Source organism: Pseudomonas sp. Kh14 (assembly GCF_900291005.1).
GTDB classification, from domain to species: domain Bacteria; phylum Pseudomonadota; class Gammaproteobacteria; order Pseudomonadales; family Pseudomonadaceae; genus Aquipseudomonas; species Aquipseudomonas alloputida.
The window spans coordinates 57,672-114,032 of the sequence record NZ_OLKJ01000034.1 but is presented as its reverse complement, the minus strand read 5'-3'; the positions used below and the strand labels follow the sequence as shown (position 1 = coordinate 114,032).

Below are 56,361 nucleotides of genomic sequence, written 5' to 3'. Positions count from 1 at the left end.
CTCCTAGCGCATCACGAACGGGTCGGGCATCGGCGCGGTGGACAAGTTGATCCACACGGTCTTCAGCTCGGTATAGGCCAGCACCGAATCGATGCCGCTCTCACGGCCGTAGCCGCTGTTCTTGAAACCACCTATCGGTGCCATGGCCGACACAGCGCGGTAGGTGTTGACCCAGATGATCCCCGAACGCACGTCGCGGGCCAGGCGGTGGGCACGGCCCAGATCGCGCGTCCAGATGCCGGCAGCCAGGCCGAACTGTGAGTCGTTGGCTATGGCCAGGGCTTCTTCTTCGGTTTTGAAGCGAATCACTGCGGCGACCGGGCCGAACACTTCTTCCTGCATGATGGTCATCGCGTTGCTGTCGCACTCGAACAGGGTCGGCTCGTAGAACCAACCGTCACCTTCAACGTCGGCACGCTTTCCGCCCATATGCAGTTTGGCGCCTTCGGCCTTGGCCGCAGCCACCAGGCCTTCGACGACTGCCAGCTGCTGTGCGGTGGCCATCGGGCCCATTTCGCTGGCGTCGTCCTGTGGGTTGCCGATGCGGATGCGCTTGGCGCGGGCAATCAGGCGCTCGACAAACACGTCGAAGATTTCATCCTGCACCAGCAGGCGCGAACCGGCCACGCAGCTTTGACCGGACGCGGCATAGATGCCGGCCACGGCGCCATTGATGGCGCTGTCCAGGTCGGCGTCGGCGAAGATGATGTTCGGCGACTTGCCGCCCAGTTCCAGCGACAGCTTGGCGAAGTTCTCGGCACTGCTGCGCACCACGTGGCGGGCTGTGGCGGCACCGCCGGTGAAGGCGATCTTGCGCACCAGCGGGTGGCGGGTCAGCGCCGCGCCGGTGCTGGGGCCGTAGCCGGTGACCACATTGACCACGCCGGCCGGGAAGCCGGCCTCGAGGGCCAGTCGGGCCAGCTCGAGGATGGTCGCCGAGGCGTGCTCGGACGGTTTGAGCACGATGGTGTTGCCGGCAGCCAGGGCAGGGGCCAGCTTGATCGCGGTGAGGTACAGCGGGCTGTTCCACGGGATGATCCCGGCAACCACGCCGATTGGCTCGTGCACGGTGTAGGCGAACAGGTCGGGTTTGTCCAGCGGCAGGGTGCCGCCTTCGAGCTTGTCGGCCAGGCCCGCAGTGTAGTGGAAGAACTCCGGCAGATAGCCGACCTGGCCGCGGGTTTCGCGGATCAGCTTGCCGTTGTCACGGCTTTCCAGCTGGGCCAGGTGCTCCTTGTTCTCGGCAATCAGGTCACCCAGACGACGCAGCAGCTTGCCGCGGGCGGTGGCGGTAATGCTGCGCCACGCCTTGCTGTCGAAGGCACGCTGGGCGGCCTGAACGGCCAGCTCCACATCGGCTTCATCGGCGTCGGGCAGTTGCGCCCAGGCCTGTGCGGTGGCCGGGTTGAGGCTGTCGAAGGTCTTGCCGCTCTGGGCATCGCGCCATTGGCCGTCGATGCACATCTGGAAACGAACGAGGGTCATGCAACAATCCCCTTGGCGGATTCGGTGAGGGTGCGGGCTTGGGTAAGGAAGTCCAGCAGCATCTTGTTGACTTCACGCGGTGCTTCCACCGGCATCATATGCCGTTGCTCGGCGAGGACCACACTGCGTGCGCCAGGAATGCTGGCGGCGAGCTGGCGGGTCATGGCCGGGGTGGAGCCCGAGTCGAGTTCGCCGGTGGCGATCAGCGTCGGCACCTGGATACTGCCCAGGTCGTCGGCGCGGTACATGTCCTGGGTAGCGAACAGCGAATAAGTGGTGTGGTAGCCCTGCGGGTCGTTGCTCGCCAGCACCTGGCGAATGGCGGCGACCTGCGCCGGGTTGGCAGCCTTGTATTCACGGCTGAACCAGCGGTCCAGGGCAGCATCGACGTTGGCGTCTGGGCCCAGCTCCGCCGCCTGGGCAGCGCGGGCGATCACCCCGGCACTTTGCTCGGGGGTGCGGTTGAACACGCTGTTGAGCACGACCAGTGCAGCCAGGCGTTGCGGGTAATTGAGGGCGAATGCACGGGCAACCAGGCCGCCCATGGAGAAGCCGATCACGGTGGCTTGTGCAATTTGCAGGTGGTCAAGCAGTTCGGCGAGCTGGTCGGCATAGCCTTCCAGCGGCGTGTCGGTGGCCGGTACGCGGCTTTGACCGTGGCCGAGCATGTCGTAGGCGATGACGCGGTAGTCGTTGGCCAGGCCAACGAACTGACCGCCCCACATTTCCTTGTTCAGGCCCACGCCGTGGATCAGCACCACGGGTTGGCCCTGGCCGACATCCAGATAGCTGGTGCCGGCAGGTGTGCGTTCAGCGACAGGCTGAATCATGGAGGGCGCTCCTTGAAGGTCGGGCGCGGCGGGTAAGCACGCCACGCCCCGGCCCGTCTTGGTTGTTGTTATTGAGCGTTGGCTTTTTCGGCAGCCAGTTCTTCCAGGTCGATGTAACGGTTGCCGATGCGCGGGTGCAGGCGGCCGCCATCGGCTGCGCCCAGGACCACGACGATTTCATCGGCACGCGGAGCGTCTTCGATCTGCATTTCCAGGGTGATGTAGTGCGAACGCAGGCCTTCGTCGTCCTTCTGCATCATTGGGATCTGGATAGAAGTGCCTGGGCCGCCGCGTTTGTTGGTGAAGCTCAGGTAGCTCTTGGCCTGAACTGCCTCGCGGTAGTGGTTGCCGAAGCGCAGGGTATGGATCACGGCCGAGGCGTGCTCGATTTCGCCATCGGCGCCGACGACGGCGGCCTTACCGTAGGCCTCGATCTTGTCGGCACCGCCAATGGCAGCAGTCAGGCGCTCGACCATCAGGGCACCCAGCTCCGAGCAGTTGGCGCGAATTTCCGGCTTCAGGTCTTCAACGAAACCGCGACCGGCCCACGGGTTCTTGATCACGACGGCCAGGCCGACCATGGTCACCGGCTTGTCGGTGGCCTTGCCGCCTTCGATGCGGGTCTCTTCGGAGTAGGTGACGATCTTGCGGATTTCGAAACTCATGGATGGCTCCTGGTGAGGGTTATCAGCTCTTGTTGTCTGATGGTATACCATAATATTTGTTGTGCAAGAGGTGTCAGGAAATTTCTCTTGTCGGGGGACGAAAGGTGGCCTGATGCCTTGATTTCTCTGTTGTCTGTACTGGCTTCTTCACGGGCTTGCCCGCTCCCACAGGGACTGCACAGGTTTCAAAAAAAAGCCCGCTCACGCAGGCCGAAGGGGCCCACGGGAGCGGGCGCGTCCCGCAATGATTCAGGCAATGGGAATTCAGGCGAACGCCGGCACCACTTCCTTGATGAACAGCTCGAGCGACTTCTTCTTCTCGGCGTGGGGCAAGCTGTTGTCGCACCAGAAGCTGAACTCGTCGACGCCCAGTTCCTGGTAGTACTTGATGCGTGCGATGATCTCTTCCGGCGTGCCGATCATGGTGTTCTTGCGGATGTTCTCCAGCTGGAACGCCGGCACTTCGGCGAATTTCGACTCCGGGCTCGGCTCCAGGAAGCCATTCACCGGGGTGGTCTTGTTGCCGAACCAGGCATCGAAGGTGCGGTAGAAGCGCAAGATCGCCTGGGCGCCGACCTTCCAGCCTTCCGGATCAGCCGGGCTGTGCACGTGGGTGTGGCGCAGCACCATCAGTTGCGGGCGCGGCACGCCTGGGTTGTTGTCCAGGGCGGCCTGGAACTTGTTCTTGAGGTCCAGCACTTCTTCGTCACCCTTCATCAGCGGGGTGACCATGACATTGCAACCATTGGCAACGGCGAAGTTGTGCGAGTCGGGGTCGCGGGCGGCGATCCACATTGGCGGCGTGGCGTTGAAGGGCTTCGGTACGCTGGTGGAGGTCGGGAACTTGTAGACTTCACCGTCGTGGGCGTAGTCGCCTTCCCACAGCTTGCGCACCACTGGCACCATCTCGCGCAGCGCCTTGCCGCCGTCGGTGGCCGGCATGCCACCTGCCATGCGGTCGAACTCGAACTGGTAGGCGCCGCGTGCCAGGCCCACTTCCATGCGGCCGTTGCTGATCACGTCGAGCAGGGCGCATTCGCCAGCGACGCGGATCGGGTTCCAGAACGGCGCGATGATGGTGCCAGCGCCCAGGCGGATCTTCTCGGTGCGCGCGGCCAGGTAGGCCAGCAGCGGCATCGGGCTTGGCGAAATGGTGTATTCCATGGCGTGGTGTTCACCGATCCAAACGGTGCTGAAACCGCCGTCTTCGGCCATCAGGGTCAGTTCGGTCAGGTCTTCGAACAGCTGGCGGTGGCTGACCTGTTCATCCCAACGTTCCATGTGTACGAACAACGAAAATTTCATGGGTTTTTCCTCAACGCTTGTTATTGCCCGTCAGTCAATCGGGCTTCAGTGTGGGAGCGGGCTGCGTCCAACTGCAGGCTTCAGGCAAAGGCCGGCAGGCTGGCCATCTTGCCGCGGCAGTACACCATCGGCCGTGGCGCTTCGGCAGGGGCGATCAGGTTGTGTACCTTGCCGACCATGATGGCGTGGTCGCCACCTTCATATTCACGCCACAGTTCACATTCGATGACGGCGGTGGCACCGGCCAGGATCGGGTTGCCCAGTTCGCTCAGGGTCCACTCGATGCCGCTGGCCTTGTCCTTGCCCTTCTTGGCGAACGCGTAGGCTTCGGCCTGCTGTTCACCGGACAGCAGGTGAATGGCAAAGCGCTTCTGCTTGATCAGTACCGGGTAGGAGTCGGAGGTGTAGTTGGGGCAGAACAGCACCAGCGGCGGGTCCATCGACAGGGAGGAGAAGGCGCTGGCGGTCAGGCCGACGACCGAACCGTCGTCGTCCTGGGTGGTGATGACGGTAACGCCGGACGGGAAGGAGCCCAGAACGTTCTTGTAGACAGTTGCGTCGATCATCGGGAGTACCTCTGAAGGGCTGCGGTGGTCCGCGGTTTTTATCGTTGATGTGTCTGATGGTATACCGTAATACCTATTTTGCAAGCGGAATTTTCAACCCTGGGTTTTCGCGATGAACGGCCACAAGCCACGAAAACCGTGGCCTTGAGCGGTGAGGCGGTTTGTCGCAGGGGTTTCGCAAGCGGATCAGTGGCCGTTTTTTCATGCGGTTCAGTGTTGTCAAAAGTTTGGAATACCATAATATGGTCCTCAGCTGAGAGGCCGCCTTGATGCGGTTTCCTTACAAAGATAAAAACGACCTTTCGAGCTGAAAACCATGTCCCAACCGTCGTCGCAGCACCAGTTTGTCGAGAATCACACGGTCGATTACGTTCCACCTGCCGAGCGCCATGGGAAGGCGCGCGACCTGTTCACCCTCTGGTTCAGTACCAACATTGCGCCACTGCCTATCGTTACCGGTGCCATGGTGGTCCAGGTGTTCCACCTGAACCTGTTGTGGGGGTTGATAGCCATCGTCCTGGGCCATCTGGTCGGGGGCGTGGTCATCGCCCTGGCCTCTGCACAGGGGCCGCAGCTGGGCATTCCGCAAATGGTGCAGAGCCGTGGCCAGTTTGGCCGCTACGGTGCCTTGTTGATCGTGTTCTTCACCGCGCTGATCTATGTCGGCTTCTTCATTTCCAATATCGTCCTGGCGGGCAAGACCATTCACGGCATCGCGCCGAGCGTGCCGATGCCCGGCGCGATCGTGATCGGTGCCCTGAGTGCGACTGCCATTGGCGTGATCGGCTACCGCTTTATCCATATCCTCAACCGCATCGGTACCTGGGTGATGGGCTCGGCATTGCTGGCCGGTTTCATCATGATGTTCGTCCAGGATCTGCCGGCTGACTTCTTCAGCCGTGGCGCGTTCAACCTGTCGGGCTTCATTGCCACCGTGTCGCTGGGTGTGATCTGGCAGATCAGCTTCTCGCCGTACACCTCTGACTACTCGCGTTACCTGCCCCGTGAAGTGGGCATCGCCAAGCCGTTCTGGGCCACTTACTTTGGCGCCACCCTGGGCACCATCCTGTGCTTCAGCTTTGGTACGGTGGCGGTGCTGTGCGTGCCGGAAGGCACCGACGCAATGGATGCGGTGAAGCAGGCCACCGGCTGGCTGGGCCCGATCCTGATGGTGCTGTTCCTGCTCAACATCATCAGCCACAACGCCCTCAACCTTTACGGCGCCGTGCTGTCGATCGTGACCGCGATCCAGACTTTCATGGCCGAGTGGACGCCGAGCATCAGGGTACGGGTGATCCTGGCCTCGGTCATTCTGGTGGGCTGCGGGATGGTGGCACTGAATGCCTCGGCGGACTTCATCGGCCAGTTCATCGGCCTGATCCTGGCGCTGCTGCTGGTGCTGGTACCGTGGGCTTCGATCAACCTGATCGACTTCTACCTGATCAAGAAGGGCCAGTACGACATTGCGTCGATCTTCAGTGCCAACGGCGGTATCTATGGCCGCTTCAACCACCACGCGATCATTGCCTATGCCTGCGGCATCCTGGTGCAGCTGCCGTTTGCCAATACTTCGCTGTATGTGGGGCCGTACTCGAACATTGTCGAAGGGGCTGACCTGTCGTGGCTGTTCGGCTTGCTGGTGACCGTGCCGCTTTACTATTGCCTGGCGACGCGCGGCAAGGCTGTCGAGAAGGCGGGGCGGGTGGTAAGCGTCAACGACTGATAGATCGCTGTTGCTGTAGCCGGGGCCGCAACGCGGCCCCGGCTGTTTTGGATCAAACCTTGAACTGCGCCACCATCCCGTTCAGGTCCACCGCCAACCGCGACAGTTCCTGCGCCGCCGCACTGGTCTGATTCGCCCCCGCCGACGTTTGCATCGCCAGGTCACGAATATTCACCAGGTTCCGGTCCACCTCGCGTGCGACCTGCGCCTGCTCCTCCGAGGCACTGGCAATCACCAGGTTGCGCTGGTTGATCGAGGCAATGGCCTCGGCAATCACTTCCAATGCCTGCCCTGCGCTTTGCGCCACTTCCAGCGTACCCGTGGCGCGACCCTGGCTGCTGTGCATTGCTGTCACTGCCCGCTCGGTGCCGTTCTGAATCCCGGCAATCATCTGCTCGATCTCTGCCGTCGATTGCTGGGTACGGTGGGCGAGGGCGCGTACCTCGTCAGCCACCACGGCAAACCCACGTCCTGCCTCTCCGGCCCGTGCCGCCTCGATGGCGGCGTTCAGTGCCAGCAGGTTGGTCTGCCCGGCAATTGCACCAATCACGTCCAGCACCCGGCTGATCTCGTTGGCGTTGCTGGCCAGCTGCTCGATCTCGGCCGATGTGCCGGTCACATCCGCTACCAGATGCTGGATGGATGCCAGCGCCTGGTTGACCTGGTCGCGGCCATCGCGGGTGGTCTGGTCAGCGCCCTTGGATGCATCAGCAGTGCTGACCGCGTTGTTCGCCACTTCCTCGACTGCCGCAGTCATCTGGTTCACCGCCGTGGCGGCCTGGTCGATTTCTGCACTTTGCTGATGCAGGCCGCGGCTGGTGTCTTCAGTGACAGTGTGCAGTTCTTCCGAGGCTGAGGCCAGTTGGTCGGAAGACGCGGCGATCTGGCGAATGGTATCGCGCAGGCTGCCCTGCATGCGGCTCAGGGCACGCAACAGCAAAGCCGGCTCATCGCGGCCGGTTACCCGTATCTCCCGGGTCAGGTCGCCTGTCGCCACGCGCTCGGCCACAGCCAGTGCATCGGCCAGCGGCACGACGATACTGCGGGTGAGCACGGTAGCGATGGCGGCAAGGGCCAGCATGATCACCACCAGTGAGGCAACCAGCGCGGTGAACGCTTCGTCCGCTACGTCGCTGCTGCGCTGCGAGGCTTGTTCGGCACCTGTGCCGTTATAGGCGATCAACGCTGCCATGGCCTGCATCATGCTGTCGGCGCGCTGAGTCAGCGGGCCGCTGATCTGCTGCTTGGCGTCGTCCATGTGCCCAGCTTGAATGTCTTGCAGCACACGGGTCTGTAATTCGAAATAGTGCTGATAAGAAGCGGTGAAGGCATTGAACAGGGCGCGGTCATCGGCAGCGATGATCGTGTCGGCATAATCCTTCAGCGCATTATTCAGCTCGGTATTGATGCCGTTGAGCATCTGCAGGTTGCGCTCGCGGTCACTGGGGTTGTCGTCCAGCGCGGCACGCAAGGTGACGGCGCGGGCACGCCCGAGGTTGGTGCTGATGTCACCGAGGGCTATTACGGCCGGCATCCAGGTCACCCGGATTTCATCCGTGGCTTTGTCCATCTGCCGGGTTTCGTAAAGTGCGATCAAGCCCATGAACAGGACCAGGATGCCCAACAGGGCGAACACGCTTGCAGCGCGAATGCCGATCTTCAAATTCCGTAACTGCATGGAATGCTCCTTGACGGTGGCGTGCAGGCCTCAGGAGCTTGGGTGGATGGCCGGGTCACCGGTATGGCGCCAGGCTCTTGATGCGCTGCGGAGTTGTTTGTGTGTCTCACCCTCGTGACTTTTTTGATTTCAATGATGCCATATGGCCATCATTATTGAACAGCCATTCAATGTAACGGCCAAGACTGACAAAACCGCCAATTGTTGACGGTTTTGTCAGGAAAAATGCCGTTAAACGATAGCGATCATTGGGTCCGCCGCGGCCAGCGCCAAGGCGCGGTCAGCCGCTGGCGGATAAATCCATTCCGAGTTGATTTGGCGCTTGAGGGCCTTGCCTTCCTGGCCGTGCAGCTTCAGTTCGCGCTCCCAGCCTTCGCTGAAGGCGGCGCCCCAGTCGCCCAGGTCCAGGCAGGTGACGTATTTGGGCTGGCGATACAGCACCGGCTGCAGGCCGAGCAGGTCGGCGGCGGCGTTGTTGCCGGCGTGGCGGCCCATGGGGATGGCGTGCTGGCACGTCATCAGGGCATGGTTGCCCAGGTCATCCACCGCAGCCCAGGCGGTGTCGCCGGTGGCATAAACGTGCTCCTGGCCCAGCACTTTCAAATGGCCATCCACTTTCAGCCGGCCGAAGGTATCGCGCTCGCCGGCAACGTGCGCCGTCAACGGGCTGGCCTTGACGCCAACGGTCCAGATTACCGTGTTGCTGGCGATATGCTCGCCGTTGTCCAGGGTGACTCCCGCAGCATCGACAGCCACCACCGAAGCGCCGGCCAGCCATTCGACCCCGGCCTGTTCACACGCGGCAACAATCGACGGTGTGATCCCTTCACCCAATGCCGCCCCCACTTGCGCACCACGGTCGACCACCACTACCCGCAATGCCGCGTCGGCCCCGAGGATCGAGCGCAGGCGAGTAGGCATTTCGGTTGCGGTCTCGATGCCGGTGAAGCCGCCGCCGCACACCACTACGGTATTGCGAGTTGGCGAAGCGGGCAGGGCGGCCAGATCGACCAGATGCTGCTCCAGGCGCATGGCCGATTCCATCTGGTCGACATCGAACGCATGTTCCGCCAGGCCTGGTACTGCCGGGCGGGCAACCTGGCTGCCTGCGGCCAGGATCAGGCGGTCGTAGGCGATGCGCTGTGGCTGGCCGTGGGTATCGGTATAGCTGACGCTGCGACCTTCGGTGTCGATGCTGTCGGCGTTGCCCGGGAAGAAGTGAATGCCCACAGCCTCGAACAGATCACCCAGAGGCGCCTTCATGCCATGCACGTCGGCCTCGTAAAAGCGCGGACGAATGCGCAGTTCCGGCTGTGGCGCCAGCACGCTGATGCTGAGGTCGGCACGTTGCGCCTGGTCGAGTAGGCGGGCAGCGCTCAGGGCGCTCCAGACACCGGCAAAGCCGGCACCGATGATCAGGATGTTGGATTTCATGAAGGTGCTCCGCAAGGTTCGAAGAGGGCATCGAGGGCCAGCTGTATGGCCTTCGAGTAACTACGACTATATCGGTCGTAGTTATCTTCGGCAAGGGTTTTTCCCTTTGCGGTGGAGCTACCTTTTGACGCCTTGCTTTGTCAGTGTCGGGGCATCGGCGTAACATGTACGACAAAATCGGTCGGAGATTTGAATGTCGCTTTACAGTGCTGGCGTGGAATACGGTATCCATTGCCTGTTGTTTTTAGTCGACGAGCGCGGTGAAACTCGTGATTCCAGCGTGCGCGACCTGGCCGAGTTGCAAGGTGTGCCGCAGGAATACCTGGCCAAGGTCTTTACCAAGCTGGCCCGTGCCGGGCTGGTGGCGGCCACCGAAGGCGTGCGCGGCGGCTTCCGCCTGGCGCGGCCGGCGGCGCAGATCAGCGTGCTGGATATCGTCAATGCCATTGATGGACCAAAGAAGATCTTCGATTGCCGCGAGGTGCGCGAGCGTTGCACCTTGTTCGACGGCTCGCCGCCGCGTTGGGCGACCGAGGGTACCTGTGCGATCCACGCAGTGATGCTGGGGGCGCAGAAGCGCATGGAAGAGTCATTGGCACAGCAGACTGTGCTGGACCTGGCCATGCGCTTCGGGCGCAAGGCCCCGGCTGAATTTGGCCAGCAGGTCGATGCCTGGATGGGTGAGCGGCGGGAGGCCAAGGGGGCTGGGGATATTCCGGTAGACCAGGTGTGAAGGGGTTGCCCGAACCGGCCTTTGCGCGAGTAGGGAAGGACGCCGATCAGCGCCCTTCGTGCTGGCGCCGATAGGCCCCAGGCTGCACCCCCACGGCCTTGGCAAACGCCCGGGTAAACGCCGCCACCGACTGATACCCCACCTGCGCACCCACTTGCTCCACGGTATTACCCGCCCGCAGCAACTGGCTGGCATGGCGCATGCGCAGTGCCAGCAGCACCTGCCCTGGCGATTGCCCCGCCAGTTCGTTGAAGCGCTTGAAAAACGCAGACCGCGATAAGCCGGTGCAGGCGGCCATGCTCTCCAGCGTCCAGGCTTGCCCCGGTTGTTCGATCAACTGCTCCAGCAGCCCGGTAAACGCTGGCTGGCGAGCGAGGGCGACAAGCCCGCCCAGTGACTGCCCGGCAATGACCTGCTGGCGCAGCACGTACAGGAACAACAGGTGCGTCAGGCGCTCCAGCAACGCCTGCGACGGGCCGGCGGCCCGCCGGCATTCTTCCAGAATGAGCTCGAACAGCGCCCGTGCCGCACTGCCGGCGGGGTCTTCGGCGCGCAGCAGGATCCAGTCGGCCAGGCCTTCGACAATCAGTGAAGACAGGCCGGACTGGAAATGGAAGAAGCCGCAAACCAGTCCGACGCCGTCGCTGGCTTCGCTATCCAGCGCCTGCATGGCCTGGCGCGGTTGGGCACAGGCGTCGACCGGGTCCTGATCGCTGGACAAGCGATAGGCAAGGTCGTGCAACAGGAATACGGCATCTCCCTTCTCCAGGCGCACCGGTTGCGGCTGGCCGTCAATGTGCAGCCAGCAATGCCCTTGCACCAACAGGTGGAAGCTGGCGCGGCCCATGCCCTGGGTGCTGGCATGCCAGCCACCGCAATAGCGCCCGACATGAAACAGGCTGGCATCGAGCTCCAGGCCCTCTAATAACCAATCGACAAGGTGGCTGGACGAAATCATCTAATACAAAGACTCAGGAACAAGGAAAGGCGACTGACGAATATGGAGGGTAGTTCTTATAACCAACAGACTGTAGTGACACTCATCAAAGGAGATCACTGCATGTCCGCGCGCATTACTTTACACACGCTGCAGAGCGCCCCGGAAGCGGCACGGCCGTTTCTTGATAATGCCCAGAAGAATTCCGGCTTCATCCCCAACCTGCTCGGCGTGCTGGCCAACGCGCCGGCGGCCCTGGAAACCTACGTGACCGTTTCGGCACTCAATGGCAAGTCCGAGCTTGGCCTGGCCGAGCGTGAAGTGGTGCAACTGATCGCAGCCACCCAGCATGGCTGCGACTTTTGCGTGGCCGGCCATACGGCCGTCGCGCTGAACAAGGCCAAGCTGCCGCAGGATGTGGTCGATGCTCTGCGTGCCCGTGGTGAACTCCCGAACGCTCGCTACGAAACCCTGGCCGCCTTTGCCCGCGAAGTGATCGCCACCCGTGGCAATGTCAGCGAAGCCACCTACCAGGCCTTCCGTGAAGCCGGCTTCAGTGAAGGCAACGCCTTGGAGGTGATTCTGGGTGTAAGCCTCGCAACCCTGTGCAACTTTGCTAATGTTTTCGCCCAGACGCCACTCAACGAAGAGCTTGGCAAATACCGCTGGCAGCCTTCTGCGTAGTCCACCTGTGATAATGGCCATTACCTGGCCGTTGTAGGAGCGGCCTTGTGCCGCGAACGGGCCGCAGAGCGGCCCCGGCGTTATCAAAGGAGCAAGACCATGCAAGAGTGTGCATTTCGACACTGGCTGGATGCCAATGCCGAGGCCATTGATCGGGGCCTGTGCGAACCGCAGCAGGTGCTGGTCCAGATCGCAGAATCGCAGCTGCTGCGCACGGGGGTCGACCCAGCGCTGGGCGGTACGGGCGGGCAGGTGACCGACGCGGTCGAGGCCATCGCCGCCATTGCCAGCCGCTCATTGGCTGCGGCTTTCGTCTGCTGGGGCCAGCGTGCTTTCATCGAATACCTGCTGCACAGCCCCAACCAGCCCCTGCGTGAGCGCCTGCTGCCGCGCCTGTTGACCGGTGAATTGGCCGGTGCCACCGGGCTGTCCAACGCCATGAAGTTCCTGTCCGGTATCGAAGCGCTGCAGGTGCGTGGCCGCCCGACAGCCGATGGCTGGCACCTGGAAGGGCGACTGCACTGGGTGACCAACTTGCGTAAAAGCGGCTTCGTGGTGGCGGCGGCCATCGAGGATGAAGCCGGCGGCGCGCCGTTTGTGCTGGCCATTCCTTCCAACGCTCAAGGCCTTGAGCGTTCTGATGATCTACAACTGATGGGCCTGCAGTCGAGCAACACGGCAGCACTGGCTTTTCACCAGGTGCCGCTGGCGCGCGACTGGCTGCTGCATGAAAATGCACGCGAATTCCTGCCACGGGTACGCCCGGCATTCCTGGCGCTGCAATGTGGCATGGCCATTGGCCTGGCGCGACGAGCGCTTGAAGAGGTTCAGGCGCACCTGCATGGCCGAGCCTCGTTCCTCGACGAAGCCCGTCAGGTGCTTAGCGAACGCCTGGAAAACACCGTCAGCGAACTCAAGCAGGGCTTGCTCGAAGGTCGCTTCCAGCAGCAGCCGGCGGCCTTGTTCAAGCTGCGCATCATCCTGGCTGAAAGTGCTGCCGACGCGGTACAACTGGAATTGCAGGCCAGTGGCGGCAAGGCTTACCTCAGCGAATACGGCGAAGGGTTTGCCCGCCGCTGGCGGGAGTCGGCCTTCGTGCCGATCGTCACGCCCAGCCTGGTGCAATTGCGCGCCGAACTGCAACGCCAGGCGGGCGTTGCATGAGCGCGGTGTTGCTGGAGGCCCGTGACATTCGCTTGGGCTACCCGCGTGAGGGTGGTTGGCAGCAGGTGCTGGCGCAGTTCGACCTGCAGCTGGCGCCAGGTGAAGTCGTGAGCATCCTTGGCCCCAGTGGTGTGGGCAAGTCCAGCCTGCTGCGGGTGCTGGCAGGCCTGCAGCAGCCTGGCGGTGGTAGCGTGAGCTTGCACGGCCAGCCGCTGCAGGGGCCGCACCCGCGTCTGGCGGTGGCCTTTCAGGACCCAAGCCTGCTGCCATGGCTGAGCCTGGAGAAAAACGTCGCCTTCGGCCTGGACTTCGCCCGTCAGCCCAAGCTGGCGGATGCCGAACGCCGTGCACGCATCGACCATGCGATTGCGGCTGTGGGCCTGGCCCACGCGCGTGGCCAGTACCCGGCGCAGTTGTCTGGCGGCATGGCCCAGCGCACCGCGCTGGCCCGCTGCCTGGCACGCCAGCCCGAAGTCTTGCTGCTGGATGAACCCTTCGGTGCGTTGGATGAGGTGACCCGCGCCGACATGCAGCAACTGCTGCTGCAACTGATCGCCACGCACAAGACCGCGGCCGTGCTGATCACTCACGATATCGACGAAGCCCTGCTGCTGTCAGACCGGGTTCTGCTACTGGGCAACCACCCAGCGCACATCCTCGGCCAGTGGCACATCGACCTGCCGCAACCACGGACGCAGCGGGTCGAAGAACTGGGTGCCTTGCGTATCGAAATCCTCAAAACCCTTCGGCGGGCAAGCCGCACAGTCGAACCTACCCCAACCTCGTTGCCCTCGGAGGCTGTCCATGTGCATGGATGACTGCTGTTCTTCTTCTTCGCGTCGTGACTTCCTCAAGCTCGGCGCCATGCTCACTGCTGCCGGTGCATTGCCGTTGCTGTCGAGCTTGCAGGCGCGTGCCGCTGCCGAGCCGGACGCGCCGGTGCGCATCGGCTACCTGCCGATCACCGATGCCACGCCGCTGCTGGTGGCACATAACAACGGCCTGTTCGAGGCCGAAGGCATCAAGGCCGAGCGCCCGGTGCTGCTGCGCAGCTGGGCGCAGGTGATCGAGGCATTCATTTCCGGCCAGGTCAATGTCATCCACCTGCTTTCGCCGATGACGGTATGGGCGCGCTATGGCAGCAAGGTGCCAGCCAAGGTGGTGGCCTGGAACCACGTGGGCGGTTCGGGCCTGACTGTTGCGCCGGATATATCCGACGTGAAACAGCTTGGTGGCAAGACAGTGGCCATTCCGTTCTGGTACTCGATCCACAATGTGGTACTGCAACAGTTGCTCAACGACAACGGCCTGACGCCCGTGTCGAAGCCGGCCAATGCGCAACTGGCCGCCAACGAAGTCAACCTGCTGGTGCTGCCACCGTCCGACATGCCACCCGCTCTGGCCAGCAAGCGTATTGCCGGCTACATCGTGGCCGAGCCGTTCAACGCACTGGCCGAGAACCTCAAGGTCGGCCGCGTGCAGCGCTTTACCGGCGATGTATGGCGCAACCATGCGTGCTGCGTGGTGTTCATGCACGAGCATGACCTGAACAACCGCCCGGTGTGGTCGCAGAAAGTGGTCAACGCCATCGTCAAGGCCCAGCAATGGACCCGTGACCATCGCACCGAAGCCGCCGCACTGCTGTCCAGGGCGGGCCCCAACAAGTACACCCCGCACGAGCCTGCGGTGCTGACCAAGGTCCTGGCGCCCGCCGCCGAAGACCGTGCTGGCTACATTGCCAGTGGCGCCATTCGCCATCAGCAGTGGGACGAAAAGCGCATCGACTTCCAGCCATACCCGTTCCCGAGTTACACCGAAGAGCTGGTCAAGCGCCTGAAAACCACCCTGATCGAAGGCGACAATGCGTTCCTTGCCGGGCTGGATCCGGCGTATGCCGCCCGCGACCTGGTCGACGATCGCTTCGTGCGTAGCGCCATCGCGACAGTGGGTGGCCCGTCGGTGTTCGGCATTGCCGACAACTTCGAGCGTAGTGAGGAGTTTGCGGTCTGATGCGCACCCATGTCGTACATGCCGGCCTTGGGCTGGTCGGGTTGCTGGCCTTGTTGCTGTTATGGTGGGCCGGTGTGGCAATGTTCGGCCAGGCCGACGGCCTGTCGGCGCGCTTTTCGCCGGCGGCAACCCTGGCCAGCCTGGTCGAGCTGCTGGGGCAGGGCGAGGTCTATGGGCATATCTGGGTCAGCCTCAAGCGCATCCTGGTCGGGCTGCTGCTGGCGCTGCTGATGGGTGTGCCGCTGGGCTTGCTGGTAGGCAGCTACCGGCACCTGGAGGCGGCGACCACGCCAGCATTCCAGTTTCTGCGCATGATATCGCCATTGTCGTGGATGCCTGTGGTGGTGATGCTGATGGGCGTGGGTGACCAGCCAATCTACTTCCTGCTGGCGTTTGCCGCGTTGTGGCCGATCTTGCTGAATACGGCGGCAGGGGTGCGTCAACTGGACCCGCGCTGGCTGCAACTTAGCCGCAGCTTGAGTGCAACGCGCTGGGAAACCTTGTGCAAGGTGATTGTGCCGGGGGTGATCGGTCACGTGCTGACGGGGGTGCGCCTGGCCATCGGTATTCTGTGGATTGTGCTGGTGCCGTGCGAAATGCTTGGGGTGAGTGCGGGGCTTGGGTATTTCATTCTTGATACCCGCGACCGGCTGGCGTATTCCGAACTGATGGCCATGGTGCTGCTGATTGGCGTGCTGGGGTTTGTGCTGGATGCCCTGGCGCGTGGGCTGCATCGGCGCTGGGTGCATGGCTGAAAGGCCAATGGGGCTTCTTCGCGGGCTCGCCCGCTCCCACAGGTGCATCACCGGCCTTGGGCCTTACGGTATTCCTGTGGGAGCGGGCAAGCCCGCGAACAGGCCATCGGATCAATGCACGGTCTTGCGCTGGCGCACACATTCCTGGGCCTGAGCGGTCAGCTCATCCAGCCGCTCATCGCGCATCTGCTCCGCTTCGATCATTGCATCCTCACCCTGCTGGTTAAGGAGATAGGTGTGAATCTGCAGCACTTCAGCCGTCTGATAAATCGGCGCAATGTCCAGACGCCCGATCAGCGCATCACTGGGGTGGCCGGTACTGCTCATCAGCACCTGCGGGCCGTTGGCGGCCACCACTTGCATGCCCATCGCCTCGAACCACGGCACCTGGTTGGCAAAGGCGTTCAGCTCTACGCAGGCATGGCGTGAGCGCAGGTCGCCCAGCAGAGCACGGGCGATGCCCTGGCGGCGATGGCTGGCGCACACGGCCAGAAAGGCCAATGCACAGGCCTGCCCATCGTCCTGGGCTGGCAGCGACAGCGCAAAGCCCAGCAACTGGTCCGGTGCTTCGGCATCCAGCGCCAGGGTAAGCGCCACGGCCAGACCGCGGGTGCCGTCCAGCGCTTGCAGGTACTGGTGGACTTCCATGCCAACGCCGTACTGGTACAGCGGGTACAGCGGGTTGTCGACGGCGATGGCGACACTGCTCAATTCGCCGACATTGTGAATGACCAGCTCGCGGATCTGGTTCTGGAAAGATTCGGGCGGCACGCTGTCGAGGCGGCTCAGGATGAACATCTGGGGGCGGGCTCCGGCGAATGAGAATACAACCTGCGCCGTGTTGGCGCAGGTTGTACAGTCTAACCGGTTTTGCCGTATCAGCCGTGTGCCTGTAAGGCACCGAGCATCAGGTCGAGGTTTTGCACGGCAGCACCAGAGGCACCTTTGCCCAGGTTGTCGAACACTGCGGTGAGCAGTACCTGGCCATGCTCGGGGTTGGCGTACAGCGCCAGGCGCAGGTCATTGCTGCCGTTCAATGCCTCGGGGTCGAGGTTTGCCGCAGCGCGGCCCTGATGCAGAGGCATCACCTGAACATGGCGGGCACCCTGGTAATGCTGTTCCAGGCAGCCTTGCAGCTGCTCGGCGCTGACCTGTCCAGGCAGCAGGCGAAGCTGCAGCGGAATGCTCAGCACGATGCCTTGGCGGTAGGCGCCATAGCCGGGCATGAACATCGGCCGCGCCGACAACCCCGCGTGCTGCTGGATCTCCGGTACGTGCTTGTGCGCCAGCTCCAGGCCATACAGCTGTAGCGCAGGCGCTTTGGCGGCGCCGGGCTGTTCGTGCCGCTCGACCGCCGCGCGACCACCGCCGGAGTAGCCAGACACGGCGTAAATGTTCAGGGGGTAGTCTGCAGGCAGCAAGCCAGCCTTGACCAGTGGGTGCAGCAGCGCGATGGCGCCGGTGGGATAGCAGCCGGGATTGCTGACACGCTTGCTTTGCGCGATGCGCTCGGCTTGCTGTTCGTCAAGCTCCGGCAGGCCATACACCCAGCCTGGTGTGGTGCGGTGCGCCGAGCTGGCGTCGATCACCCGCACCCGTGGGTTGTGGATTGCGGCCACGGCCTCGCGGGCGGCGTCGTCGGGCAGGCACAGCAGGGCGATGTCGGCGCTGTTGATCGCTTCGCAGCGGCGTTGCGGGTCCTTGCGCTCGGCCTCGGGGAGGGTCAGCAGGCGAAGATCGCTACGGCCCTGCAGGCGGGCATGGATCTGCAGGCCTGTGGTGCCTTGGTCGCCGTCGATGAAAACAACAGGGGTGTGCATGCTCGGGGTCCGGTTGGGGAAAGATAGCCTATGCTCGCCCGTAGCGTTGGTAATGAAAATTTGAATATGATGATCGATACATTCAGGTTTTCTGAATGAGTTTTGAAACGCGTGGTGAACCTGTGGGTTTACTCGCAAAAGGGCCGGCTCTGAACAATGCGCGAAATCAGCCTCGACCGCCTCCGCACATTGGTGGTCATCACCGACCTGGGCTCCTTTGCCGAGGCCGCCCGCCAGCTTAACCTGGCGCCGCCCACCATCAGCTTGCACGTGGCCGAGTTGGAGGCGCGTATCGGCGCCCCGTTGCTCACCCGCACCCGCGGCCAGGTGCGGCCTACCGTCATCGGTGAAACACTGCTGGGACGTGCCCGGCGCCTGCTGGCGGACGCTGACCTGGCGCTGGACGAAGTACGCCGGCAGGTCGCAGGGTTGACCGGGCGTGTGCGCCTGGGCGCCTCCACCGGTGCCATCGCCCATTTGCTGCCACAGGCGCTGGCACGCCTGCGTGTGGAGCACCCGGGGATCGATGTGCAGGTCCAGGTGCTGACCTCCCAGGCGTCGCTCGCGCGCTTGCGTGAGGGCACACTGGATATCGGCCTTGTGGCCTTGCCGCAGGTGGCCGGCAAAGGGCTGACGGTCACCCCCTGGCGGCGCGACCCGATCCTGGCGTATGTGCCGGCCGACTGGCAGCCACCGGCCAGGATCACCCCGGCGTGGCTGGCGCAACGGGCGTTGATCCTGAACGACAGCACCACCCAGCTGTCGCGGGTTACCGGCGAGTGGTTTGCAGCGGCGGGGTTGTACCCCGAACCGCGGATCGAGCTGAACTACAACGATGCGATCAAGAGCCTGGTCGGCGCCGGGTACGGGGCGACATTGTTGCCGCAGGAGGGGGAGGCGACCGAACTGGACCGGCGCATTGCCCGCCGACCGCTGCGGCCGGGGTTGTGGCGGCAGTTGGGTATTGCGTGTCGGGAAGGGCAGGTGGAGCGGGCCACGGGGTATGTGCTGGAGGCGCTGGAACGGTTGCGGTAGGGGCGGTTCCGCTGCGGCAAGACCTGTGGCAGGCCTACACGTTCCAGCCCCGACGCCTTGCCGAACTCAGAACCAGCGATCGTTCTTCTTGCGCCCACGGGTCAGTGCCGGCAGGATCAGCCCCGCCAGCAAGCCTGCACCGGCAATGCTGCCGCCATACACCATGTAGCGCATCATCACCTGCTTGTTCTCATCCCCCAGGCGGGCCTGGGTATCGCGCAGGTCCGACTGGCTCTGATCGAGCTGCTCGTTCAGTGCCTTGTTGCGCGCCTCCAGCTCGTCAATCAGCTGCTTGCGCGAATCAAGCGTTTCCTGCATGCCCTGTACGCGGTTCTTCCAGCTGTCGTCGATGGTCTTCAACTGCCCGGTCAGTTCGGCGACCTGGGCATCGAGCAATGGCAGGCGCTCGTTCTGCCCGGGTACTGTCTGCAGGTCGTTGCTGAGGATCCACACCACATCGCCGTTCTGCCCGCGCACCTGGCTGTAGTTGCCTTGGCTGCCGAGCAGGGTCAGCTTCTGCCCGGACTTGAGCGTGCCGACAATGCGGTGCCCGTCGGTCGGGCCGCTGCGCACGTAGGTGCTCAGGCTGTCACTGACCCAGCGTGCATCGCTGGCAGGCTCTTCGGCGTGCACGGGTGCGACAAGACTCACCAAGGCGGCAATCAGGCCGATGCGCAGGGCAGGGAGGGCGGAAGGATTGGGGCGGGAATCGGGCATGTTGGGTCTTCACTGAAACAGGACAAAAAGTAGGCCCGGTGACTGGGCCGATGAACCGGTCGGTGAGTTGACCGTCAGCGAAAGACCGTTTTTTTGTCGGCAGGTTCACTACCTGATGTCGGAAATGTCTGCAGAACCGGTACGCCGGGGCTATGGGGCTAGACTCAAGGCTCACCTTCGATCTTGGAGCAAGACCATGACTGCCAAGAATACCATCTGCCTGTGGTACGACCACGATGCCGAAGAGGCGGCGAACTTCTATGCCCGAACTTTCCCCGATAGCCGGGTGGTCGCTGTGCACCAGGCACCCGCCGATTACCCTTCAGGCAAGCAGGGCGATGTGATCACCGTGGAATTCACGGTAATAGGTATCCCTTGCGTGGGGCTCAATGGTGGCTCGGCCTTCAAGCACTGTGAGGCATTTTCGTTCCAGGTCAGTACCGCGGACCAGGCAGAGACCGACCGCTTGTGGGATGCCATTGTCGGCAACGACGGCGAGGCCAGCGTTTGCGGCTGGTGCAAGGACAAATGGGGGATTTCGTGGCAGATCACTCCACGCATCCTCATCGAAGCCATCGGCCACCCCGACCGTGCGGCGGCCAAGCGTGCGTTCGAGGCCATGATGCAGATGGGCAAGATTGATGTGGCCAAGATAGCGGCGGCGTTGAAAGGTTGAAGCGGGTCTGTGTTTCAGCAGGCGCGGTCTCGCATCGCGAACGGGCTGCGTGGCAGCCCGTGGTTTTCGGGTTGTCGCCGTCAGTTGCTGGTTACTTCGGCCTCTGCCGCTGTCTTGGCCGACGCCTTCTTCTCCTGCACCACAATGTAGAACTCCTCCCCATGCTTCACCGCGCCATACAGTACGGCCTTCTCGATCAGCTCGTTGCCGCGCAGGTGGCGCAGCATCATCGGGTCCTTGCGCAGGTCGCGGTACAGCGCCAGGCATAGCAGCACCATCACCACCACGAATGGCAAGGCCACGACGATGGTCAGGTTCTGCAACCCGGTCAGCGCTTCGCCAGGGTTACCTGGGTCGCCGATCGCCAGCATGATGGCCGCCACCGTACCGGTCAGCGTCCCCCAGAAAATCACTGTGCGTCGCGATGGAGCGGTGGTGCCGTGTTCCGACAGCGTGCCCATCACCAGCGAGGCGGCGTCGGCACCCGAAACAAAAAAGATGCCCACCAGGATCATCACCAGCACCGAGGTTGCCGAGGCCAGCGGGTAGCTGTCCAGCAACTGGTACAGTGCGTGGTTGCTGTTGACCGCACCGTTGGCCAGCTGGAAGGCGCCCTCGCGCACGGCCTCGATGGCGGCGCCACCGAAGATGGTGAACCACACCAGGCTGACCAGGCTTGGCACCAACAGCACCCCGGTAACGAACTGGCGAATGGTGCGACCGCGGCTGATGCGGGCGATGAACATGCCCACGAAAGGCGTCCAGGAGATCCACCAGGCCCAGTAGAACACGGTCCAGCCGGCCAGCCAGCTGTTCATCTGCTCGCCGCCGCTGGCGTTGGTGCGGGCCATCATTTCCGGCAGCATCTTGATGTAGATGCCGAGCGAGGTCGGCAACAGATTGAGCATCAGCAGCGTCGGCCCGACCATGAACACGAACACCGCCAGCACCAGTGCCAGCACCATGTTGGTGTTGGACAGCCACTGGATACCCTTGCCGATGCCTGACACCGCCGAGGTCACGAAGGCAATGGTCAGCAGGGTGATGATCGAGATGTAGAACAGTTTACCGGGGCTTTCGATCCAGCCGTTGTATTCCAGGCCGCCGGCAATCTGCAGCGCCCCAAGGCCCAGCGAGGCGGCCGAGCCGAACAGCGTGGCGAAGATCGCCATCATGTCGATAAGGCGGCCGAGGGGGCCGTTTGCGTGCTTGCCGATCAACGGCCGGAAGGCGGCGGAAATCAGCTGCGAGCGGCCACGGCGGAAGGTGCCGTAGGCAATTACCAGGCCGACGATGGCGTACATGGCCCAAGGGTGCAGGGTCCAGTGGAACAAGGTGGTGGCCATCGCCACCTGCATCGCTTCGCTGGTCTGCCCGCTGGCCGAGCCGGGCGGCGGCGATATGTAGTGCGACAGCGGCTCGGCCACGCCGAAGAACATCAGGCCGATGCCCATGCCGGCGCTGAACATCATCGCTACCCAGGACACCGTGCGGAACTCTGGCTGTTCGCCATCGCGGCCCAGCGGCACCCGCCCGTAACGGCTGGCGGCCAGCCACAGCACGAACACCACGAAGAGGGAGGAGGTGAGCACGAAGAACCAGCCGAAATTGAGAATGACCCAGGATTGCGCGCTGGAGGCGCTGCTGGCCAGGCTGGCCTGGTTGAGGAAGCCCCAGAGCACGAAGGCGATGGTCAGGAGGCTGGTGAAACCAAAGACGATCCAGTCAAGCTTGCCCTCGAAATGCCGATCCTGGCGGGCTTCTGCGGTTTTCGAGGGGTCTGTGACGCCAAGATCGAGTGTTTCGGGGATGTGTTCCTTTGCCATGTATGATGAGGCCCCATTTGTGTATTGCCTGAACGCGCAGGCTTGTTGTGTGGGCTGCCGAGCGCGATGACGGCCTCGGCGGGGTGGATTGCTGGCGGGATTATCCTGCGCAGCAGATAACGGCTCATGTCCCCATAACGCCATGGGGCGTCCATTGCGCGACTTGGCAAATACTTTTAGTTCTGGGGGCAATGGCCCTTTCTGTCTCGGCTTCTGGTACCCTGATAGGCATAACCCGGGACCGCACATACGAGCATCGTAGAAGCGCTGCTGCTTGCGGGCCTGGCCGCACCAGGAAACGGAGATTCGTCATAATGGCCACTGACCGTGTGAGCCTGATTCATTTCGATAAATTGAGCATGAGCCCTGCCGCTGCCGATCGGTTCCAGAAAGCCCTCGACGCGCTGGAAGCGCTCAAGCTGCAGGACCGTTACGTGTATCTCATCGCTCCTTATCTGGGTGATATCGCTGACGCCTCCGACGCCGAGCAACTGGCAACAGCCCTGGAGCAGGGCTTGCGCGTGGTCGAAGAGTTGCTGGTGGCCAGGTCGGTAACCAAGGTCAAGGCCGAGGAAGTGCGCCAGGTCTTCCACAGTGCTGGCGAACGTGCGCGGGCAGAACTGCCTGGCTGAGTAGTGGCATGGCCAAAGACATCGACAACCCCTGCGTCTCGTTATGCCAGCTCAACAGCGAACTGTGCGTGAGCTGCGGCCGTACCCGTGACGAAATCCGCAAGTGGCGGGGCATGAAGAGGCCCGAGAAAATGGCCACTGTGCAGCGTGCGGCGACGCGAATGAAGGCTATCGCCAAAAAGGTGGCCAAGCGGCAGAATGCCGGCTGAACCTGCGTGCAATTGACGCAGCCTTTCCTGACTGTCTGACGAGCCTGAAATGGATTCTCACTCGCTGTTCGCGTTTACCCTGGTCGCCGCCATCGCGATCGCCAGCCCCGGCCCTGCCACCTTGATGGCTATCAACAACAGCCTTGCTCATGGCCAGCGCAGTGCGATCTGGTCGTCGCTGGGCAATGGCACGGGTCTGTTCTGTCTGTCGGCAGCGGCCATGCTGGGGCTAGGCGCACTGCTGGCCAGTTCTGAGATACTGTTCAACGCCGTGAAGATCCTGGGGGCGGGCTATCTGTTCTACCTGGGTGCGCGACAACTGCTGAAGAAGAGCCCGATGCTGGAGCAGGGTGCCGCAGAGTGTGCGGCCAAGGTGCGGCCTACGCCGCTGAAACTGTTCAAATCGGCTTTTCTGACTGCAGTGACCAACCCGAAGGCGACCATGTTCTTTACAGCACTGTTCCCGCAGTTCATCGACCAAGGGGCTGCGCTATTGCCGCAGTTCCTGACCTTGACCGGGATCTTCGTGGCCTTGTCACTCACTTCACTGAGCGCGTATGCCGCCCTGGCTGCGCGGGCCAAGGGGGTGCTGACCCGGCCATCGCTGTCGCGCTGGGTGAACCGGGTGGTGGGCACCACCTTTATCGGTTTTGGCGCGGCGATCCTGGCGATGCGACGGCAGGGTGCCTGAAAAGCCCAGTTTGTCGCCGGCCGTGCAGGCGCTCACTGTCTGTCCTTCGGCAGATTTATCAACGGGACGATGAAAGGCTCGTCTGCGGGTTGCTGATGGTCCAGACTGTCTACAGCGCGCAGATGATAGCTGCAGGTGACCACGGCAGGTGGCAGCCTTTGGCCACTACGCCGGATCGCCGGGTGTTTCATGTGCCGAGGGTCGTAGATGATCGAGCGTTGCTTTCGCCACGTCTTGCTCCTGATGTGCCTGTCACTGCTGCCCCTGGCTGCCACAGCGGATGATGGATGCCTACAGTTGACCGCCACAGGCAACCCGGAATACCCCCCGTACCTGTGGCGCGACCCGCTGAACCCTCAACGACTGATCGGTGCCAATGCCGACCTGCTCAAATACCTGGGCAAGCAGTTGGGGATGGACATAGAGGTGGTTTACGCCGGGCCGTGGTCGCGAGCCCAGGAAGAAGTGCGCACCGGGCGGATCGACTTGATGGCCGGGTATTTCCTGACCGAAGCGCGCCGACAGCATGTGGACTTCATCGCCCCGCCGTTTTTGCGCACACCCAGCGTCATCTGGGTGCGCCAGGACAATGCCTTTGCCTACCAGCAATGGGCCGACCTCAAAGGCCGCAAGGGTGGCACTCTGGTCAACAACAGCCACGGCCAACAGTTCGATGAATACGCTCAGGCCAATCTCACCCTCGAGGCGGTGCCCACTGCCAGGCAGGCGTTCGAAAAGCTGATGCACAAGCGCAGCGATTACGTGGTGTACGAGCAGTATCCTGGCATGGCGCTGGCGCGCACATTGGGCATCGCTGCCGCTGTGCAGGTATTGCAGCCACCGGTTTCCAGCGAAGGGTTGTACCTGGCAATCTCACAAGAGTCGCCTTGCAACCGGCCACTGCTGCGTGAGGCGCTGGCGCGGGAGATGGCGAAGATCGTTGGCGGGGCCTTGCCCGAGCAGTGGTTGAAACAGAATCTGGAGCGGTGGCAGTGACAGAGTGGCTCATGCGCTGCGCGGTTTTTGTGGGCGCAGCCTCGCGTCGGTACATGTGCCACTCCAATTCAACGCATATGCAAGATGATGGGGCTGCTGCTGGCCGGGTCGGTATGCCCACGCAGCTTGCCTACCGCCTGCGCATCCACCGCCCCTCCTTGGTTGCCCCAGGCCGTACGCACAAAGCTGAGCACGTCGGCAATCTCCTGATCACTCAACTGTTCGCGCAAAGCCGGCATGCGATAGGCATCCGGCACCCCTGCAGCCACCACTCGCTGCGAACCATTGAGCGTGATATTGATTGCCGAGGCGTCCTCCTTGGCCAGTGCCGAGGTCGCCCCGGCCAAGGGCGGCATCCATTCGGCCTGGCCCTTGCCGTCCAGGCCGTGGCATGACGCACAGCGTGTCACGTAGGTGCGCGCTCCTGGGCTGTCCAGCCGTGTCGCTAGCGATTCGGCCTGGTATTGCCATGGTGCGCCGTCACGTTGAGGGTCGCCGGGCAGCGACTTCAGGTAGTGGGCGATGGCAGCCAGGTCGTCGTCACGCATGAATTGCGTGGAGTTGTTGAACGCCTCGGTCATCGAACCATATACCACTGCATGCCGGTTGCGTCCGGTCTTCAGAAACTGCGCGATCTCTGCCTCGCTCCAGCGCCCCAGCCCGGTGTTGTGGTCGGCGCGCAGACTGGGTGCATACCAGCCGTCGAGCAGTGCGCCGGACAGGAACGGCTTGCCGCTGTCATCCAGCGCCTTTTCATTGAAGGCCAGGCCACGTGGCGTATGGCAACTGCCGCAGTGTCCGGGGCCCTGGACGATATAGGCGCCACGGTTCCACTGTGCATCCTCCCCGGCCTTGTCGGTGTAAGGCGTGGTGGCGGCGAACAGGCCGTTCCACAAGGCGATGGGCCAGCGCAGGTTCAGCGGCCAGGGGATGTCGCTGGCCAGGTTGGCCTGCCGCGCCGGTTGCACGCCGTGCATGAAGAACGCATACAGCGCCTTGACATCATCATCGCTGAGCTTCGCGTAGGACGGGTAAGGCATGGCCGGGTACAGCCGTCGGCCACCAGGCGCGACACCCTGGCGCACGGCGCGGTCGAAGTCGGCCAGGGTGTAGTTACCGATGCCGCTGTCGCGGTCGGGGGTGATGTTGGTGGCGTGGATCGCCCCCAGCGGGGTGGCCATTTCCAACCCGCCGGCGAACGGTTTGCCATCCGGCAGGCTATGGCAGGCCACGCAATCACTGAGCCGGGCTACGTATTCGCCGCGGCTGACCAGCGCCGGGTCGGCAGCAGTGGCCTGTGCGTCGGCAAACGGCGATGCGGGTTCACGGGTGACATACCAGGCCAGCAGGCCCGCCGCGACCAGGCACGGCAGCGCCAGCCAGCCAGCGGTTCTTGCGAAACGATGGGTCATGAGGCGTCCCTTGTGCGATCAGCTGAAGGTGTGGCGGCTCAATGGCAAACTGCGCACGCGCTGGCCAGTGAGCTGCGCGACCGCATTGGCCACCGCCGGGGCCACGGCGGGCAGCGGTGGTTCGCCGATGCCGCCCATCTTCGCCCCGCTTTCGATGATGCGCACATGTACCCGCGCCATGCGCGAAGGCGGCAGGATCGGGTACAGGTCATAATTGCGTGCGCGCGGCTTGCCATCCACGTACACCGCTTCTTCCACCAGCGTCTGCGACAGGCCCAGGGCGACGGCGCCGTTAACCTGATGCTCGATGATCGCCGGGTTGACGATGCTGCCCGGGTCGATGGCTTGCCAGATGTCGTGCACCCTGACCTGGCCGTTGTCTATGGAAACCTCTGCAATGACCGCAGCCTCCGAGCCGAACGGTGAGGCCATGGCCACGCCGCGTGCGCGCTTGCTGCCGTCCTCGGCGGTGAACGGTCCGCGCTTCCAGCCCCCGGACAAGTCGGCCACAGCGTTCAGCAGGTTGGTCAGTCTCGGGTTGTCGCGCAGCAGGTGCAGGCGCAGTTCAAACGGGTCCTTGCCGCCTTTGTCAGCCAGTTCGTCCAGGAATGATTCGTAGAAGAAGTCGTTCAGCGAGTTACCTACCGAGCGCCAGTAACCGAGCATGGCCGGGCCTTTGACATAGATCTGGGCGATGCGCTTGTTGGCGATGGCGTAGGACTTGCCTGACAGCCCCTCAAGCGCGGTCGGGTCGATCTTCTCCCCTTGTTTTCCAGCAAGGGCTTCGGTTGGGCCCTCGGTGGCGCTTACCGCTTCGAGCGCCACTGGCATACCGTCTGCGTCCAGCCCGGCGCGGAACTTCACCACTGCGACGGGGCGCAGTACATCGCGCAAAAACTCCTCCTCGCGGCTCCAGATAAGCTTCACCGGCCGGCCAACCGCTTTGGCCAGGGCAATGGCCTGCGGGTAGGGGTTGGCAGAGTCGTACAGGAAGTGGCGGCCAAAGAAGCCGCCCAGCAGCGGCGAGTGCAGGTTGATTTGTGCAGGCTCCAGGCCGGTGCGTCTGGCAATGTCGTCACGGAACATGTCCGGGGCCTGGTTGGGCAGCCAGACGTCGAGGCTGCCGTCCGGGTTGAAGCGGGCGAGGGCGGACGGTGGCTCCAGCTGGGCATGGTTCAGGTACTGGTTGTGGTAGCTGGCCTCGACCTGGGTCTTGGCGTTGGCCAAGGCGCCGGCAATATCCCCTTCGTTCTCTTCATCACGGGACGGCCCTTGCACCGTCGCGAGGTGTTCGCGCCAGGCGTCGCTGGAAAAATCGGCCGGCATCGGGCGCACTTTGCTGTCGGCGGCCGGTTCTTTCCAGTCCACCTGCATCGCCTCCACTGCACGCTTGGCGTGCCACCAGCGCTCGGCGACCACAGCCACGGCGCCTGGCAACTGATGCACAGAATGTACGCCTTTCATGGCCTTGACCTGGTCTTCGTTGCGCAGGCTCCCAACCGTCATGCCCAGGCGCGGTGCATGCTGCACGGCAGCGTGGAGCATGCCGTCGACTTTGATGTCGATGCAGTACTGGGCCTTGCCGGTGGACTTGTCGTAGGCATCCAGGCGGCGTACGGGCTTTCCAATCCAGCGAAACTGGCTGGGGTCACGCAGCTTGACGCTGGCCGGGTCGGGCACCGGCAGGTCCATGGCGCGACCGGCCAGCTCACCGTAGGGTACGGAACGTCCGGTCGTGGTATGTACTACGTTACCCGGTGTGGTAGAAAGCTCATCGACCGGTACACCCAGGTGTTCGGCGCCCGCCTGCAGCAGCATGCCCCGGGCGAGCGCGCCCAGACGGCGCATGGTCGGGTAGCTCATGCGCACCGACATGCTGCCTCCGGTGATGCGCATGCCGTTCTCCATCACCACGTAGGCTTCGCCCGGTGGTGCGCTATCGACCACGAAATGGGCCGGGTCGACATCCAGCTCTTCACCCACAATCTGCGCCATGGCGGTGAACGGGCCTTGCCCGCCTTCCATGAACGGACTCAGCAGGCGCACCGTACCGTCCGGGCGAATCTCCAGAAATGCAGGCACCTGGGTGCCTCGTTCCGCAGTTGCCGCAGCGGCGGCTGCCTGCACGCGGGCCGGGCCTATGGGTAAGCCGAAACCTAGCACCAGGGCACCGACTGCGGTGCCGGCAAGAAAGCGCCGACGTGACAGATTGATCGTTTCGCCCCGCTGCAGCCTGAGCAGTTCGGCAGGTGTATCGACTGGCGTGTTCATCAGGCCTGCTCCCCCTGGGCCAGGTCATGCACGGCGGCATGGATGGCGTTGTAGGTGCCGCAGCGGCACAGATTGACCATGGCTGCATCGATCTGCGCATCGCTGGGTTTGGGTGTGTGCTTGAGCAGCGCCGTGGCTGCCATGACCTGGCCGGACTGGCAATAGCCGCATTGAGCCACCTGGTGCTCGACCCAGGCGGCGACCACCCGTTTGCCGACTGGGTCGGCCTCGATCGCCTCGATGGTGGTGACCTCACGCCCCACCACACCGGCCACCGGGGTGACGCAGGCGCGCACGACATTGCCGTCTACCAGCACCGAACAGGCGCCGCATTGGGCCAAGCCGCAGCCATACTTGGTGCCGGTCAGCCCCAAGTCATCGCGGATTACCCACAGCAGGGGCGTGTCGGCGTCCGCCTCGACCTGATAGGTCTTCTGGTTGATGCGTAGTTCCATGGTTTCACCTGCCCGTCACGGTTGTTGTCGCTGTGTTTTTTCTGCATGGGGAATACGTTGTCCCCCGGTGCAGAAACGCTAGCACAGGAGGATGACCGCTGGTCTGGTGGCGGAGGTGGCTTCAGAGGATCAGGCAAGTAATCCGGCGGAATACGCAAGCCAGCTTCGAAAAATCAAGCCTGCGGTCGGCGTTGAACAGGACTTGCGCAACGAAAACCCGGATAATGCCGGCCAATTTCGTTTTGCACGCTTAAATCACGGTAATCCCGCATGGAAATCAAGGTCAATTTTCTCGACAATCTCCGTCTCGAAGCCAAATTCGATGACTTCACGGTGATCGCCGACCAACCTATCCGCTACAAAGGCGATGGTTCGGCCCCAGGCCCGTTCGACTATTTCCTGGCGTCTTCGGCCTTGTGCGCGGCTTACTTCGTCAAGCTCTACTGCCAGACCCGCGATATTCCCACCGAAAACATCCGCCTGTCGCAGAACAACATCGTCGATCCGGAAAACCGCTACAACCAGATCTTCAAGATCCAGGTCGAACTGCCCGAAGACATCTCCGACAAGGACCGTCAAGGCATCCTGCGCTCCATCGACCGCTGCACGGTAAAAAAGGTGGTGCAGACCGGCCCTGAGTTCGTGATCGAAGTGGTCGACAACCTCGATGCCGATGCCCAGGGGTTGCTGATGCCGGTGTCGGACACCAGCACCTATATCCCCGGCAAGGACCTGCCGCTGGAGCAGACCATTGCCAACATGTCGGGCATCCTCGCCGGGCTGGGGATGAAGATCGAGATCGCCTCGTGGCGCAACATTGTCCCTAACGTCTGGTCGCTGCACGTACGCGATGCGCAGTCGCCGATGTGCTTTACCAACGGTAAAGGGGCCACCAAGGAGGCTGCGCTGGCCTCGGCGCTGGGCGAGTTCATCGAGCGCCTCAACTGCAACTTCTTCTACAACGACCAGTTCTGGGGCGAGGACCTGGCCAACGCCCCGTTCGTGCACTACCCGAACGAACAGTGGTTCAAGCCGGGCCCGCGTGACGCGCTGCCGGCCGAGATCCTCGATGAGCACTGCCTCGCGATATACAACCCTGACGGGGAGCTGCGTGGTTCGCACCTGTATGACACCAACTCCGGTAACACGGCGCGGGGCATCTGTTCGCTGCCGTTCGTGCGCCAGTCCGACCAGCAGGTGGTGTACTTTCCGTCCAACCTGATCGAAAACCTGTTCCTCAGCAATGGCATGAGCGCGGGCAACACCTTGGCCGAGGCGCAGGTGCAGTGCCTGTCGGAAATTTTCGAGCGCGCGGTGAAGCGCGAAATCCTCGAGGGCGAGTTGTGCCTGCCGGACGTGCCGCAAGAGGTGCTGGCCAAATACCCAGCGATCCTCGCTGGCATCCAGGGCCTGGAAGAGCAAGGCTTCCCGGTGCTGGTCAAGGATGCGTCGCTGGGGGGCGAGTTCCCGGTCATGTGCGTGACCTTGATGAACCCGCGCACGGGTGGCGTGTTTGCCTCGTTCGGTGCCCATCCGAGCCTGGAAGTGGCGCTGGAGCGCAGCCTCACCGAACTGCTGCAGGGTCGCAGCTTCGAAGGCCTGAACGACCTGCCGCAACCCACCTTCGAAAGCCATGCGCTGACCGAGCCGAACAACTTCGTCGAGCATTTCATCGACTCTAGCGGCGTGGTGTCGTGGCGCTTCTTCAGCGCCAAGGCCGACTTCGAATTCGTCGAGTGGGACTTCTCCGGGCACGGCGAGGACTCCAACCAGCAGGAGGCCGCGACGCTGTTCGGCATCCTGGAAGACCTGGGCAAGGAAGTGTACATGGCGGTGTACGACAACCTTGGTGCCACCGCGTGCCGTATCCTGGTGCCAGGCTACTCGGAAATCTACCCGGTCGAGGACCTGATCTGGGACAACACCAACCGCGCCTTGTCGTTCCGTGCCGACATCCTCAACCTGCACAGCCTCGACAGCCGCTCGCTGAAGCTGCTGCTCAAGCGCCTGGACAACTGCGATGTGGATGACTACACCACCATCACCACGCTGATCGGTGTGGAGTTCGACGAAAACACAGTGTGGGGCCAACTGACCATTCTCGAACTGAAGTTGCTGATCTGCCTCGCGGTGCAGCGTTTCGAGGATGCCAAGGAACTGGTCGAGGCATTCTTGCAGTTCAACGACAACACCGTAGACCGCGGCCTGTTCTACCAGGCGCTGAACGTGGTGCTGGAAGTGCAGTTGGATGACGAACTGGAGATGGATGACTACGAAGCCAACTTCCGCCGTATGTTCGGCAATGCGCGCATGGACGCGGTATTGGGCTCGTTGGACGGCAGTGTGCGCTTCCATGGCCTGACCCCGACCAGCATGAAGCTCGAAGGCCTTGATCGCCACCTGCGCCTGATCGACAGCTACAAGAAACTGCACGCGGCCCGGGCCAAGTTCGCCTGACAGGCGCTGCGCCCAATCACCGCCGGCAAGCCAGCGCCACAGGTATTGCACCGCTCTTGAGATTTGTGCCGAACCTGTGGACGCTGGCTTGCCTGCGATAAGTCAGGAGCCGTCCTACAGCCCTTTGATCTGGGCGCCATCCTCATTCTGTCTTGCCGCGTTGCCATCCAGGGGCGTAGCGTTCTCTTCCTATCCACTTCAGGTGGTGACTATTCGGGCTTAGCAGGCCCAACTTCGAAAGCCTCCGCCGGTGGTGGCGCTGCACGGACATTGAAAAGCTTGCAGACACAGTACCAACAGAGAGCGACGGTCAGGTTGTAGGGGAACAGCACCGCCCAGAACGGCAATTGCCAGTTCTTTTTGCCCTGCATTTCACCGGGCTCACCGGTTCGCCAAGGGGCGTAGTGGCGCCAGGCTTCTGCCGGGGTCAGGCAGATGGCGTGCAGTGGCTTGTGCCACCAGTTGGGTTCACCGGGCGGGGGGAGTTTGTCCGGGCCGTGGTCCATGAAGTGGCGGAGGTATTCCCATACCTCGGCGACATGCTTGACGCCCGGTTCGGTGGGTTCGTTGCTGTCGATCCAGAGGCAGTCTTTTTGATGCAGGCTGCCGTCTTCGCGGCGGGGGGCGAAGGCGAGGGCATAGCTGGTAGTGAAGGAGGAACCACTGAATTCTGTGCGACTGAAAAGACCGCCTGCGACTTGGCTCCAGTCAAATATTATGAGTTTTTTGAATCGCTTATAGTAGATTTTCTTTGTGTGTCGATTTAAATATATGTTCGATAAGTTTTTTATGAAAAGTATTCTGTAGGCTAAGAATGGGGTAAAAATAAAGGGGAGTGAGATCAGGATGGCAACGAAAATTTCGCCGCCGTTGATTGAGTAGTCTATATTTTCATTAATGAGATTGTAACATGATAATATCCAGGTAAATAGAAACATGGCAGTGTAGATTTTTCCCATGAATACAGAGTCGGACACCCAAGGGTTGCGCAGGCATAAGTGTGAACTGGTTGTTTGGATAAGTTGTCCGGAAATTTTTGGCTTGAATCCTGAATTGTGGGCTTGATTAAAAAGCCAGATAGTCGCCATAGGTTTAGCGTTCCAGATGAATAGTGGTAGTAGAAGGAGTGTCGTCATCCAGTCCTTGGTTGGCATAGTAATTAATCGTTAGCGTGGCAGACCTGATTTGTCTAGCATCAGTTTTGTAATGAAGTAATAAACCTGCTTGGGTGATATGGCAGTCAGGGGTTATTTGGAGTGGGGTTGTCTGCCTGTCGAGATTCTGGCTCACTAAACTCCCTGACCATTCGCTTTGACCTACTACGAATTCTGGTAAAAGTATAGTTAGCTCGAGTGTTGCGTTTTGTTTAGTGACCTGGGTATGGATAATTGTTGCCCAGTCAGGTGTTGGCCATTTGTTATTTATATCCAAATGTGTCGTTAGGGCGCCTAAGCCGAGCTGCTCAGAGTACGGTGCCAACAATGCTTTCGGTGAGAAAAATTCAATCTGCCATGACTTGATTTCTTCGTGGATGTGGCGAAAGGGTGGCAATTTTTTATCAAAGTCTAACTTTATATTCTCCCGTATTTCTCCATCGTTTTCCCTTGTCCCGAAGATGCTTCTGCTGGCCCATAATTCTAAAGGGCTGTGAAGGCGGGAGTGAGCTTTTGAGTAGAGGAATAGACCTCCACCGATCAAAGTTGCTCCGATCAAGGCGATTCCAGCTGCTGTCCAGCCTGCAAAGGGAATGAGGACTGTCGTGCCTGCGATGGCAAGGCTTCCTTCTAGAACAAGAATCGAACCTAAAGCAGTAGTCGCGCTGGCAGCCGCTGTATATAAGCCTGAAATAAGATTGCCGTTCTGCCATTGACGTATTGCCTTAAAAATATCTGAGGAAAACCCCATTATTATCGCCGGGTAGCCTGATGCCCGCGCGAAAAGATTACTCGTCAGAAAGTTGATGATGCCGTTACCAAAGGCCATGCCTGGCGCCGTTGAGATCCACTTCAACATCATGGCCTTTTGCGTTGCCCGTACGCTGACCAATGTCGCTGCCGCTGCGCCAATCACCCCGAAGACAGAAGAAGCGAACCCCAGGGTGTATTCCGGTGCATCACTCTTCTGCAGGCTGTTGTAGGCCGTCTTGAGCGATAAGATGTTGAACCACAACATCCCTGCGTTTAAACCACCACCACCGCCGGAGGTGAGCAACCCAAGGAAGTTGGGTTTCACGCGCGCAGTAGTGGTCAGCTCGATAGACACCGTGCGGCTACCCGAGATGCGCAACGCTTTCATCTCTTCAACCTGTGCCATGCCGCTCTTCAAATACCGCTGCACCTCCTGGCTAAAGGGATTTTCCGTAATGGCCTGCTCGGTGATTCGATAGCGTGCCGCCAACAACCCCAGTGCTTTCTCGGCATTGGCCTCACGCGCTGCCAGCAACACTTGCTGGCGCAGGCCATGGCTGGCATCCCAGCGGGTCTGGCCACGCAGGCGCTTGAGCACCACGGCATTGACCGACTGGGCGGTGAGGTCGGTGATGTCAGCCATGGCCGGGAAGCGACCGGCCAGCCCTTCGATCACGTTGTCGCTGGCGCCGAACAAAGAGCCGATCGAATCGGCTTTGTCCTTGAACGGGTTGAACGGCGCCAAGGCGGTGTAAAGCGGGCTGTCGTGCTGGTCCAGCCATTGCTCNTCGGCTTTGTCCTTGAACGGGTTGAACGGCGCCAAGGCGGTGTAAAGCGGGCTGTCGTGCTGGTCCAGCCATTGCTCCAGGCGTTTGAAACGCCGGTCATGATCTTCGGTGCCGGGTGTCGGCTGGCCCATCGGGTGAATCAGCAACGCCAGTGAGATTTCCAGACCACGGGCGGAGGTGCGTTCGTCACGGTCGTAACAGGCCAAGGCGGCTGCCAGGCTGTAGGGGTTATCGATGTGTTGGGATTCGGCCGTCGCCAGCCAGGCGTCATGATCGTTGCTGGCTTGCAAGGCCAGGTTGCGCAGGGCGGCAATCCGCCGTTCCAGCGCGTCGCGTTCGGCGAGGAAGCGCCGGTATTTGTCGACATCGAGGCGCTGTGCCAGGCGCGCGCCATTGGGGGAGTAATCTTCATGGGTGAGGGCCTGGAAATGTGACTCGGCCGGCGACAGGGCGGGCCCCCGGCGTGACGTGCCCAGCCTGAACGCGGCCAGTTCCGGTGAAGGGGCATCCGCCGGGTACAGGCTTTCCAGCGTCTTGTTCAGCAGCATGGCGACCAGGTTGCGATGGTGAAAGTCGCGGCTCTGCGGGCTGAGCTGTTCGGCATCCAGCCGGTAGCATGCCGGCACGCGCTCCTGCTCGGGAGGTTGGGCGGGTTTTGTGTGCTCCAGTTGCTCGGCCGGTATCAGGTCACGCAGTTGATGCTGGTAGGCCGAGACCGACAGGCTCAGGTCCAGGGCCAGGCCTTCGGCATCGGCGAGCGCCACCACCACCGGCACTTTCGGTTGGGTCCAGGGGTAGTGCCGGGCGATGGCAGTGAGGTTGCCGATGGGCAAGGTTTCGGTGATCGGGTCGCTGCTCCAGGTTAGCGGCATGCGCCGCTCGGTTGGCTTGAAGTCTTCGACCCAGGTTTGCAGGGCACTGACTGGCAGCACATGGGGCTGGGTGGACGGCGCCGGGTTGCCGCTAACCAGCTCGGCCATGTCCAGCTGGCGCATGTGCCGTTTGCGCAGGGCTGCCGAACCGGTGATACGGGCGGTGATGGCGTTGGTCCACAGGTGCGGGCTGTAGCCGATCCACACTTCCTNCAGGGCTGCCGAACCGGTGATACGGGCGGTGATGGCGTTGGTCCACAGGTGCGGGCTGTAGCCGATCCACACTTCCTCGGCGGAGTCCTGGCAGGTGTCGGCCCACACCCAGCCGGTGCTCTGGCCGGACAGGTAGCGCTCACGGCGGTGGTAGTCCTCCAGCCCTTGATAGCGCAGCTCTTTGTAGAGGCCCGCGCCGACGTGCTCATGAATGACCAGCTTTTCGCCCTGAGGGCCTTTCATGAACACGTAGACATAGCCCGGGCGCAAAGCACGGAGGGTGTAGGCCGAGTGCTGCAGCGTGGGGATGNACGATGGCGTAGCGCACTGGCAGGATGGGCACGCGTGCGCTGCAGGCCGGGCCGGAGGTGGCGCTGCTGACGGAGGCGTTAGTCATGGGCAGGCTCCTTGCTTTCGACCAGTGCCTGGAGCTCGCGAAGGCGGGCCTGGGGCGACTCTTCGAGGTTGGTGTAGATTTTTCCCGCCTTGTCATTGCTCATCAGCCACATGTGCCCGGCTAGCAGCCGAATGAATTGGCCCGCAACTTCCTCGCTCCGGAAATTGAGTGCTCTCAGTTGCGGCAGGAGTGTTTCTATCCATAGGCGTATGTCCGCCAAGGTATGGTTGGCATGGGGCGGCATGGCCAAGACCTCATGCGCCAATGAGAGGACAAAGTGCTTGTGCATGCCTGCTTGCAGCCGATCAAGTTCAAGCTGCTGGAGGGTCAAAGGCAGTTCTGATCTTGAGCGGGCAGCAATCGGCTTGTTTTCGTGTGTTTTCCACTCATGAGCCGGCCCCCAGTTGACTCGCCATGCCAACCGAGACACCGGGCCAAGCCAGGCCTTGCGATGGTCGTCGTCCAGCGCATTCAGCCAGGCTGCAAGATGGTCCGGTGTGACATGGTGAGTGGCAACGCTCTGGTCAGGGAGCACGACCTGCACCAGGCTGGTGAAGTGGTCTGCCAGCGCTGTCAGGCCAACCTCGGCATCCAGCGCGATGGCTCCACCGATAGGCATCCAGGTCGTGATTGCATGGGCAAGCAGCTCGTGAGCGTCTGCAACGTCCACCAGCAAAGGCCCAAACTCATGACGGTCATCCAGGGCGCTGCTCTTCCATAACCATGCCTTTTGAGTATTCCGGCTGACAGCGTTGATAAGGTCGATTACCGATGGGGCATAAGCAGGAACCAGTTCACCCTCCTGCGGGATGGGCCGATAGGCCCAGTACTCGATTGCTCTGGTCATGAGCAGCAGAAAGCGGCAGTTATGAGCGAAGTCTTCGCTGCGCGGAGCAGCTGATGACGGTGTAGTCATTGGCCTGACCCTCGGATACAGCGGCAATCGGGCAGGGGGCAGGAACCATCAGGGCGGCGCCCACACAAGCGCTCCAGAGGCTTGCCGGTGTTCGGTGCACTGCTGATGGAAAAGGGGCTTGTCGTCCCATTTGCCGACTTGAGCATCTGGCCGGTGATGCGAATCGTCGGGCTGTCCAGGGTGATGCCTGTTTCGTCGATTCGAATGGAGCCACCAGGGCCTTGGATGACCACGGCTTCCGATGCTCGAAGTTCATAACGGCGAGTACGTCTACGGATATCCCCACGGGCTTCCAGCTCGGCATGCCCTTCGACCCGTTGCTCGAAGTTGCCACCGATACGGGTGTGGTGATTGGCGGCGATCTGGTCGTGACGGTGATTGCCGATGTTTTCGACACGGTCCTTGGCGATCCTGATCGTGTGGTTTCTGCCGATGTCGAGCGCGGCGTCCTGCCCGATGGTGATGTGCTCGTCATTGCCAACCGTTTCCGTACGGTCGTGGCCGATCAGGATCGATTCGTCGTTATCGACCTGCTCTTTGCGGTCATTGCCGACCTGCGTAGTCTCATCGTGCTTGACCACATTGTTCTGGTCCCTCTGGGCATGAATGAACACTTCCTCCTGGCCCAGTTCGTCCTCGAAGCGCAGCTCGTTGAAGCCATCGCCCTTGTGGGTCTGGCTCTTGATGGTCATGCGGGTCTTGTGACGGGGAAGGTCGTACGGTGGCAGCTGGTTGCCGCAGTAAGTACGGCCGGTGATCATCGGCTGATCGGGGTCGCCGTTGACGTAGTGGATGATCACGTCCTGGCCAATCCGTGGGATGGCCATCGAGCCCCAGCTGCCGCCGGCCCAGCCTTGGGATACGCGCACCCAGCAGGAGCTGAACGCGTTGTCCTGGCTTTCTCTGTCCCAGGGGAAGCTGACCTTGACCCGGCCCCATTCGTCGCAGTAGATCTCTTCACCGGGCGGCCCCACCACGGTTGCCATGTGCGGGCCGTCAACGCGGGGTTTGGGCAACGGAGCTGGGCGCCACTCGGTTCTGCCTGGCACCAGTACCGCCTTTTGCTCGTAACGTGTGCCCTGGTCGGCCCCGGCAGCTTCTTCCTGCAGGCTGGTGAACTGGCTGCCTTCGTGGCGAACCGTGCTGACCCGCCAATGCACATTCAGGTCTTCGCGCGGGTGGCCGGTCAGGGTGAAGCTCAGGCCTGGTTGCAGGCGCACATCGTCGCCTTGCACCTCGGCAATGCGCACGTCATGGCGCAAGCCGGTGATGCGGTTTTCGGTGAACGGCTTGCCAACGGCATCGCGTTTGTAACGGCCGGGGTAGTCGAAGCACTCATAGTCCGTGGACTGGTGCTCAAGATAGGGGCCCGAGGCCCTGTGTTCCTGACGATAGGCCGGGTGGGTGAAGGTGTAGTCGCGTTGAACCTGCCGTGCAGTACGCACCTGTTCGCTGTAGCGCAAGCGCCGTAGGCACGGTTGAGGCTGGTCGCCGCCGTGGTTGGAATGGTACAGCACGGTGTCCGGGGCTGACGGTTCACGCTCACGGTAGAAGCCTTCGGCGTCGTCCTCGTTTTTGATGACACCGTGACTTATCAGACCGAGTGACTGCAGTCTGTCGGTGATGATTAGCTTGTGCAGCTTTTCACTGTGCGCGAAGCGGTAGACGAAGCCTTCTTCGGCCGCCAGGCGGGCGATGAACGCCAAGTCCGTCTCACCAGCCTGAACGCAGAATTCGCGCACCTGATGGTCCATGCTGGCGCGTAGTTCGTACTGGTCGATGCCCTGGCGCTTGAGCATCAGCTCGAGAATTTGCGGCACGGTCTTTTGCTGGAAGATGCGCCAGTTCGAACGCAGGCTGGCACGGGCCAGCTGTGGCTCGATCAGCGCGTCATAGTAGGTGCGGTAGAAGCCACTTTCCGCTTGGCTGAAACGACTGACCAGACCGTGCACGTAGCGTACTGGGCGTCCGCCTTCCCAGATGGTGAAGAGCACCGGTTTGTCGAGCAGGTGGCCGAAGTCGATATCGTTCTCGAAGCTGATCAATTTCAGCTCCAGTTCGAAGGGTGTGCTGATCCCTTCTCGTAGTTCGAACGACACCACTTCGAACTCAGCTTTGCCAACCTGCGGCTGGAAGCTGTAACGCAAATCAGATTGGCTAGGCATAAGCAATCCTTGTCCGCCGTCTGAGGTGACACAAAGTCCGGGCAGGTAAACCCGCCCGGAGCATTCATGAATATCAGGCGGCTGGTGCTCGCCAATCATCAGAGCCACCGGTACCTGCTACGGTGTGCTCCCAGACGATCTTCCGATAGGTCATCGCAACCTCGACCAGCTGCGTGTAGTTCTCGTTCACCTTGTCTTGAGCGTGGGGGAGGACGGTGTTGATGCTGACAATAGTTGCGTCTTCAAGCGTGGTTGAGAAGAAGTGCTCTTGTTTGCCTTCCGACGAGGTGCGGTACCAATTGACTTCGACGATCTCCAGCTTTTCGCCTGTCGCCAGCGCTTGATACATAAGCGGGGTGGCCTTGTTGAGTGAACTGGTGAACTTGAACGGCTTGTGTACGCGTGGGCCACTCGGCTGGCCGCTCTGTGGATCAGTGGGTGTGGTCACTTCATGCTTGATCTCCTGAACCAGGATTTGATCTTCATGACCTTGCTGGAAAACGTTGCCGACAGAATCAGAGGTAAATGCACCAGCGGTGATTTTGCCTTGAGTTGTACCAGTGATTGTGATGTAAGCGGGTGTTGGCATGGCAGTCTCTCCTGCGTCCGTGTGGATAAACACGCGCACCCAGGGTGGCGTGGCCATCGGAAACGATGGGCTTGTCAACGAGGCAGGTACCTCGTCAATTCAATGAATCAGCTGCGCCGTGGATCGACGCGCTACTGCTGCAAAATGCCGTTGAGCGACTCCAGCACCTCGGTGGTAATCAGGTGCAGGCGATAGCTGTAGATGCTGTAAGCCACCGCCATGGCGATGGCGGAAATCACCAAGGGGCTCCACCAGGGCCATTGCCGGCTCATGCGGAAGTTGCGTGGGGCCACATTGGTGTAGGGGTCGCAGACTTCTTCGGGGGTAGGGCCGCGCAGTTCGCGGATGATCCCGTGCAGTTGGTGAATCAGTGCGTTGAGTGTTTCTTCGCCTTTCGGCGCGAGCGCGTACTTGCCCTTCAGCCCAAGGCACAGGGCGTAGTACATGAACTCAAGTACGTCCTGATAACGCTTGGGCTCCTGCATCAGGCGGGTGATCACCGTGAAGATTTTTTCCCCACCCCAGGTCTCGTCGTGGAAGATGCTGAGCAGCGGCTCCTGGCTCCAGCAGCTGCTCTTGCCCCAGGGGCGCTCCATAACGGCCTCGTCTATGAACAGGCACAGACCGTAGGAGTACGCCAGCAACTGAGCCGGCTCGTAACCGTGCTGGCGCAGTTCTTCCTGAATGTTGTCGATCTGGCTGCGTACTTGCTGGTGCACGTCCTGGATGTTCGGCAGCTCGTCCAGCGTACGCAGGCGTATAACCAAGCCGAACAACGGTGATGCGGCATCCAGCATCAGGTTGGCGAAGCCGCCCCGCAGCTGAAATTCCGGGTCAGCGGGGTAGCCTTCGGAAACGGGCTCTGGCTCGGGTTTGTCCGTGGATGCTTGCCCATTGGTTGCCGCAGCCCGGGGGGCGGGTACTGGCTGTTCAAGGGTTGAATCAAGCGCGTTGACTGCAGCGTTGTTTTCATCGGTGGGCGTGTTGTTGTCTTTTCCCATGTCACTCACTCCTGATCGCCCAGAACTGCAGTTCAAGCCCTGGGAAGTCGCCCGCAATGTGGATGCCGAAGCCATTCGCCTTGCTCATGCACGCCCAGGCCGGGTCACGTCGGTCCAGCTCGAAGTAGCTGAAGCCCGCATGGAAGGGCAGATCGCGGGGCGCTACCGGTAAAGGCAACAAAGGGATGCCTGGCAATTGCAGCGGCACCAGGTCATTCAGTGACTCAAGTGAGGTGATCTTTGCTTTCTGGATGAACATCTGGCGCAACGCCTGTGGTGGCATGCTGGCGCGCACGGCGAGGATGAAGTCGGCTTCGTCGATCAGCCGGCGGTCTTCCAGCGTGGTCGTCATCACGCCGAATTGTTCGCTCTCCAGCGGCAGTGAAACAGCGCGCGGCCGCAAGACGGTGCTCAGAGACCGGCGCAAGGTGTCTTCCAGCGGTTTGAAGGAGGTGCGCAGTGCGGTGTGGTGATAGGCGGGGTACTCCTGCGGCAGCCTGTTCTGGTCGGTGAAGGTGACGAATTCGCCGCAGGCCTGGCTCATGCACAGGTACAGCTGCTCGGGGTGCGTTTGCGCTTGCCTGGCCAGATGCTGGAAGCATGGCCACCAACGGTTCATGGCCTGCAACAGGTTGAAGTCGCGAATGTCGGCGATCCCGGACTGGCCCGATGCACCAATCCGCGTGGCAAGGCCGCGCGCCCGCTCGCGCAAGGTATTGGTGATTTCTTCAAGAAACCGCTGCAGCGCTGGCACCGCCCGCACCGAAACGCTGGTGGGGTAGAACGCTTCGTCCAGTTGCAGGCTGCCGTCGGGGCGCCGTTCCAGAATACGTGCCAGGGCCAGGCGGGTGTATGCGCTGCTGTCTTCGGTCTTGCGTTTGAGCTGCAGGTTGGGCACCGCAAGGTCTACCTGCACCAGGTCACCGTCAGCGGTGTGGGTATCCTTGATTTCCTGTGCCTGGGCGGTATAGCGGAAATTGGCTGCATTGTCGGGCCAGCTCACTTCGCGGCCGCCATCGGTACGCAGCGGCAGGCACAGATACACCTCACTGTCTTTGCACGCGTCGTCGCCGATTTCCAGCGGCGGCGGTGGCGGCAGGTCGGCGGGAATGTCGAACACCGTGCCGTCCGGCATCACACCTCGCGCCCGGGTGATGGCGACTTTGCCCAGGCTCAGGTATTCGTCGTTCAACTGAAGTTCGCTGAAGCCGTAGAAGGCTGCATTGAGGCTGGCGAGGCGCTGGTGCAGTGCTGCTTCGCTGGCTCTGGCCGCTTGTTGGAAATGCTGTGGTTTGACGAACAGGCCTTCGGGCCAGAGAACGGGATTGCGTGAACTCATGGGCGCTCCGTGTCAGCGTGAGTAAGCAGGAAGGGCAAAGGGTGATGAGGCGCCATCAGTCTTCTTCCTTGAGCACGATGTGCGTGTCGTTGACCAACACCGACAGCATGATCTGGCGGCCACGCGGCGGAATGCGCAGTACTTGCCGCCAACTGGCGTCTTCATGGCCTCGGTAGTCGGCAATCACCGCAACGAAGCGGGTTTCGGCGTGGATGGGTTCGAACGGGATGTACTTGAACTGACCAGGGCGCAGCAGGTAGTCGTCACTACGGATATAGGTACTGCGTAGCGCCTTGGCCGGGTCCTGCTCCAGTAGCTGGTACACGGTGTTGCGCAGCAGTGAGTCGTCACGCAGTTGCAGGATCGTGATGGCAATGGGCGTAGCGACCAGCGCTGAGGCAACGCTTGTGGTGCGCGGCAAGGTCAACGCCACCTGAGGGTCGTCGTAGCTGCCGGGGCCGCTTTCCTCCAGAGGCGAGCGCGCCGGGTCGCTATCGTCTTCTTCGTCCAGCTCGACGGTGGACATGGCCGGGAATTGCGCTTGCAGGTATTCGAACAGAACCCCGATTTTTTCGGTCAACGCATAGGGGTCGCCAGCACTCAGGGTCACAGCGTAGGGGCTGGGCTCCAGGGCGCTATCCTGTTCGGCTGCGACCTCAAGGCTGTTCGGATTGCCGTTGAGGGTAGGGCTGGCATTGATGCTGAATGCGATCTCGGTCGGGTGATCCTTGGGCGGCCCGATGGGCAACGAGTGGTCCATGGCCACCTGGCTCATTCTGCTCAAAGAGGTGCAGCCGGTGGGCACGACCAGCGCAAGCAGCAGGGTGGCGAGCAGAAGTGGATGAGGCTTCATGGGTATGCTCCGGCAATCAGGCGCTGCAGCGGGCTTTCTCGGAGTGCCCCTTCACCGTCTGCTGCGTCCAGCGCTGCCAGAGGGTCATTCCCCATGGCTGCTTTGAAGACCGAGCAGATCTCGACGGCTGGTTGTGGGGTAGAAGGCTGTGCCGGGCAAGCGGGTGCAGGCCCTTCGGCTAGCAGGCGGTCGAGCATCCTCGGCTCCGGGTTGAACAGGTCCTCCAGCGAGCGTGTGCAGGCCTGACCCTGGGAGTACTGAACCTGTAGGCGATAGGCACCAATGAGAAGCTGGTCACCCTCAACCAGGCGCCTGGGTGGAAGCGGCCCCAGGCTGTTGGCACTGCCATTGACGTAGGTGCGGTGGCAGTGGTCGATCACACAGAAGCTGCCTTCGATCCAGCGGATTTCGCAGTGGATGGGCGCAACGGCCTGATCGCGGTCATTGATCCGCCAGTTTGCTCGCCCGCTGCCGATGGTGCCGCCCTTGCAATCGAACAGGTGGCGAGCAGTAACGCCGTGCTGCAGTTGGTCGAGGTTGGTGATGCTCAAGGTGACTGTGCTCATGTGCGCCCCCGGATACGTACAACCGGGCTGATCTGGCCATGCCGGTCGTCGACGAAGCTGGTCCAGCCCAGGTATGCGGCCTGGCTGCGGTGCAAGCAGAAGGGTGACAACGTGCTTTGCTTGAGGCGCAGTTCCAGGTCATAGGCCAGCCCGTCACGCAGCAGAAAGTCGATCAGTGCACGCAAACGGCCGAAGTTGATGCCGCTGGGCAGCAAGTCCCGCAGCTGCGTCTGGTCGAGTTCGCTGATCACGATGGTGAACTTGCTGCTGCGAGTGCGCGTGCGGCTGCCAATCATGAACGTGCTGCCCAGCTGGCCGTTGGTCCGCCCCAGCCTTGCAAGCTGCCTGGACGGCGTGACGACTGATCGCGTCTCGAACTCGCGGATGTGCACCTGCTTGAGGTCGAAGCAGTGCGCAATGATGCCGGCCACAGTGCCCGGCGCACGGCTGCGGCTGGCGATCACGCCGGCAAAACTGAGCAGGCGGCTCCAGGGCAGCGCCGTGTCGCCTCGCAACTGCTTGTCGTTAAGCCCAAGCAGGGCAAACACGTACTGCGAGAACCCGTCACTGGCACCTGGCTGGAAGCGGATGTAATAGCGGTACTTGCGCCAGATACGGTGCAACAGGCTGAGCAGGTAGTGGTTGAAGAAGTCGAAGAAGGCCGGCCGTACACCGATGCCATGCGCATGTTCATACGCCACCTGTTCCAGGTAATAGGTGGGCAATGGCGAATCGGTGCCGTGCAACCCCAGGAACGTGGCAACGATGCGGTAGCGCTCGTCCTCAGCGGGCATTCGCTGGGCTTTGTACACGTCCGATACAGGAAAGGTCAGCCGTGGGTCGCAGGCCAGGCGCACGCGCAACCGGGTGGCCTTGTCCGGCCAACGCGGCTCCAGGTCATCGCCATGCAGCCCGTGCAACCGCTCCAGCAACTGGAAGAAGTTATACTGGTGCGCTTTGCAGAGCAGCTTGTCGGCTAGATCAGCGGTTGCTTGCCGGTCTGTATTGGCCATGTGTAGTGCTCATTATTGGTGGTGTTGATCACTTCCAGCTGGTGGAAGGAATTGATGCTGGCGTACAGGGCGAAGAAGTGCGCGAGCACACAGCTGAACAGGTACAAATCGCCTTCGCAGAGAAAGGCGGTCTGGTCCAGTTTCAGCCGGGTGTGCAGGCCGCGAATGGGTTGCCCCTTGAAAAGCCAATCCATGGGCTGCGTATGAATGTCGCGCATACCCTCCAGGCGTTTACGGGTGGTGCGAGCCTGCTGGATGTCGTGCAGGGCCATGAAGTCGTAGGCGCGGATCACCGCTTTCAGCGGCTCTACCGAGAGCATGGACAGGTAGTTGAGCGACATGTTGGAGATCAATGCCCACTGCAACTGGCCGTCCAGCACCGGGCGACAGGGGCGGGTGGGGATACAGAGATTGGTGTAGGTGGCCAGCGGCGGCGTAAGTTCGCTCAGGACGTTGATGTCATCCACGCCTAGCGCCAGCGGTAGGTCCCGATTGGTGCAGGTGAGGTCGATGGACGCGGTTTCCAGCTCGCCTATGTAGCTGTTGGCGTCGGCGCGGACAAAGGCGATTCGATGCATGACGCCATTGCCGTGCAGGCATTCTTCCAGCTGGCAGCGGTAATACAGCGCCGTGCGCCCCTGGACGTGCTCGATTTCATGGGCGAATGACTCGAAGGGACGGAAGGTCCGAAGGTGCTCACCCGTGTTCCCGTCAGTCGTCGTTCGGGTGCTGATCACCTGGTCGACACTGAAGATTTCGTAGCTGTGCGGCGCTGTGCCCTTGGGCTTCAGTGGAACCATGGCGTCCTTGCCGGACAGGTCGATGGGCTCGGCGCTGTGCTGGAACAGGTTGACCGCAGGTGCGCAGAACAGGTTGAAATCTGCTTTGCCGACACGCAGCGAGTCGGGTAGCTGGCGCGTGAAGTGAAATTCAAGGTGTACCTGCTGGCTGTCATGAGCTGGCCAGATTTTTTCCAGGCCGGTAACGCTGAAAAAGTGGAAGCGTTGAGGGAACGCGAAGTATTCCTGCAGGATGCGATAGCCATCAAAGACGTTCTGTGGGTAAGGCAGCAAGGCGTCGTTGGAGCTGAACCCTGGGAATGCGATGCTGTTTGCCGGCAGCCGACGAACCTCGCCATTGATGGTCACGCTGACATGGTTGAGATATTGAGAAACCCACAGGTATAGCGTGCGAGCGGTTCGGGTATCGCCGCTGAGGTAAAAGTCGAGGCTGGTACAGCCCAGGCTGTTCAACGGCCGCTCAACCAGTGATTGAAGGCCGATGCAGATCACAGAACTGTCGGATGTCTGGGTGGCTGCCACCGTGTCGATCTCGAACGGATGAATGTTGACCGCTGTACAGGTGCGGAACTCGCAGGCCACGCCGTCTACCGGTTTCGAGAACAGCCGCGACCCCTTTGGGATGCGTTGTGACTGGCTGAGGGATTGCCTCACCGGGCTGAACTTGATGATCGTCGCGCTGGGCAGTGGGCGCAGGTAGTTCGGCCAGAGCAACTGCAGCATGGGATGGGTCAGCTCTGGCAAGTCGTCTTCCAGCTTCAGCCGTAGCTTGGCGGTCAGGAACGCGAAGGCTTCCATCAGGCGTTCGACATCGGGGTCGCTGGCACCTTTGCCAAGTAACCGCGCGAGTTGTGGGTTGTCCTTGGCAAAGTCGTTCCCCAGTTCGTGCAGGTAACGCAGTTCTTCACTGAAACGGTCTCTCAGAGACATCGGTCACCTCACGCGCGTGTAGCGGTTGTGGCCATCGACCAGCAGCTCGAGTTGCAGCTGCTCTGCGTGGTTGTTGACCTGTACCAGGCAATCCAGCCTGAAATGCAGCTCCAGCGGGGCATGGGTATCGGGCACTGCGTTGAGCGTGCGTACCTGTATGCGCGGCTCGAAGCGCTGGAGGGTGCGGCGGATATCCGCGCTCACCTGCACAAGCAAGTCGCCGTTGCTCACGTCATGCCCATTGAAGTCGCGCAGGCCCAGCTCAGGGCTGCTCTGGGAGCACCCCTGACGGGCATTCAGCAGCGTTTCGAGGTGGCGCTTGATGGCGGCGAACTTGTGGGAAGCGCTCTCGCGTCGGGAGGCCTCCCGGCGGGTGCACTGGTCCACCATCAGGCGATCAAAAAGACCACTCATTGCGTATCGAGCCGCCCGACCAGGGAAATCTCGAAGTTCGCGCCCATGTACTTGAAGTGCGGACGTACGGCGAGCGAAACCTGGTACCAGCCCGGGTCACCCGCAACATCCGAGACCTCAATACGGGCGGCACGCAGCGGCCGGCGGCTGCGAACGTCCGCAGACGGATTCTCCTGGTCGGCGACGTACTGCTTGATCCATTTGTTCAGCTCGGACTCAAGGTCACGGCGCTCTTTCCAACTGCCGATCTGCTCGCGCTGCAGCACCTTGATGTAGTGGGCCAGCCGGTTGACGATGAACAGATAGGGCAACTGGGTACCCAGCTTGTAGTTGGTCTGGGCCTGCAGCCCCTCAGGGGTTTTCGGGAAGTGCTTGGGCTTTTGTACCGAGTTGGCGGAGAAAAACGCGGCGTTGTCGCTGTCTTTGCGCATGGTCAGGGCGATGAAGCCCTCTTCAGCCAGTTCGAATTCCTTGCGGTCGGATATCAGCACCTCGGTAGGAATCTTGGCCTGCAACTGGCCCAGGGATTCGTACAGATGGACCGGCAAGTCTTCGACAGCACCGCCCGATTGGGGGCCGATGATGTTCGGGCACCAGCGGTAGCGGGCGAAGCTGTCGTTGATGCAACTGGCTAACAGAAAAGCAGAATTGCCCCATAGGTAGTTGTCGTGCTGCCCGGCGATGTCTTCGTTGTAGTTGAAGCTCTCGATCGGTTGTTCCTGCGGGTGGTAAGCGGAGCGAAGCATGAAGCGCGGCCCGGTCAGGGCGACGTGGCGGGCGTCTTCGCTTTCACGAAAAGCGCGCCACTTGGCATGCCGAGGGCCGGCGAAGAGGTCTTTTATTTCCTTGAGGTTAGGCAGCTCCTCGAAGCTGTTCAAATTGAAGAATTCGGGGGCCGGTGCAGCAAGAAAAGGGGCATGGGACATGGCGCCAACGGAGGCCATGTAACTTAGCAACTTGATGTCAGGGGAAGAGGGGCCGAAGTTGTAGTTGCCTACCATGGCCGCAACCGGCTCTCCCCCGAATTGGCCATAACCCGCGGTGTAAACATGCTTGTAGATACCGCTGCAGGTAATGTCAGCAGCATTTTCGAAGTCGTCGAGCAGGTCCTCTTTAGTGACATGCAAGACTTCAAGCTTGATGTTCTCCCTGAAGTCCGTGCGGTCGACCAGAAGTTTCAGGCTGCGCCATGATGATTCAAGCTGCTGGAACTCAGGCTGATGCAGAATGGCATCCATCTGTTTGCCGAGCATTCGGTCGATCTCGGCAATCATCTGGTCGGCCCGGTGCTTGTTGATCAGTTGATCCGGGTCATTGCTCTTGAGGATTTCGGTGATGAAGGCAGATACGCCCTGCCTGGCAATCTGGTAGCCCTCCTGAGCAGGCACCAGCTTGGTTTCTGCCATGATCTGGTCGAGCAAGGTGGCATTGCTCAATGTGTCGGCCGTTGCGTCTGTGGTGATGGCGGTGCTGCTTGGCTTGGGCATGTGGACGCTCCGTTGTCTCAATCTTGTTCTGGCGCCTCTAGCACCAGGTCCAGTTCTTGGGCGAGCTGCTTACGCGCCTGCTCGTTGTTAAGCAGGTGCTGCAATTGCTTGCGGAAGGCCGGGACGTTACCCAGCGGGCCTTTCAGGGCGACCAGTGCTTCGCGCAGCGCCAGCAGCTTGTTCAGCTCGGGCACCTGGCGCGCGATCCGGTCCGGCCCGAAATCGTTGATGGACCTGAACTGCAGGTGGACGGCCAGTTCGGTATCCGGGGCGGTGCCGAGCCTGGACGGTACCTTTACGTCCAGGCTCACGTTGGCGTCGTTCAACACGCTGTTGAATGTATGTTTATCGATGCGCATGACCTGACGGTCCTCAAGCGCCCGGTTGTCATCCAGGCCGAAGTCGCCCAGCACCAGCATCTTGTGCGGCAGCTCCACCTCAGCCTGCTCATCGCTGGTAGCGGGGACATACTTGATATTGACGCGTTCTTTCGGCGCAACGGATCCCGTATTTTTAGACATCGGTACGCAACTCCCTGTTGGGCTGTAGGATGTTCATGTGCTAGTTGTGTTTATTATTGTCTCGGTCTTGTAGGAAGATTCCCACATATGTTCAATGGGTTGGGTTATTTGTCCAATTTCTATAAAAACCATGCACGCAAGAGTGATCTTTGGTCGAGCATTAAGATGTAAGGAAATATTTGTTTGTGTGCATTAGGTGCTGTGTAATAGGCTTCTGCTGGAATTGTTTTAGTTGGTCGAGCGGGTGCATGGGTATCGCTATCTATTTGTAGGAAAGTTCTTTGCTCTATATAGGCCGTTAGTACTTTTCGGAGAGTAAATTCAGGATGATTAACCGCTGTGCATATGGCGCCGGTCTCTCGTTGCTGTTTTGTCTGCAGCCGGTGCTGGCAGGCTCCACGCGGGACTGTCCCCGGATCGTGTCCAACGTCGAGCGACTGGCCTGTTTCGATCAGGCTGCTGGCACCCCGGCGTACACGCCAAAACGGCAGTGGTCTGCACCGGAGCAGCAGGCCCCCACTGTGTTACGTGTAATGGCAAATGAAGCTGAACGGGCGCCGGATGACCTGACGTTTCGCATCGGGAGCCAGCCCCAGGACGGGGCAGGCGCACCAGCGCTTGTGATTTCGGCGCCCGCCATCGCATCGGGTGATGAACGTGCCTACATGGCAATCAGTTGCATTCAGGCCATCTCCCGGCTACAGCTGATTTCCAGGCGCCCGATCGAAGCAAGCTGGGTCAAGGTACGCCTGAGCGGGGAGGGCTGGTCGACCCGTGAGAGGCCCTGGCAGGTGATGGAGAACGGCCAAGTGCTCGATGCCGGGCGGGGCCTGCCCGCCATCGAGCAGATCAGGAAGCTGATCGGTGCCCAGCGTATCGAGGTTGTAAGTGATCACGGCGAGATCGACGGGCTGACCTTCGATGCGCAGGGCCTGGACCCCTTGATCAGCCGGGCGAGAAGTACATGTCGGTGGTAGCGCAGGTATCCGGGGAAGAGGTCAGTCGGTTGCTCGCGCCGATTGATCCGGCAGTTCCGGCTGGCCTGTTCGATGTCGAGGACGAAACCTATCAGGCCATTGACCAGGAAATGGTCAAGCTGGGTGGGCTGCAGGACGCCTCGATCGACTGGGTCTACATCGAAGAAGCGTCCCGTCAGTACCTGAGCCAGCAATGCAAGCACTTGCGAATCGTTGCGCACCTGAGTGCCGCATGGTTGCATAGCGGCTGCTGGGAGCGGTGGGGGTGCACCTTGGCGTTGCTGGCCGGCATGCTCGAGTGCTATTGGGAAGCCGCTCATCCCAAGCCGGGACCGAAAGGCGTCCTGGGCAAGCGCAAGCTGGTTGCCCTGGTGATCGATCGCTTGGCCGAGGCGCTACCGCGTCTTGATCGTTTTACCTACACCCCGACCCACGCAGCGGCAGCGCAGGCTGCCTTGAAACGCCTGCAACAACAGGAAGCGGTGCAGCTGGACATGGCCGCACTGGGCGAACTTGAGCGCCTGCTACGCAAACACTCGGAACTTGCCAACGGTGTCGGCGAGGCTGCTGTGCCCAAAGCGCCGGCTGCAACCGAAAAGCCTGCACCGTTGGCCGATGTCATCGCCACACCCGTGTCACGCATGTCGATGGGCAATGAGCGTGAGACACGGCGGGCCGTGCTGTCCATGGCCGAGCTCATCAACCAGCAGGACCCTTACGACGCTACCGGCTACCAGTTACGGCGTTTCGGTTTGTGGGCGCACATTCAGGTTGCTCCCCAAGTCAGGCAGGGCAACCGTACGGAATTGATGGCGGTGCCGCTGGATATCACGCGGGTCTATGAAGAGGCCATTGCCAGTAAGGCGGTTGACCCCGCCTTGCTGCAGCGCATTGAAAAGAGCCTGACGGTTTGCCCTTACTGGATTCGTGGCAGCTTTCTGGCTGCGACCGTCGCCACACGGCTGGCGATGTGCGAGGTGGCCGAAGCCATCCGTTGTGCCACCGCCCGGTTTGTACAGCGCATGCCGGCGCTGCAGCAGCTGTGCTTCAGCGACGGCATGGTATTTGTCGACGACCAATGCCTGGCCTGGCTCAAGGGCGCCCAAGGGCCGTCTGGCCAAGGTGCAACCCCCCAGGAGTTCAGCGGCCTGCGCGAGGAGTTGGTCAGCCAGCTGGAAACCGGTGGCGTAGAGCCGCTGCTCCTTCGGCTGCAAGGGCTGCAAGCCGGCTTTCGTGCTCCCCGTGAGCGCTGCCACACCACGGTGATTGCAGCCGACCTGCTGGCCGCGCGGGGTGTGTCCTGGCTGGCCCAGGACCTGTGCGCCAACGTTGCCCGAACCATGCAGCAAACCACCGCCAGTGCGTGGGAGCCCGAGGTGTTTCAGCGGCTTCAGCAGTACGCGGCATCCCCAGTGCTGGCAGTTCAAGACAAGGATCAGGAGCCTCGATGAATCAAATATGGACGCAACTCAAACGTTGGGGCTGGCCGTGGGTAACGCGCATTGGCCTGGCGCTGCCACTGCTGCTCGGGTTTGGCGCCTTGCTGATGCTGGTCGCTATCTGGTGGCTTGGCCCGCAATGGACGTGGCGTGAGCAGCAGCCGCTGGCAAGTGTGGCTCATCGCAGCGTGGCAAGCCTGGTGCTCGTGCTGGTGCCGCTTCTGTGCTGGCTTTGGGTGCTGCGCACGCGCTTTCGCCGCCTGCAAGCGGAGCGCCGCCAGGCACTGGCTGCCGAACAGGATGTCGCGCTACCGTTCGTGCAGGCGCAAGAGAGGGCGTTGAGCCAGGGGCTTGAGCGGTACCTCGATAATGCCGGTGGGCGACGCGCGTTGTACCGGCTGCCCTGGTACCTGGTGTTGGGCGACGAACAGTCCGGTAAAAGCAGCTTCATCGATCGCACCGATCAGCGCTTCACCCTGACGCGTATCGACCAGGCCCAGGCACGGGGCCGACAGGCTGAAGCACTGGCCTTCCCGGTAGGCTGGTGGGTCAGTGACGATGCTGTGATCATCGATCCGCCCGGTGTTTTCATCAGTCAAAAACCACCGGCTGGCTCGGCGGCCAACGACCCCACCAATGCCTCCGCGCCGCCCGGTATCCAGGCCCGTTTGTGGGAGCACCTGTTGGGCTGGCTGCAGCGTAAGCGAAGCCAGCGGGCGCTCAATGGTGTGTTATTGGTGGTCGACCTGCCGGCGCTGCTGCATGGCAAGCCCGAGCAGCGCATCGCGCTGGCCCATGGGTTGCGCACACGCCTGTACGAAGTGAGCAGTCAGTTGGGGGCGCGCCTGCCGCTGTACGTGGTACTGACCAAATTCGATCTGCTGGACGGCTTCGACCAGTTCTACAGCAAGCTTCCGGCCGCCAAGCGTGAAAGCCTGTTGGGGTTCACCTTCAAGCTGGATGCGGTTGACGCGTTCGACGCCTGGCTGGATGAGTATGACGAGCACTACGGGCGGCTTCTCACCCAATTGCAGGAGCAGGTCATCGACCGGCTGGATGTACTGGGCAAGTCAGCGCCGTGCGGGCGCCTGTTCTCACTGCATGCACAGTTGATCGGGTTGCGCCCCATACTGCAGGCATTCCTGCGCGAAACCTTGGCGAGTGACCGGTTCACCACGCCACCCTTGGTACGTGGTGTGTACTGGTCGTCAGTGGTACAGCAAGGCGACATGCGCAATGCCTTTGTCCGAGAAGCGGCTCAGCCCTACACGACGAAGCTGCCCCTGCGTGAAGGTAAGGCACAGGGGAAGGCGTTGGTCTATTTCATCCAGCAAGCATTCAGGCGTGTTATTTATCAGGAAGCCGGGCTGGCGGGCGACAATGTTCGGGTTGCGCGCAGCAAGCGCCACTTGCTGTGGGTGGGCTCTGGTGTAGGCATCCTGGCGTTCAGTATCGCCATTGCCAGCTGGCAGCGTTACGCCGATATCAATGGCACCAAGGCTGCCAGTGTGCTCGCCAAAAGCCAGGAGTACAGTAGTCACGAAGTCGATATGCGTCTTGATCCGACCGGGCGCAACCTGCTGGCGCCACTGGACCTGATTCGCGATGCGGTGGCGGTGTTTGGCGACTATCGTGCGGCCTGGCCGCTGGTTGCCGATTTTGGCTTGTATCAAGGGCGCAACATTGGTCCCTTGGTTGATGAGGCGTACCTCAGCTTGTTGTCCAAACGTTTCTTGCCGGCCTTGGCCAGTGGTGTGATCGATGCCATGAACGCAGCACCACCTGGCAGCGAGCAACAAATGGACGCGCTCAGGGTTTACCGGATGATCGAGGACCGTAACAGCCGCCGGCCCGAATGGGTCGAGGGCTGGATGGCCCGTCAGTGGCAACGGGCCTTTCCTGGCCAGGGGCAGTTGCAGCGTGACCTCATGCAGCACCTGAAATACGCCTTGGCCTATGCCGATACCGATTTGCCGCAGTACCGCCAGCGGGTCAGCGAAGTGCAGCAGGCGTTGCGCAAATTGCCATTGCCACAGCGGGTCTATGCAGCGCTGAAACAACAATCGTACCAGCAGTTGCACGCCGGGCTGGACCTGCGTCATCAGGTAGGGCCTGCGTTCGACGTAGTGTACCAGCCGTCTTCCGGGGCCAGACAAGGGGGTGAGGATGTAAGGCTGGCCGCCATGCTCACCGCCAAAGGCTTCAGGGAATACTTCGAGCCGCACAGCCAGCGCTTCGCTGAAATGGCGATGGTTGATCAATGGGCATTGGGGGAGCGCAGTCAACTCGACTATTCGGACGTCGACCGCGATGCGCTGACCGAGCGGCTGTATAACCTCTACAGCGCCGATTACATTGACAGCTGGCGGCGCGCCCTGAACGCGTTTACGGTGGCTGACTTCCGTGATCTGGACCATGGTGTCGCGATCCTGGAGCAGTTGACCGGCCCCGCAGCACCGTTGCAGCGGCTGCTGGACACGGTCAGGGATAACACCTCGCTTGCGTCTTCAACAGCTGTTGAATCCCCAGGTGAGCTGAGTACGCTGCGGGTAGCAACCGGAAAACCCGAGCAACAGCAAGCGTTGGCCATCCAGCGGGCGTTTGCAGGCCTGGGCGCCATGCTGCAGGCGATAGGAGAAAAGCCGAGCTACTACGATGAAACCCTTGGCGCTGTTGCGGCCGTGCTGGACTACGCCAAGGCCGTACAAGACAGCCCGGACCGCGGCAAGGCTGCGTTGCAAGCCGTGCATCAGCGCTTTGCGATGACAGGGCAGGACCCGATCGGCACCCTGCAACGTATTGCTACAGGTTTACCGGAGCCTATCGGCCACCAGGTCAGAAAGCTCGCCGACCAGACTGCCCAGGTGCTGAACGTTGAAGCACTGCGCGAACTGGAGCGACGTTGGGATGCTGACGTGTACAGTTTTTTCCAGCAACGCCTGGCAGGCCGCTACCCCTTTGTGGTGAAGGCACCCGATGCTTCGCTGGATGACTTCGAGGCGTTCTTCGGACCGAAAGGGCGCCTGCAGCAGTTTAATGATCGGTATCTCAAGGTTTTCCTGAAGGACAACCTTGAGGCCTTGCAGTCCGCTCAGCACGGGCAATCCCTGATTCGTGACGACGTGATCGAGCAGCTCGAGCTGGCGGAGCGCATCCGCGAAACATTCTTCGATCAGCGTGGCAAGCTGAGTGTGCAGTTCAGCATCGAGCCCTTGGGGCTCAGTGCGAACCAGCGTACCAGCCTGCTGGACCTGGATGGCCAGTTGATTGCCTACACCCATGGGCCAAGCCATATCACGGGTATTGTCTGGCCCAATACCTTTGGGCAGCAGGTCCGCAGCAATCTCACCTTGCTAAGGCAAAATGGCAACAGCAGCAGCCTGGAGTACCGTGGCCCGTGGTCGATGTTCCGCTTGCTAAGCCGCGGCGCGCTCAATGGCCGGACGGCGACCAGCGTGGACCTGAGCTTCAGGACCGGAGATGGCGTGATGCGCTATCGGCTTAACGCTGAAAAAGCCTTCAATCCCATTACCCAGCAACCTTTCAAAGGCTTCCGCTTGCCCCGAGGCTTGTTGCAACAGCCAGCCAGTGTGGTGCAGGCGGTGCTACCGGATGGGCAGCGACCATGAGCATCGTCAGGGGCGCAGTTCATTGACTGGGCAGGCTTTCGAAGCCTGGGTATACGCTGGCTGCCCCCGGCCTCTGCTTACTCCACAGCCTCGGCCACGCCCTGATCCTCACCCAGGAACCCGCCACTCTGATGCTGCCACAACCGTGCATAGGTACCCTTTTTCGCCAACAGTTCGGCATGGGTGCCTTGCTCGATGATGCGCCCTTCATCCATCACGATCAGCCGGTCCATGGCGGCGATCGTCGACAACCGGTGGGCGATGGCAATAACGGTCTTGCCTTGCATCATTTCATCCAGGCTCTCCTGAATGGCCACCTCCACCTCCGAGTCCAGCGCGCTGGTGGCTTCGTCAAGCAGGAGGATCGGTGCGTTCTTCAGCATCACCCGGGCAATTGCAATGCGCTGGCGTTGGCCGCCAGACAGCTTGATGCCGCGTTCACCCACCAGGGTGTCGTAACCGCTGTTGCCCTGGCGGTCGCTGAGCTGGCTGATGAAACCATCGGCCTGGGCACTGGCCGCAGCGGCACGGATCTGTGCTTCGGTAGCATCGGGGCGGCCATAGGCAATGTTGTCGCGAATCGAACGGTGCAACAGCGAGGTGTCCTGAGTGACCATGCCGATGGCGCTGCGCAGGCTATCCTGCGTGACCTTGGCGACGTTCTGCCCGTCGATGCGTATTTCCCCCTTGTCCACGTCGTAGAAGCGCAGCAGCAGGTTGATCAAGGTGGACTTGCCGGCGCCGGAGCGGCCGACCAGGCCGACTTTTTCGCCCGGACGAATGTGTAGCGTCAGCTCATTGAGCACCTGGCGCTCGCCGTTGTAGTTGAAGCTGACCTTGTCGAAACTCACCGCGCCACCCGTGGTTACCAGCTCTGCAGCACCCGGCACATCCTGCACCTTGGGGCCGCGGGTGAGGGTGGCCATACCGTCCTGCACGGTGCCGATGTTTTCGAACAGCGAGGTAATTTCCCACATGATCCAGTGCGACATACCGTTGACGCGCAAGGCCATGGCGGTAATCGCCGCCACGGCCCCGGTGCCGACCTGGCCCTGGTGCCACAGCCACAGTGCGTAGCCACCGGCACCAAAGATCAAGCCCACCACCAGTGCCTGGTTGACGATTTCGAACTGGCTCACCAGGCGCATCTGGCGAAAACCGGTCTGCTTGAAATCTTCCATGGCTGCGCGCGCAAAGTGCGCTTCGCGGTTGGAGTGCGAAAACAGTTTTACCGTGGTGATGTTGGTGTAAGCGTCAGAAACCCGCCCGGTCATCGACGACCGGGCATTGGCCTGCTCCTGCCCGACCTTGCCCAGCCGGGGGACGAAATACAACATGGCCAAGCCGAATAGCACGACCCAGGCAATGAAGGGCAGCATCAGTTTCAGGGCAAAGCCGCCGGCCAGGGCAATGATCGCGATGAAATACACGCCAATCCCGGGCAGGATTTCGATGAAGGTAAACAGCACATCGCGTACTGCCAGCGCCGTTTGCATCACCTTGGTAGTGACCCGGCCAGAAAACTCGTCAGAAAAGAACGACAAGCTCTGGCGCAACATCAGGCGGTGAAAATCCCAACGCAGCCGCAGCGGCAGGTTGATCGCCAGCACCTGGTGCTGAACCATGGTGCGCAGCGCCACCAGCCCGATGCTAACCACTAGGACGATGCCGATCCCCCACAGCACACGGCTTTCCTCGGGGCCAACAGTACCGCCTGCCTGCCAGGACGCGAGCAGGTCGACCACCTGGCCCAGGAACGCGAATAGCCAGGCTTCGTATATCGACACCCCGGCACTGAGCAGTGCCAGCGCCAGGATGTAGCCACGAGCGCCGCGGGTACAAGCCCACATGAAGCGCAACAGGCCAACGGGCGGCGGTGGTACCTCGTCGGGTGGGAAGGGGTCGAGCCGACGTTCAAAGATACGCAGCATGCTTGTCTCCGGTAAACGGTTCTTGCTTGGCCAATGCCCTGCCGGCTTGCCTTTGGCGACTTTTGTTTTTAACCCGAAAAAGTCCGGCCTTGGGGTGTTTGTTAACAAACCTTTGCAACTCATTACATTTCAGATTGATTTCATTCTGCCCTGATGCTGTATAATTGACGCAGCTTTGTGTTCCGCATCATTTTTGTCGTTTTTTTGACATAAGTCATAAAGCGTCAGCAGAGGATGTGACACATTCCGCCTTCAAACCGTTTCAATTTACCTTTTGCAGAGCCAGTGTTTTGACTAATGGAATGCAGTTGTTGGCGATTTCCGGCCTGAGCGTCGAGAGCAGCCAGCTTCATCAACAAGGACTGTACTGGTTAGCCTGTGACGCCGCCGAAGACGCCTCCTTGCTATGCCGCCAGGTAGTCGAAGGCATGCCCGATAATGCCAGGGC

48 protein-coding genes and 1 pseudogene (1 of these 49 cut by a window edge) are annotated in these 56,361 nt (G+C 61.4%); 19 read left to right on the top strand and 30 right to left on the bottom strand.

What is annotated here, in order from left to right:
* Window positions 1-3: 3 nt before the first annotated feature.
* The 5 genes from FQ668_RS17585 to FQ668_RS17565 all read right to left on the bottom strand — a co-directional run bounded on the left by FQ668_RS17585 (window position 4) and on the right by FQ668_RS17565 (window position 4,851).
* The gene (locus tag FQ668_RS17585) at window positions 4-1,485 is read right to left on the bottom strand and encodes an aldehyde dehydrogenase (RefSeq protein ID WP_003256071.1); all 1,482 of its coding nucleotides are present in this window, start codon (window positions 1,483-1,485) and stop codon (window positions 4-6) included.
* The gene (locus FQ668_RS17580; RefSeq protein WP_014590642.1) at window positions 1,482-2,315 is read right to left on the bottom strand and encodes an alpha/beta fold hydrolase; all 834 of its coding nucleotides are present in this window, start codon (window positions 2,313-2,315) and stop codon (window positions 1,482-1,484) included. The genes FQ668_RS17585 and FQ668_RS17580 overlap by 4 nt, the downstream gene beginning before the upstream one ends.
* Window positions 2,316-2,383: 68 nt before the next feature.
* Window positions 2,384-2,980 (bottom strand): amino acid synthesis family protein, encoded by a 597-nt coding sequence (locus FQ668_RS17575; RefSeq protein WP_003256068.1) that lies wholly within the window; start codon window positions 2,978-2,980, stop codon window positions 2,384-2,386.
* Window positions 2,981-3,244: 264 nt separating this feature from the next.
* Window positions 3,245-4,285 (bottom strand): LLM class flavin-dependent oxidoreductase, encoded by a 1,041-nt coding sequence (locus FQ668_RS17570; protein WP_144180420.1) that lies wholly within the window; start codon window positions 4,283-4,285, stop codon window positions 3,245-3,247.
* An 80-nt stretch (window positions 4,286-4,365) separates the two neighbouring features.
* Window positions 4,366-4,851: a flavin reductase family protein gene (locus tag FQ668_RS17565; RefSeq protein ID WP_014590644.1), complete on the bottom strand. Its 486-nt coding sequence runs from the start codon at window positions 4,849-4,851 to the stop codon at window positions 4,366-4,368.
* Between the two features lie 316 nt (window positions 4,852-5,167).
* Here FQ668_RS17565 and FQ668_RS17560 point away from each other — a divergent pair, with 316 nt between their 5' ends.
* Window positions 5,168-6,574, top strand: a complete 1,407-nt coding sequence (locus FQ668_RS17560; RefSeq protein WP_053867894.1) for a cytosine permease — start codon at window positions 5,168-5,170, stop codon at window positions 6,572-6,574.
* A gap of 52 nt (window positions 6,575-6,626) precedes the next feature.
* Here FQ668_RS17560 and FQ668_RS17555 read toward each other — a convergent pair whose 3' ends face one another.
* Both FQ668_RS17555 and FQ668_RS17550 read right to left on the bottom strand, forming a co-directional pair.
* Window positions 6,627-8,252, bottom strand: a complete 1,626-nt coding sequence (locus FQ668_RS17555) for a methyl-accepting chemotaxis protein (RefSeq protein ID WP_053867895.1) — start codon at window positions 8,250-8,252, stop codon at window positions 6,627-6,629.
* Window positions 8,253-8,483: 231 nt separating this feature from the next.
* Window positions 8,484-9,686 carry an NAD(P)/FAD-dependent oxidoreductase gene (locus tag FQ668_RS17550; protein ID WP_053867896.1) on the bottom strand — a complete coding sequence of 401 codons (1,203 nt, stop codon included), beginning with the start codon at window positions 9,684-9,686 and terminating at the stop codon, window positions 8,484-8,486.
* Window positions 9,687-9,879: 193 nt separating this feature from the next.
* Between FQ668_RS17550 and FQ668_RS17545 the strand changes: the two genes are divergently transcribed.
* Window positions 9,880-10,419 (top strand): Rrf2 family transcriptional regulator, encoded by a 540-nt coding sequence (locus FQ668_RS17545; RefSeq protein ID WP_014590647.1) that lies wholly within the window; start codon window positions 9,880-9,882, stop codon window positions 10,417-10,419.
* A gap of 46 nt (window positions 10,420-10,465) precedes the next feature.
* Here the strand turns inward: FQ668_RS17545 and FQ668_RS17540 are convergent, their stop codons facing one another.
* Window positions 10,466-11,377 (bottom strand): AraC family transcriptional regulator, encoded by a 912-nt coding sequence (locus FQ668_RS17540; RefSeq protein WP_014590648.1) that lies wholly within the window; start codon window positions 11,375-11,377, stop codon window positions 10,466-10,468.
* Window positions 11,378-11,479: 102 nt separating this feature from the next.
* Here FQ668_RS17540 and FQ668_RS17535 point away from each other — a divergent pair, with 102 nt between their 5' ends.
* From FQ668_RS17535 to FQ668_RS17515, 5 genes are all read left to right on the top strand, one after another.
* Window positions 11,480-12,040: a carboxymuconolactone decarboxylase family protein gene (locus FQ668_RS17535; RefSeq protein ID WP_014590649.1), complete on the top strand. Its 561-nt coding sequence runs from the start codon at window positions 11,480-11,482 to the stop codon at window positions 12,038-12,040.
* A gap of 99 nt (window positions 12,041-12,139) precedes the next feature.
* A complete protein-coding gene (locus FQ668_RS17530) occupies window positions 12,140-13,204 on the top strand; it encodes an acyl-CoA dehydrogenase family protein (protein ID WP_053867897.1) in 1,065 nt (354 codons plus the stop codon).
* Window positions 13,201-14,022: an ABC transporter ATP-binding protein gene (locus FQ668_RS17525; protein WP_014590651.1), complete on the top strand. Its 822-nt coding sequence runs from the start codon at window positions 13,201-13,203 to the stop codon at window positions 14,020-14,022. The genes FQ668_RS17530 and FQ668_RS17525 overlap by 4 nt, the downstream gene beginning before the upstream one ends.
* The gene (locus FQ668_RS17520; protein ID WP_041166950.1) at window positions 14,009-15,214 is read left to right on the top strand and encodes an ABC transporter substrate-binding protein; all 1,206 of its coding nucleotides are present in this window, start codon (window positions 14,009-14,011) and stop codon (window positions 15,212-15,214) included. Before FQ668_RS17525 ends, FQ668_RS17520 begins: the two co-directional genes overlap by 14 nt.
* Window positions 15,214-15,969, top strand: coding sequence for an ABC transporter permease (locus FQ668_RS17515; RefSeq protein ID WP_014590653.1), 756 nt, complete (start codon window positions 15,214-15,216; stop codon window positions 15,967-15,969). Before FQ668_RS17520 ends, FQ668_RS17515 begins: the two co-directional genes overlap by 1 nt.
* A 111-nt stretch (window positions 15,970-16,080) precedes the next feature.
* Here the strand turns inward: FQ668_RS17515 and FQ668_RS17510 are convergent, their stop codons facing one another.
* Together FQ668_RS17510 and argC are read right to left on the bottom strand one after the other, a co-directional pair.
* Window positions 16,081-16,767 carry a GNAT family N-acetyltransferase gene (locus FQ668_RS17510; RefSeq protein WP_014590654.1) on the bottom strand — a complete coding sequence of 229 codons (687 nt, stop codon included), beginning with the start codon at window positions 16,765-16,767 and terminating at the stop codon, window positions 16,081-16,083.
* A gap of 80 nt (window positions 16,768-16,847) precedes the next feature.
* The gene (gene argC, locus FQ668_RS17505; protein WP_076402924.1) at window positions 16,848-17,789 is read right to left on the bottom strand and encodes an N-acetyl-gamma-glutamyl-phosphate reductase; all 942 of its coding nucleotides are present in this window, start codon (window positions 17,787-17,789) and stop codon (window positions 16,848-16,850) included.
* Between the two features lie 156 nt (window positions 17,790-17,945).
* Here argC and FQ668_RS17500 point away from each other — a divergent pair, with 156 nt between their 5' ends.
* A complete protein-coding gene (locus FQ668_RS17500; RefSeq protein WP_014590656.1) occupies window positions 17,946-18,824 on the top strand; it encodes a LysR family transcriptional regulator in 879 nt (292 codons plus the stop codon).
* Window positions 18,825-18,890: 66 nt separating this feature from the next.
* On the opposite strand, the gene FQ668_RS17495 is transcribed toward FQ668_RS17500, so the two are convergent.
* Window positions 18,891-19,541 carry a TIGR04211 family SH3 domain-containing protein gene (locus FQ668_RS17495; protein WP_014590657.1) on the bottom strand — a complete coding sequence of 217 codons (651 nt, stop codon included), beginning with the start codon at window positions 19,539-19,541 and terminating at the stop codon, window positions 18,891-18,893.
* A 196-nt stretch (window positions 19,542-19,737) separates the two neighbouring features.
* Between FQ668_RS17495 and FQ668_RS17490 the strand changes: the two genes are divergently transcribed.
* Window positions 19,738-20,217, top strand: coding sequence for a VOC family protein (locus FQ668_RS17490; protein ID WP_053868211.1), 480 nt, complete (start codon window positions 19,738-19,740; stop codon window positions 20,215-20,217).
* A gap of 80 nt (window positions 20,218-20,297) precedes the next feature.
* Here FQ668_RS17490 and FQ668_RS17485 read toward each other — a convergent pair whose 3' ends face one another.
* The gene (locus FQ668_RS17485) at window positions 20,298-22,043 is read right to left on the bottom strand and encodes a BCCT family transporter (RefSeq protein WP_014590659.1); all 1,746 of its coding nucleotides are present in this window, start codon (window positions 22,041-22,043) and stop codon (window positions 20,298-20,300) included.
* Window positions 22,044-22,357: 314 nt separating this feature from the next.
* On the opposite strand from FQ668_RS17485, the gene FQ668_RS17480 reads away from it, so the two are divergent.
* From FQ668_RS17480 to FQ668_RS17465, 4 genes are all read left to right on the top strand, one after another.
* The gene (locus tag FQ668_RS17480) at window positions 22,358-22,675 is read left to right on the top strand and encodes a hypothetical protein (RefSeq protein WP_004577480.1); all 318 of its coding nucleotides are present in this window, start codon (window positions 22,358-22,360) and stop codon (window positions 22,673-22,675) included.
* 8 nt (window positions 22,676-22,683) lie between these two features.
* Window positions 22,684-22,884 (top strand): DUF1289 domain-containing protein, encoded by a 201-nt coding sequence (locus FQ668_RS17475; RefSeq protein WP_014590660.1) that lies wholly within the window; start codon window positions 22,684-22,686, stop codon window positions 22,882-22,884.
* Window positions 22,885-22,933: 49 nt separating this feature from the next.
* Complete coding sequence (locus FQ668_RS17470; RefSeq protein ID WP_014590661.1) at window positions 22,934-23,575, top strand: LysE family translocator; 642 nt, start codon at window positions 22,934-22,936, stop codon at window positions 23,573-23,575.
* A gap of 207 nt (window positions 23,576-23,782) precedes the next feature.
* Complete coding sequence (locus tag FQ668_RS17465; RefSeq protein WP_014590662.1) at window positions 23,783-24,571, top strand: ABC transporter substrate-binding protein; 789 nt, start codon at window positions 23,783-23,785, stop codon at window positions 24,569-24,571.
* 68 nt (window positions 24,572-24,639) lie between these two features.
* Here FQ668_RS17465 and FQ668_RS17460 read toward each other — a convergent pair whose 3' ends face one another.
* Genes FQ668_RS17460 through FQ668_RS17450 form a run of 3 tightly spaced genes read right to left on the bottom strand, consistent with a single transcriptional unit; the run spans window position 24,640 to window position 28,709 of the window.
* A complete protein-coding gene (locus FQ668_RS17460) occupies window positions 24,640-25,983 on the bottom strand; it encodes a cytochrome c (RefSeq protein WP_053868209.1) in 1,344 nt (447 codons plus the stop codon).
* Window positions 25,984-26,001: 18 nt separating this feature from the next.
* Window positions 26,002-28,254, bottom strand: coding sequence for a molybdopterin cofactor-binding domain-containing protein (locus tag FQ668_RS17455; protein WP_053868207.1), 2,253 nt, complete (start codon window positions 28,252-28,254; stop codon window positions 26,002-26,004).
* Window positions 28,254-28,709 (bottom strand): (2Fe-2S)-binding protein, encoded by a 456-nt coding sequence (locus FQ668_RS17450; RefSeq protein ID WP_003256023.1) that lies wholly within the window; start codon window positions 28,707-28,709, stop codon window positions 28,254-28,256. The genes FQ668_RS17455 and FQ668_RS17450 overlap by 1 nt, the downstream gene beginning before the upstream one ends.
* 270 nt (window positions 28,710-28,979) lie before the next feature.
* On the opposite strand from FQ668_RS17450, the gene FQ668_RS17445 reads away from it, so the two are divergent.
* The gene (locus FQ668_RS17445) at window positions 28,980-31,166 is read left to right on the top strand and encodes an OsmC domain/YcaO domain-containing protein (RefSeq protein WP_014590666.1); all 2,187 of its coding nucleotides are present in this window, start codon (window positions 28,980-28,982) and stop codon (window positions 31,164-31,166) included.
* Window positions 31,167-31,375: 209 nt separating this feature from the next.
* Here FQ668_RS17445 and FQ668_RS28575 read toward each other — a convergent pair whose 3' ends face one another.
* From FQ668_RS28575 to tssB, 14 genes and pseudogenes are all read right to left on the bottom strand, one after another.
* On the bottom strand, window positions 31,376-32,254 hold the full coding sequence (locus FQ668_RS28575; protein ID WP_019438200.1) for a DUF6708 domain-containing protein: 879 nt from the start codon (window positions 32,252-32,254) through the stop codon (window positions 31,376-31,378).
* 4 nt (window positions 32,255-32,258) lie between these two features.
* Window positions 32,259-35,343: pseudogene (locus tag FQ668_RS17435) on the bottom strand (T6SS effector BTH_I2691 family protein).
* Window positions 35,336-36,259 (bottom strand): DUF4123 domain-containing protein, encoded by a 924-nt coding sequence (locus tag FQ668_RS17430; protein ID WP_053868149.1) that lies wholly within the window; start codon window positions 36,257-36,259, stop codon window positions 35,336-35,338. Before FQ668_RS17430 ends, FQ668_RS17435 begins: the two are co-directional and overlap by 8 nt.
* Window positions 36,256-38,424, bottom strand: a complete 2,169-nt coding sequence (locus FQ668_RS17425; protein WP_019436875.1) for a type VI secretion system Vgr family protein — start codon at window positions 38,422-38,424, stop codon at window positions 36,256-36,258. Before FQ668_RS17425 ends, FQ668_RS17430 begins: the two co-directional genes overlap by 4 nt.
* Before the next feature lie 73 nt (window positions 38,425-38,497).
* Window positions 38,498-39,013, bottom strand: a complete 516-nt coding sequence (locus FQ668_RS17420; protein WP_019436874.1) for an Hcp family type VI secretion system effector — start codon at window positions 39,011-39,013, stop codon at window positions 38,498-38,500.
* 131 nt (window positions 39,014-39,144) lie between these two features.
* A complete protein-coding gene (icmH, locus tag FQ668_RS17415) occupies window positions 39,145-40,014 on the bottom strand; it encodes a type IVB secretion system protein IcmH/DotU (RefSeq protein WP_019436873.1) in 870 nt (289 codons plus the stop codon).
* Window position 40,015: 1 nt separating this feature from the next.
* Complete coding sequence (gene tssK / locus FQ668_RS17410; protein WP_019436872.1) at window positions 40,016-41,353, bottom strand: type VI secretion system baseplate subunit TssK; 1,338 nt, start codon at window positions 41,351-41,353, stop codon at window positions 40,016-40,018.
* Between the two features lie 55 nt (window positions 41,354-41,408).
* Complete coding sequence (gene tssJ, locus FQ668_RS17405; protein WP_019436871.1) at window positions 41,409-42,206, bottom strand: type VI secretion system lipoprotein TssJ; 798 nt, start codon at window positions 42,204-42,206, stop codon at window positions 41,409-41,411.
* Window positions 42,203-42,772 (bottom strand): FHA domain-containing protein, encoded by a 570-nt coding sequence (locus tag FQ668_RS17400; protein WP_019436870.1) that lies wholly within the window; start codon window positions 42,770-42,772, stop codon window positions 42,203-42,205. Before FQ668_RS17400 ends, tssJ begins: the two co-directional genes overlap by 4 nt.
* Complete coding sequence (tssG, locus tag FQ668_RS17395) at window positions 42,769-43,785, bottom strand: type VI secretion system baseplate subunit TssG (protein ID WP_019436869.1); 1,017 nt, start codon at window positions 43,783-43,785, stop codon at window positions 42,769-42,771. Before tssG ends, FQ668_RS17400 begins: the two co-directional genes overlap by 4 nt.
* Window positions 43,749-45,515 carry a type VI secretion system baseplate subunit TssF gene (gene tssF / locus FQ668_RS17390; protein WP_019436868.1) on the bottom strand — a complete coding sequence of 589 codons (1,767 nt, stop codon included), beginning with the start codon at window positions 45,513-45,515 and terminating at the stop codon, window positions 43,749-43,751. The genes tssG and tssF overlap by 37 nt, the downstream gene beginning before the upstream one ends.
* A 3-nt stretch (window positions 45,516-45,518) precedes the next feature.
* Window positions 45,519-45,929, bottom strand: coding sequence for a type VI secretion system baseplate subunit TssE (gene tssE, locus FQ668_RS17385; RefSeq protein WP_010953542.1), 411 nt, complete (start codon window positions 45,927-45,929; stop codon window positions 45,519-45,521).
* Complete coding sequence (gene tssC, locus FQ668_RS17380; protein WP_019436866.1) at window positions 45,926-47,416, bottom strand: type VI secretion system contractile sheath large subunit; 1,491 nt, start codon at window positions 47,414-47,416, stop codon at window positions 45,926-45,928. Before tssC ends, tssE begins: the two co-directional genes overlap by 4 nt.
* Window positions 47,417-47,433: 17 nt before the next feature.
* Window positions 47,434-47,937 (bottom strand): type VI secretion system contractile sheath small subunit, encoded by a 504-nt coding sequence (gene tssB, locus FQ668_RS17375; protein ID WP_014591436.1) that lies wholly within the window; start codon window positions 47,935-47,937, stop codon window positions 47,434-47,436.
* A gap of 326 nt (window positions 47,938-48,263) precedes the next feature.
* On the opposite strand from tssB, the gene vasI reads away from it, so the two are divergent.
* Genes vasI through tssM form a run of 3 tightly spaced genes read left to right on the top strand, consistent with a single transcriptional unit; the run spans window position 48,264 to window position 53,982 of the window.
* Window positions 48,264-48,914 (top strand): type VI secretion system-associated protein VasI, encoded by a 651-nt coding sequence (gene vasI, locus FQ668_RS17370; protein WP_076402927.1) that lies wholly within the window; start codon window positions 48,264-48,266, stop codon window positions 48,912-48,914.
* The gene (tssA, locus tag FQ668_RS17365; RefSeq protein ID WP_053868147.1) at window positions 48,902-50,365 is read left to right on the top strand and encodes a type VI secretion system protein TssA; all 1,464 of its coding nucleotides are present in this window, start codon (window positions 48,902-48,904) and stop codon (window positions 50,363-50,365) included. Before vasI ends, tssA begins: the two co-directional genes overlap by 13 nt.
* Window positions 50,362-53,982: a type VI secretion system membrane subunit TssM gene (gene tssM / locus FQ668_RS17360; RefSeq protein ID WP_053868146.1), complete on the top strand. Its 3,621-nt coding sequence runs from the start codon at window positions 50,362-50,364 to the stop codon at window positions 53,980-53,982. The genes tssA and tssM overlap by 4 nt, the downstream gene beginning before the upstream one ends.
* Before the next feature lie 77 nt (window positions 53,983-54,059).
* Here tssM and FQ668_RS17355 read toward each other — a convergent pair whose 3' ends face one another.
* Entirely contained in the window at window positions 54,060-55,913 is a 1,854-nt protein-coding gene (locus tag FQ668_RS17355; protein WP_019436862.1) for an ABC transporter ATP-binding protein, read from the bottom strand.
* Between FQ668_RS17355 and FQ668_RS28570 the strand changes: the two genes are divergently transcribed.
* Complete coding sequence (locus FQ668_RS28570) at window positions 55,912-56,067, top strand: hypothetical protein (RefSeq protein ID WP_019436861.1); 156 nt, start codon at window positions 55,912-55,914, stop codon at window positions 56,065-56,067. The two genes, FQ668_RS17355 and FQ668_RS28570, sit on opposite strands and share 2 nt — an antisense overlap.
* Window positions 56,068-56,215: 148 nt before the next feature.
* On the top strand, window positions 56,216-56,361 hold the start of the coding sequence (locus FQ668_RS17350) for a BcsE family c-di-GMP-binding protein (RefSeq protein WP_053868145.1). 1,345 nt of this gene lie beyond the right edge of the window; only the first 146 of its 1,491 coding nucleotides appear in the window; it begins with the start codon at window positions 56,216-56,218; the stop codon falls past the right edge of the window.

Excerpts from the sequence above, each read along its gene's own strand:
- FQ668_RS17430 (WP_053868149.1), bottom strand. The coding sequence starts at position 36,259 with ATGACTACACCGTCATCAGCTGCTCCGCGCAGCGAAGACTTCGCTCAT.
- FQ668_RS17555 (WP_053867895.1), bottom strand. The coding sequence starts at position 8,252 with ATGCAGTTACGGAATTTGAAGATCGGCATTCGCGCTGCAAGCGTGTTC.
- FQ668_RS28575 (WP_019438200.1), bottom strand. The coding sequence starts at position 32,254 with ATGGCGACTATCTGGCTTTTTAATCAAGCCCACAATTCAGGATTCAAG.
- FQ668_RS17585 (WP_003256071.1), bottom strand. The coding sequence starts at position 1,485 with ATGACCCTCGTTCGTTTCCAGATGTGCATCGACGGCCAATGGCGCGAT.
- FQ668_RS17565 (WP_014590644.1), bottom strand. The coding sequence starts at position 4,851 with ATGATCGACGCAACTGTCTACAAGAACGTTCTGGGCTCCTTCCCGTCC.
- FQ668_RS17525 (WP_014590651.1), top strand. The coding sequence starts at position 13,201 with ATGAGCGCGGTGTTGCTGGAGGCCCGTGACATTCGCTTGGGCTACCCG.
- FQ668_RS17490 (WP_053868211.1), top strand. The coding sequence starts at position 19,738 with ATGACTGCCAAGAATACCATCTGCCTGTGGTACGACCACGATGCCGAA.
- tssK (WP_019436872.1), bottom strand. The coding sequence starts at position 41,353 with ATGAGTTCACGCAATCCCGTTCTCTGGCCCGAAGGCCTGTTCGTCAAA.
- icmH (WP_019436873.1), bottom strand. The coding sequence starts at position 40,014 with ATGGGAAAAGACAACAACACGCCCACCGATGAAAACAACGCTGCAGTC.
- FQ668_RS17580 (WP_014590642.1), bottom strand. The coding sequence starts at position 2,315 with ATGATTCAGCCTGTCGCTGAACGCACACCTGCCGGCACCAGCTATCTG.
- FQ668_RS17540 (WP_014590648.1), bottom strand. The coding sequence starts at position 11,377 with ATGATTTCGTCCAGCCACCTTGTCGATTGGTTATTAGAGGGCCTGGAG.
- tssM (WP_053868146.1), top strand. The coding sequence starts at position 50,362 with ATGAATCAAATATGGACGCAACTCAAACGTTGGGGCTGGCCGTGGGTA.
- FQ668_RS17420 (WP_019436874.1), bottom strand. The coding sequence starts at position 39,013 with ATGCCAACACCCGCTTACATCACAATCACTGGTACAACTCAAGGCAAA.
- FQ668_RS17575 (WP_003256068.1), bottom strand. The coding sequence starts at position 2,980 with ATGAGTTTCGAAATCCGCAAGATCGTCACCTACTCCGAAGAGACCCGC.
- tssE (WP_010953542.1), bottom strand. The coding sequence starts at position 45,929 with ATGAGTGGTCTTTTTGATCGCCTGATGGTGGACCAGTGCACCCGCCGG.
- tssG (WP_019436869.1), bottom strand. The coding sequence starts at position 43,785 with ATGGCCAATACAGACCGGCAAGCAACCGCTGATCTAGCCGACAAGCTG.
- FQ668_RS17460 (WP_053868209.1), bottom strand. The coding sequence starts at position 25,983 with ATGACCCATCGTTTCGCAAGAACCGCTGGCTGGCTGGCGCTGCCGTGC.
- FQ668_RS17465 (WP_014590662.1), top strand. The coding sequence starts at position 23,783 with ATGATCGAGCGTTGCTTTCGCCACGTCTTGCTCCTGATGTGCCTGTCA.
- tssC (WP_019436866.1), bottom strand. The coding sequence starts at position 47,416 with ATGCCCAAGCCAAGCAGCACCGCCATCACCACAGACGCAACGGCCGAC.
- FQ668_RS28570 (WP_019436861.1), top strand. The coding sequence starts at position 55,912 with ATGCTTGTCTCCGGTAAACGGTTCTTGCTTGGCCAATGCCCTGCCGGC.
- FQ668_RS17470 (WP_014590661.1), top strand. The coding sequence starts at position 22,934 with ATGGATTCTCACTCGCTGTTCGCGTTTACCCTGGTCGCCGCCATCGCG.
- FQ668_RS17475 (WP_014590660.1), top strand. The coding sequence starts at position 22,684 with ATGGCCAAAGACATCGACAACCCCTGCGTCTCGTTATGCCAGCTCAAC.
- FQ668_RS17495 (WP_014590657.1), bottom strand. The coding sequence starts at position 19,541 with ATGCCCGATTCCCGCCCCAATCCTTCCGCCCTCCCTGCCCTGCGCATC.
- FQ668_RS17450 (WP_003256023.1), bottom strand. The coding sequence starts at position 28,709 with ATGGAACTACGCATCAACCAGAAGACCTATCAGGTCGAGGCGGACGCC.
- FQ668_RS17520 (WP_041166950.1), top strand. The coding sequence starts at position 14,009 with ATGTGCATGGATGACTGCTGTTCTTCTTCTTCGCGTCGTGACTTCCTC.
- FQ668_RS17425 (WP_019436875.1), bottom strand. The coding sequence starts at position 38,424 with ATGCCTAGCCAATCTGATTTGCGTTACAGCTTCCAGCCGCAGGTTGGC.
- FQ668_RS17535 (WP_014590649.1), top strand. The coding sequence starts at position 11,480 with ATGTCCGCGCGCATTACTTTACACACGCTGCAGAGCGCCCCGGAAGCG.
- FQ668_RS17570 (WP_144180420.1), bottom strand. The coding sequence starts at position 4,285 with ATGAAATTTTCGTTGTTCGTACACATGGAACGTTGGGATGAACAGGTC.
- FQ668_RS17480 (WP_004577480.1), top strand. The coding sequence starts at position 22,358 with ATGGCCACTGACCGTGTGAGCCTGATTCATTTCGATAAATTGAGCATG.
- argC (WP_076402924.1), bottom strand. The coding sequence starts at position 17,789 with ATGCACACCCCTGTTGTTTTCATCGACGGCGACCAAGGCACCACAGGC.
- tssJ (WP_019436871.1), bottom strand. The coding sequence starts at position 42,206 with ATGAAGCCTCATCCACTTCTGCTCGCCACCCTGCTGCTTGCGCTGGTC.
- FQ668_RS17485 (WP_014590659.1), bottom strand. The coding sequence starts at position 22,043 with ATGGCAAAGGAACACATCCCCGAAACACTCGATCTTGGCGTCACAGAC.
- tssA (WP_053868147.1), top strand. The coding sequence starts at position 48,902 with ATGTCGGTGGTAGCGCAGGTATCCGGGGAAGAGGTCAGTCGGTTGCTC.
- FQ668_RS17400 (WP_019436870.1), bottom strand. The coding sequence starts at position 42,772 with ATGAGCACAGTCACCTTGAGCATCACCAACCTCGACCAACTGCAGCAC.
- vasI (WP_076402927.1), top strand. The coding sequence starts at position 48,264 with ATGATTAACCGCTGTGCATATGGCGCCGGTCTCTCGTTGCTGTTTTGT.
- FQ668_RS17455 (WP_053868207.1), bottom strand. The coding sequence starts at position 28,254 with ATGAACACGCCAGTCGATACACCTGCCGAACTGCTCAGGCTGCAGCGG.
- FQ668_RS17550 (WP_053867896.1), bottom strand. The coding sequence starts at position 9,686 with ATGAAATCCAACATCCTGATCATCGGTGCCGGCTTTGCCGGTGTCTGG.
- FQ668_RS17445 (WP_014590666.1), top strand. The coding sequence starts at position 28,980 with ATGGAAATCAAGGTCAATTTTCTCGACAATCTCCGTCTCGAAGCCAAA.
- FQ668_RS17355 (WP_019436862.1), bottom strand. The coding sequence starts at position 55,913 with ATGCTGCGTATCTTTGAACGTCGGCTCGACCCCTTCCCACCCGACGAG.
- FQ668_RS17545 (WP_014590647.1), top strand. The coding sequence starts at position 9,880 with ATGTCGCTTTACAGTGCTGGCGTGGAATACGGTATCCATTGCCTGTTG.
- FQ668_RS17560 (WP_053867894.1), top strand. The coding sequence starts at position 5,168 with ATGTCCCAACCGTCGTCGCAGCACCAGTTTGTCGAGAATCACACGGTC.
- FQ668_RS17530 (WP_053867897.1), top strand. The coding sequence starts at position 12,140 with ATGCAAGAGTGTGCATTTCGACACTGGCTGGATGCCAATGCCGAGGCC.
- FQ668_RS17510 (WP_014590654.1), bottom strand. The coding sequence starts at position 16,767 with ATGTTCATCCTGAGCCGCCTCGACAGCGTGCCGCCCGAATCTTTCCAG.
- tssF (WP_019436868.1), bottom strand. The coding sequence starts at position 45,515 with ATGTCTCTGAGAGACCGTTTCAGTGAAGAACTGCGTTACCTGCACGAA.
- FQ668_RS17500 (WP_014590656.1), top strand. The coding sequence starts at position 17,946 with ATGCGCGAAATCAGCCTCGACCGCCTCCGCACATTGGTGGTCATCACC.
- tssB (WP_014591436.1), bottom strand. The coding sequence starts at position 47,937 with ATGTCTAAAAATACGGGATCCGTTGCGCCGAAAGAACGCGTCAATATC.
- FQ668_RS17515 (WP_014590653.1), top strand. The coding sequence starts at position 15,214 with ATGCGCACCCATGTCGTACATGCCGGCCTTGGGCTGGTCGGGTTGCTG.